The 57671-nt window shown below is 40.5% G+C and carries 53 protein-coding genes, 3 tRNA genes and 1 pseudogene (2 of these 57 cut by a window edge); 47 read left to right on the top strand and 10 right to left on the bottom strand.

All coding sequences use genetic code 11. The features are described 5' to 3' along the window. The 6 genes in view from LRL21_RS05220 to LRL21_RS05245 are tightly spaced (at most 33 nt apart) and all read left to right on the top strand, a layout consistent with a single transcriptional unit that may run on beyond the window. On the top strand, positions 1-308 hold the 3' portion of the coding sequence (locus LRL21_RS05220; protein ID WP_240414709.1) for an ABC transporter permease. Its footprint begins 502 nt before the window's first position; the window shows 308 of its 810 coding nt (coding positions 503-810); the start codon falls outside the window, past its left edge; its stop codon occupies positions 306-308. Positions 309-331: 23 nt separating this feature from the next. Then, positions 332-1633, top strand: coding sequence for an ABC transporter ATP-binding protein (locus LRL21_RS05225; protein ID WP_240414710.1), 1302 nt, complete (start codon positions 332-334; stop codon positions 1631-1633). A 17-nt stretch (positions 1634-1650) separates the two neighbouring features. Continuing rightward, on the top strand, positions 1651-2667 hold the full coding sequence (locus tag LRL21_RS05230; protein WP_240414711.1) for a class I SAM-dependent methyltransferase: 1017 nt from the start codon (positions 1651-1653) through the stop codon (positions 2665-2667). A 2-nt stretch (positions 2668-2669) separates the two neighbouring features. Further along, a complete protein-coding gene (locus LRL21_RS05235) occupies positions 2670-6761 on the top strand; it encodes a glycosyltransferase family 2 protein (RefSeq protein ID WP_240414712.1) in 4092 nt (1363 codons plus the stop codon). Positions 6762-6775: 14 nt separating this feature from the next. Further along, complete coding sequence (gene galU / locus LRL21_RS05240; RefSeq protein ID WP_240414713.1) at positions 6776-7657, top strand: UTP--glucose-1-phosphate uridylyltransferase GalU; 882 nt, start codon at positions 6776-6778, stop codon at positions 7655-7657. A 33-nt stretch (positions 7658-7690) separates the two neighbouring features. Then, complete coding sequence (locus LRL21_RS05245; protein WP_240414714.1) at positions 7691-9646, top strand: hypothetical protein; 1956 nt, start codon at positions 7691-7693, stop codon at positions 9644-9646. 163 nt (positions 9647-9809) lie between these two features. On the opposite strand, the gene LRL21_RS05250 is transcribed toward LRL21_RS05245, so the two are convergent. Then, positions 9810-11030, bottom strand: coding sequence for an IS256 family transposase (locus LRL21_RS05250; protein WP_240414715.1), 1221 nt, complete (start codon positions 11028-11030; stop codon positions 9810-9812). Positions 11031-12046: 1016 nt separating this feature from the next. Here LRL21_RS05250 and LRL21_RS05255 point away from each other — a divergent pair. From LRL21_RS05255 to LRL21_RS05355, 21 genes are all read left to right on the top strand, one after another. Then, complete coding sequence (locus LRL21_RS05255) at positions 12047-14539, top strand: hypothetical protein (RefSeq protein ID WP_240414716.1); 2493 nt, start codon at positions 12047-12049, stop codon at positions 14537-14539. A gap of 240 nt (positions 14540-14779) precedes the next feature. Continuing rightward, positions 14780-16603 carry a hypothetical protein gene (locus tag LRL21_RS05260; protein ID WP_240414717.1) on the top strand — a complete coding sequence of 608 codons (1824 nt, stop codon included), beginning with the start codon at positions 14780-14782 and terminating at the stop codon, positions 16601-16603. Between the two features lie 521 nt (positions 16604-17124). Beyond that, positions 17125-17475: a DMT family transporter gene (locus LRL21_RS05265; protein WP_240414718.1), complete on the top strand. Its 351-nt coding sequence runs from the start codon at positions 17125-17127 to the stop codon at positions 17473-17475. A 317-nt stretch (positions 17476-17792) separates the two neighbouring features. Continuing rightward, positions 17793-18920: an FAD-dependent oxidoreductase gene (locus LRL21_RS05270; protein WP_240414719.1), complete on the top strand. Its 1128-nt coding sequence runs from the start codon at positions 17793-17795 to the stop codon at positions 18918-18920. Then, complete coding sequence (locus LRL21_RS05275; RefSeq protein WP_240414720.1) at positions 18917-19903, top strand: glycosyltransferase; 987 nt, start codon at positions 18917-18919, stop codon at positions 19901-19903. Before LRL21_RS05270 ends, LRL21_RS05275 begins: the two co-directional genes overlap by 4 nt. A gap of 17 nt (positions 19904-19920) precedes the next feature. Further along, complete coding sequence (locus tag LRL21_RS05280; RefSeq protein ID WP_240414721.1) at positions 19921-20685, top strand: Rossmann-fold NAD(P)-binding domain-containing protein; 765 nt, start codon at positions 19921-19923, stop codon at positions 20683-20685. A 4-nt stretch (positions 20686-20689) separates the two neighbouring features. Beyond that, entirely contained in the window at positions 20690-21493 is an 804-nt protein-coding gene (locus LRL21_RS05285; protein ID WP_240414722.1) for a sugar phosphate isomerase/epimerase family protein, read from the top strand. Between the two features lie 14 nt (positions 21494-21507). After that, positions 21508-22335: a glycosyltransferase family 2 protein gene (locus LRL21_RS05290; RefSeq protein ID WP_240414723.1), complete on the top strand. Its 828-nt coding sequence runs from the start codon at positions 21508-21510 to the stop codon at positions 22333-22335. Continuing rightward, on the top strand, positions 22332-23075 hold the full coding sequence (locus tag LRL21_RS05295) for a sugar phosphate nucleotidyltransferase (RefSeq protein ID WP_240414724.1): 744 nt from the start codon (positions 22332-22334) through the stop codon (positions 23073-23075). The genes LRL21_RS05290 and LRL21_RS05295 overlap by 4 nt, the downstream gene beginning before the upstream one ends. A gap of 14 nt (positions 23076-23089) precedes the next feature. Next, complete coding sequence (rfbC, locus tag LRL21_RS05300) at positions 23090-23638, top strand: dTDP-4-dehydrorhamnose 3,5-epimerase (protein WP_240414725.1); 549 nt, start codon at positions 23090-23092, stop codon at positions 23636-23638. Positions 23639-23651: 13 nt separating this feature from the next. Continuing rightward, positions 23652-24659 carry a dTDP-glucose 4,6-dehydratase gene (rfbB, locus tag LRL21_RS05305; protein ID WP_240414726.1) on the top strand — a complete coding sequence of 336 codons (1008 nt, stop codon included), beginning with the start codon at positions 23652-23654 and terminating at the stop codon, positions 24657-24659. A 9-nt stretch (positions 24660-24668) separates the two neighbouring features. Continuing rightward, positions 24669-25529 (top strand): dTDP-4-dehydrorhamnose reductase, encoded by an 861-nt coding sequence (gene rfbD, locus LRL21_RS05310; protein ID WP_240414727.1) that lies wholly within the window; start codon positions 24669-24671, stop codon positions 25527-25529. Then, positions 25526-26473, top strand: coding sequence for a glycosyltransferase family 2 protein (locus LRL21_RS05315; protein ID WP_240414728.1), 948 nt, complete (start codon positions 25526-25528; stop codon positions 26471-26473). The genes rfbD and LRL21_RS05315 overlap by 4 nt, the downstream gene beginning before the upstream one ends. A gap of 78 nt (positions 26474-26551) precedes the next feature. Beyond that, complete coding sequence (locus LRL21_RS05320; protein ID WP_240414729.1) at positions 26552-27418, top strand: glycosyltransferase family 2 protein; 867 nt, start codon at positions 26552-26554, stop codon at positions 27416-27418. Positions 27419-27424: 6 nt separating this feature from the next. Further along, a complete protein-coding gene (locus LRL21_RS05325) occupies positions 27425-28831 on the top strand; it encodes an undecaprenyl-phosphate glucose phosphotransferase (protein WP_240414730.1) in 1407 nt (468 codons plus the stop codon). A gap of 203 nt (positions 28832-29034) precedes the next feature. Further along, the gene (locus tag LRL21_RS05330) at positions 29035-29601 is read left to right on the top strand and encodes a DoxX family membrane protein (RefSeq protein WP_240414731.1); all 567 of its coding nucleotides are present in this window, start codon (positions 29035-29037) and stop codon (positions 29599-29601) included. Between the two features lie 271 nt (positions 29602-29872). Then, positions 29873-31216 carry a LolA family protein gene (locus tag LRL21_RS05335; protein ID WP_240414732.1) on the top strand — a complete coding sequence of 448 codons (1344 nt, stop codon included), beginning with the start codon at positions 29873-29875 and terminating at the stop codon, positions 31214-31216. 192 nt (positions 31217-31408) lie between these two features. Beyond that, positions 31409-32575, top strand: coding sequence for an alanine racemase (gene alr / locus LRL21_RS05340; RefSeq protein ID WP_240414733.1), 1167 nt, complete (start codon positions 31409-31411; stop codon positions 32573-32575). Positions 32576-32826: 251 nt separating this feature from the next. Continuing rightward, entirely contained in the window at positions 32827-33108 is a 282-nt protein-coding gene (locus LRL21_RS05345; RefSeq protein ID WP_076235529.1) for a CopG family ribbon-helix-helix protein, read from the top strand. 3 nt (positions 33109-33111) lie between these two features. Beyond that, positions 33112-33462 (top strand): type II toxin-antitoxin system PemK/MazF family toxin, encoded by a 351-nt coding sequence (locus tag LRL21_RS05350; RefSeq protein WP_076235415.1) that lies wholly within the window; start codon positions 33112-33114, stop codon positions 33460-33462. Between the two features lie 100 nt (positions 33463-33562). After that, a complete protein-coding gene (locus LRL21_RS05355; protein ID WP_275900632.1) occupies positions 33563-35764 on the top strand; it encodes a Tex family protein in 2202 nt (733 codons plus the stop codon). A gap of 99 nt (positions 35765-35863) precedes the next feature. On the opposite strand, the gene cmpA is transcribed toward LRL21_RS05355, so the two are convergent. Continuing rightward, complete coding sequence (gene cmpA / locus LRL21_RS05360; protein WP_240414734.1) at positions 35864-35995, bottom strand: cortex morphogenetic protein CmpA; 132 nt, start codon at positions 35993-35995, stop codon at positions 35864-35866. Positions 35996-36109: 114 nt separating this feature from the next. Continuing rightward, a complete protein-coding gene (locus LRL21_RS05365; protein WP_240414735.1) occupies positions 36110-36469 on the bottom strand; it encodes a hydrolase/acyltransferase in 360 nt (119 codons plus the stop codon). A 153-nt stretch (positions 36470-36622) separates the two neighbouring features. On the opposite strand from LRL21_RS05365, the gene LRL21_RS05370 reads away from it, so the two are divergent. From LRL21_RS05370 to LRL21_RS05420, 11 genes and pseudogenes are all read left to right on the top strand, one after another. Beyond that, a complete protein-coding gene (locus LRL21_RS05370; RefSeq protein ID WP_076235409.1) occupies positions 36623-37096 on the top strand; it encodes a SprT family protein in 474 nt (157 codons plus the stop codon). A gap of 18 nt (positions 37097-37114) precedes the next feature. Next, positions 37115-37190: transfer RNA gene (locus LRL21_RS05375), tRNA-Asn, on the top strand. A gap of 9 nt (positions 37191-37199) precedes the next feature. After that, positions 37200-37288: transfer RNA gene (locus LRL21_RS05380), tRNA-Ser, on the top strand. Between the two features lie 738 nt (positions 37289-38026). Further along, positions 38027-38108: transfer RNA gene (locus tag LRL21_RS05385), tRNA-Leu, on the top strand. Positions 38109-38444: 336 nt separating this feature from the next. After that, positions 38445-38531, top strand: a pseudogene (locus LRL21_RS46755) (CpsB/CapC family capsule biosynthesis tyrosine phosphatase); the annotation flags it as partial. A gap of 660 nt (positions 38532-39191) precedes the next feature. Continuing rightward, positions 39192-40661 carry a GGDEF domain-containing protein gene (locus LRL21_RS05395; protein WP_240414736.1) on the top strand — a complete coding sequence of 490 codons (1470 nt, stop codon included), beginning with the start codon at positions 39192-39194 and terminating at the stop codon, positions 40659-40661. Between the two features lie 130 nt (positions 40662-40791). Continuing rightward, entirely contained in the window at positions 40792-41028 is a 237-nt protein-coding gene (locus tag LRL21_RS05400; RefSeq protein WP_240414737.1) for a helix-turn-helix domain-containing protein, read from the top strand. Then, positions 41028-41531: a DUF1003 domain-containing protein gene (locus tag LRL21_RS05405; protein WP_240414738.1), complete on the top strand. Its 504-nt coding sequence runs from the start codon at positions 41028-41030 to the stop codon at positions 41529-41531. Before LRL21_RS05400 ends, LRL21_RS05405 begins: the two co-directional genes overlap by 1 nt. An 18-nt stretch (positions 41532-41549) precedes the next feature. Next, positions 41550-41810, top strand: a complete 261-nt coding sequence (locus tag LRL21_RS05410) for a type III secretion system effector protein (RefSeq protein ID WP_240414739.1) — start codon at positions 41550-41552, stop codon at positions 41808-41810. Between the two features lie 106 nt (positions 41811-41916). Then, positions 41917-42096, top strand: a complete 180-nt coding sequence (locus LRL21_RS05415) for a putative motility protein (protein WP_240414740.1) — start codon at positions 41917-41919, stop codon at positions 42094-42096. 161 nt (positions 42097-42257) lie between these two features. Continuing rightward, positions 42258-42998, top strand: a complete 741-nt coding sequence (locus tag LRL21_RS05420; RefSeq protein WP_240414741.1) for a glycerophosphodiester phosphodiesterase — start codon at positions 42258-42260, stop codon at positions 42996-42998. Between the two features lie 138 nt (positions 42999-43136). Here the strand turns inward: LRL21_RS05420 and LRL21_RS05425 are convergent, their stop codons facing one another. Next, a complete protein-coding gene (locus tag LRL21_RS05425) occupies positions 43137-43562 on the bottom strand; it encodes a DUF2621 domain-containing protein (RefSeq protein WP_076229659.1) in 426 nt (141 codons plus the stop codon). A gap of 157 nt (positions 43563-43719) precedes the next feature. Between LRL21_RS05425 and LRL21_RS05430 the strand changes: the two genes are divergently transcribed. Continuing rightward, positions 43720-44832, top strand: a complete 1113-nt coding sequence (locus tag LRL21_RS05430; RefSeq protein WP_240414742.1) for a deoxyribonuclease IV — start codon at positions 43720-43722, stop codon at positions 44830-44832. A 44-nt stretch (positions 44833-44876) separates the two neighbouring features. Further along, complete coding sequence (gene purU / locus LRL21_RS05435) at positions 44877-45770, top strand: formyltetrahydrofolate deformylase (RefSeq protein WP_240414743.1); 894 nt, start codon at positions 44877-44879, stop codon at positions 45768-45770. A 71-nt stretch (positions 45771-45841) separates the two neighbouring features. Here the strand turns inward: purU and LRL21_RS05440 are convergent, their stop codons facing one another. Beyond that, positions 45842-46954, bottom strand: coding sequence for a GGDEF domain-containing protein (locus LRL21_RS05440; protein ID WP_240414744.1), 1113 nt, complete (start codon positions 46952-46954; stop codon positions 45842-45844). 273 nt (positions 46955-47227) lie between these two features. Here LRL21_RS05440 and tkt point away from each other — a divergent pair, with 273 nt between their 5' ends. Together tkt and ppnP are read left to right on the top strand one after the other, a co-directional pair. Further along, positions 47228-49237, top strand: coding sequence for a transketolase (gene tkt, locus LRL21_RS05445; protein WP_240414745.1), 2010 nt, complete (start codon positions 47228-47230; stop codon positions 49235-49237). A gap of 28 nt (positions 49238-49265) precedes the next feature. Next, positions 49266-49583 (top strand): pyrimidine/purine nucleoside phosphorylase, encoded by a 318-nt coding sequence (ppnP, locus tag LRL21_RS05450; RefSeq protein WP_076229664.1) that lies wholly within the window; start codon positions 49266-49268, stop codon positions 49581-49583. A gap of 93 nt (positions 49584-49676) precedes the next feature. On the opposite strand, the gene LRL21_RS05455 is transcribed toward ppnP, so the two are convergent. Further along, complete coding sequence (locus tag LRL21_RS05455) at positions 49677-50939, bottom strand: NAD(P)-binding domain-containing protein (RefSeq protein ID WP_240414746.1); 1263 nt, start codon at positions 50937-50939, stop codon at positions 49677-49679. Between the two features lie 128 nt (positions 50940-51067). On the opposite strand from LRL21_RS05455, the gene LRL21_RS05460 reads away from it, so the two are divergent. The 3 genes from LRL21_RS05460 to LRL21_RS05470 all read left to right on the top strand — a co-directional run bounded on the left by LRL21_RS05460 (position 51068) and on the right by LRL21_RS05470 (position 53893). Further along, on the top strand, positions 51068-52423 hold the full coding sequence (locus tag LRL21_RS05460; RefSeq protein ID WP_240414747.1) for a glucose-6-phosphate isomerase: 1356 nt from the start codon (positions 51068-51070) through the stop codon (positions 52421-52423). A gap of 101 nt (positions 52424-52524) precedes the next feature. Next, the gene (locus tag LRL21_RS05465) at positions 52525-53190 is read left to right on the top strand and encodes a YigZ family protein (protein WP_240414748.1); all 666 of its coding nucleotides are present in this window, start codon (positions 52525-52527) and stop codon (positions 53188-53190) included. 115 nt (positions 53191-53305) lie between these two features. Beyond that, positions 53306-53893 (top strand): TetR/AcrR family transcriptional regulator, encoded by a 588-nt coding sequence (locus tag LRL21_RS05470; protein ID WP_240414749.1) that lies wholly within the window; start codon positions 53306-53308, stop codon positions 53891-53893. On the opposite strand, the gene LRL21_RS05475 is transcribed toward LRL21_RS05470, so the two are convergent. Continuing rightward, positions 53886-54287, bottom strand: coding sequence for a secondary thiamine-phosphate synthase enzyme YjbQ (locus LRL21_RS05475; RefSeq protein WP_240414750.1), 402 nt, complete (start codon positions 54285-54287; stop codon positions 53886-53888). The two genes, LRL21_RS05470 and LRL21_RS05475, sit on opposite strands and share 8 nt — an antisense overlap. A gap of 133 nt (positions 54288-54420) precedes the next feature. On the opposite strand from LRL21_RS05475, the gene LRL21_RS05480 reads away from it, so the two are divergent. Both LRL21_RS05480 and LRL21_RS05485 read left to right on the top strand, forming a co-directional pair. Then, positions 54421-54645 (top strand): DUF1128 domain-containing protein, encoded by a 225-nt coding sequence (locus LRL21_RS05480; protein WP_240414751.1) that lies wholly within the window; start codon positions 54421-54423, stop codon positions 54643-54645. A gap of 109 nt (positions 54646-54754) precedes the next feature. After that, positions 54755-55039 (top strand): hypothetical protein, encoded by a 285-nt coding sequence (locus LRL21_RS05485; RefSeq protein ID WP_240414752.1) that lies wholly within the window; start codon positions 54755-54757, stop codon positions 55037-55039. A 76-nt stretch (positions 55040-55115) separates the two neighbouring features. On the opposite strand, the gene LRL21_RS05490 is transcribed toward LRL21_RS05485, so the two are convergent. The 3 genes from LRL21_RS05490 to LRL21_RS05500 form a co-directional block, all read right to left on the bottom strand. Beyond that, a complete protein-coding gene (locus tag LRL21_RS05490) occupies positions 55116-56738 on the bottom strand; it encodes an AraC family transcriptional regulator (protein ID WP_240414753.1) in 1623 nt (540 codons plus the stop codon). A 172-nt stretch (positions 56739-56910) separates the two neighbouring features. Continuing rightward, the gene (locus LRL21_RS05495) at positions 56911-57243 is read right to left on the bottom strand and encodes a hypothetical protein (RefSeq protein WP_240414754.1); all 333 of its coding nucleotides are present in this window, start codon (positions 57241-57243) and stop codon (positions 56911-56913) included. 90 nt (positions 57244-57333) lie between these two features. After that, positions 57334-57671: the end of a FecCD family ABC transporter permease gene (locus LRL21_RS05500; RefSeq protein WP_240414755.1), read on the bottom strand. 706 nt of this gene lie beyond the right edge of the window; 338 of the gene's 1044 nt are visible here — the last part of the coding sequence; its start codon lies beyond the right edge, outside the window; the stop codon is at positions 57334-57336.

Raw genomic sequence — 57671 nt, forward strand, 5'->3', positions numbered from 1 at the left:
GTTGGCTGTTATCCTCATTAGGGGTATATTTGCGAGATATTGCCCAGATCATAACGATAGCGGTCCAAGCACTCATGTTACTCAGTCCAATATTTTACCCCGTGACCGCAATACCTAAAGATTTGCTATTCATATATTATTTTAATCCGGTTGGTTATGTAGTCGAAGATATGAGAAGGGTTATGATTTGGGGTCAGTTACCTGATTGGAACGTTTGGGGCATAGAGATGCTTATTGGACTTGTCGTTTTCTATTTAGGGTATATATGGTTTAATAAGACGAAATCAGGTTTCTCGGATGTCATCTAGCTTTTTTGAATGGAGGTCCTTTTATGGGAGAGGTTTCAATTAGTATTACCAATGTTGGCAAAACCTATAGAATATATAATAATCCACAAGATCGTTTAATGCAGTCTATTTTCAGAGGAAATCGGCAATATTATAGAGAGTTTAGAGCTTTAAAAAATATAACGTTTGAGGTAAGAAAAGGCGAAACAGTCGGTATTATTGGAAGGAATGGTTCAGGTAAAAGTACTTTACTGCAGATAATCGCTGGTACGCTTCAAGCTACAGAAGGCGATATTAATGTAAATGGACGGGTTGCTGCTCTTCTCGAATTGGGTAGTGGTTTTAATCCTGATTTTACTGGGAGAGAGAATGTTTTCTTGAACGGAGCCATACTTGGCATTAGCAGAACCGAGATGGAAAAAAGATTTGACGATATTACGTCCTTTGCAGATATTGGTGATTATATCGATCAACCAGTTAAAACATATTCAAGCGGGATGTATGTCAGACTGGCCTTTGCTGTTGCTATAAGTGTAGATCCTGATATATTGATAGTCGATGAAGCATTGGCTGTGGGTGATGGTCGATTTCAATTAAAATGCTTCGAAAGAATAAATTCCTTGAAGGAATCGGGTACTACCATTCTATTGGTTACACATGATTTGCAATCCATAAGACAGTTCTGTGATCAATGCTTATTATTTGATAAAGGGACACTTCTAGATCAAGGAACACCAAATGATATTGTTAACAAATACACCAAGATATTATTCTCAAGCGCTGATTCAGAATTAGCTGAGAATACGGAGCAAATAGAGGAAGTTAATAGCTTTCAAGGCGCAAATGCTAACGATGAGGACCAACGTAAAACAGATGGTAAAGAATACAGGTATGGTAATGGGGAAGGAATTATCGATAACGTCGATATAACGGATGCAGAAGGAAAATCTATAGAAATGATGACTACCTGTGATGAAGTCACTATATCAATGGATATAACAGCAGGGAAAGAAATTACTAAACCAATTTATGCGGTAACAATCAAATCAGTTAAAGGTTTAGAGGTTTATGGGACAAACAGTTATTTTCAGAATTATCCTTTTGAAACTCTTCAACCCAATCAATCTATTCATGTAGAATTTAAGCATAAAATGGCACTAGCTCCTGGGATTTATTTTATTTCCTTTGGTTTTGTAGAGTTATTAAAAGAAGAAATTGTTCCTCTTGACAGACGCTATGATGCCATAGAAATAAAGGTTTTGCCACGGGGTAGTGATCGCAGCTTTGGTATAGCTAATCTTGATTCCAGAATTACGATCAGCCACCTCGAGAAACAGCAGAAATAAAGGAACAAGGTGAAATAATGAATATTAGAGAGCTTATTAATGATAGCAGCCAAGTCGAAGTTTTATCGGACAATTTTGCGGTAGAACATAATTATACTGGTAAATATGCCGACTTAAGCAGTGAAAAAGAAGCCGAAATGGTCTCTATGATGAGTGATAGACCCTGGAGAGAGGTTATTGCAGATAGTTTTCAAGATCATTCACCTTGGCTCTATAAGATTATTACGGACACTGGCCGTTCCTTATTTCTGGATGTGCTCGATATTCCTAAAAATGGCTTGCATTTAGATGTTGGTTCGGGCTGGGGACAGGTGTGCATTCCTTTGGGGCGTTATGGTAAATCAGTTGCACTTGATTTAACCTATAATAGGCTCAACATACTTAAAAGTATTGCCAACCAAGAATCAGTTTCATTACAGTATGTACAAGGGAATTTCTTGAGCTTTCCATTTAATGAGAATATATTTGATACTATTATCTTTAATGGCTCATTAGAATGGATAGGTGTAGGTCGAGAAGAAGGTACTTCGATTAGAGATGTTCAAATTGAAGCCCTTAAAAAAGCGAACAGGCTTTTGAAACCAGATGGATTGGTCTATATCGGAATTGAGAACAGTTTGGGCCTAAAATATATTCTTGGGGCCGAAGATGATCATACAGGGCTTATCCATCATACTTTTTTGGGAGAAAAGCAGGCAGAAGCAAACTTTCAGACTAACACTACAGGTAAACAACTTCCTTCTAAGACATGGAGTTTAGAGGAATATAAAGATATGATTGCTGAATCTGGTCTTGAACTAGAAAGAGTATATGGATGTTTTCCTGACTATAAACTTATTAGACATATGGTGGATTTAAGACTAATCAATGAAGAATTAAAAAAGGGGTTACTTTCGTTGGAACATATAGGAACTAATGGACAATCATATGGAAAAAACCATGAGTTAAATGAAATTTATAAATTACTAGCTAAAAATAAAGTAGCAGAAAAATTTTGTCCATCATATGGATTTATTATACGTAAGAGGGGCTAATTATGGAATTATATAAAGCAATTATGTATGCTGGCTTATGTAAAGAATCGGAATTAGATTCTATTGTAGTAAATCTACAAATAAGTGACGGCGTTAGGAATGAGCATGCAGAAAGTAGACGCTATTTTATCTACAAAAATAATAGTCCTTTGTGTTCAGTTAAAAGGTTGCCTAAAGAGAGTATATTTGATGTCGATTTAATAATAGAAACACAACAAAAATTTAATAAATACAATAATTTTTCATCACCTCAGATTTTCGGAGTTTATAAAAATAATGAAAATATTTTTATCGTTGAAGAATTTCTTTTAAATGTTAGTACAGTTCATGAGTTGATAATTAATAATGAAGTGACAACAGATAATGCAATAACCTTAATCGAGAAAGTGTTCAATGAAATAATACAAAACTCAGAAGAAGTTTATGATGAAAATTTATTAGCTACTGAACTGAAACAATTAGATGCTTTTACAAAAACAGCAGAGAATTTTAATGTACCACAAATGTTGATATTAAGGCTAAAAGAACAAATCAATAAAGATTTAGATATCTTGATTCAAAGACCATTACTTACATCCAGAGATATCAATGCAAATAATATACTTGTTAATCGAGAGAATAAAGTGTTTTTAGTTGATTTTGATTTGAGTCAAAAAACACATTTTTGGTGGATAGATATCTTTCGTAATGACTTTTGGGATGATAGGTTATCACTAGATAATTATAAAAAGAAACTATCGCTAAAAGGGCTGGACAGCAATTTTTTAAATCTATTATCTTTTTTGAATGAAATATGGATCATTCAAAAAGTATTTACCGAAAATCATTATTTGAAAAATTATGATTCCTATAGGAAGAAAATTCTTGATTATTTTAAACTTTGGATAGCAAATACAGCTGATTCTGAGAAGTATCTGGAGCTTGTTCATGCTACTGATTTAATACAATTACCGGAACAAATAGAGCATAACTACCCTTATTATTCGCAGCTTTTTTGGTCTGACGATAATCTTTTTTTGGAGGAAAACTCTAGAAAAGTCGGGCTAGTTGAACAAAATGATTTCTCGCTATTCCAATTTCAAATTCCTGAAATGAGTACTTTTTTCAGGCTGGATCCCAGTAATAAACCGTGTTCAATAATTATAAAATCCCTTAGTTTAACCGTAGATGATCATATCATTTATGAAATAAACCATGAAACTAATTTTGAAGAGTTGATCACAACTAATGGATTATATCAATTAGAAGATACGGATAATGGTTTTTACAATATTGTCGCTTTAAATGACGATCCTCAAATAATTGTAAATTTTCCTGATGAAATAAAGAAAGTGACAAGCAAAGGCAAGATAAACATATTGGTAGAAATGAAATATATTAATGATATATCTTCAGTAATAATAGCAACATTGGAACAGAAAGCAGCCGAATCTTTATTACTAAAGAGAGATTTAAATGATACTAAAAGTGAATTATTACAATTGAATCAAAATTATGCTGAAATAAATAACGTATATATTGGGGCACTTGAGAATTTAAAAACCTTAGTGGATTCAATAAAAATGTATGAAGATTCCCATCAAATAAATCTTAACGAAAAAACTATTTTGAAGGGTGATTTGGAAGAATCGAAAAATCAACTAGAAGAGTCTAATAATGAACTGAAAATAACGAAGATTAAACTAGAAGAGTCTAATAATGAACTGAAAATAACGAAGATTAAACTAGAAGAAGACCATAAAGAATTGACACAATTTAAAAATGAAAATGAGGTGCTTAAAAACACACTATCATGGAAAGTAACCTTACCATTGCGTAAATTTGGGGGAATAATCCATAAGTTTAAAGATATCCTTCATATCATTATTCGCAAACGGTTCTCATTTAAATTGATACCAGTAAATGATCTGCTTGAAAACTCTGAACCTTATAGTTGGAAGAGTATAGGTAGTGACCCTTACTTCATATTAGAAGGTCGAATCCCTACTGGATGGGTGAAAATCACTTGGACCTCCAGCAGTAATGTAAATCTTCCTTTAAAAATTTACTGGGATGAGGGACAGGGTCTCTCGGAAACCAATAGCCACATCTTTGGGCATTTAAAAAATGGCAAGAATAAAATTCAGGAAGCGGTTATGTTTATAAGTCCTTTAACACAAAGTCTACGTCTTGATACGGGTGACAGAGAAGCTGATTTCTCCTTTGAATCAATAAGCATGTTTAAGATAACACGGGTCAATGTTTTTATGAAATCAGTAATGAATTTTATTAAACAACGAGGCTTTTCTATATTAACCCTCAGATCTTTAATTAAAAAGACTTGGGCTATATTTAAAAATCAAGGGCTGAAGGGTGTTTGGATTAAGATTAAATATAGTTTGGTTGGTAATGATTTTGATAATAATTCGATAGATTATCAGACTTGGCTTCTTGCTCTAGCTTTAACAGAAGACAAACGCCTTGATATTCTTAAAGAAATAGATACCTTCCATTATAAGCCTCTCATATCTGTGATTGTTCCTGTGTACAATGTTGATGAAGAATGGTTAGTTAAATGTATTGATTCTGTACGCAATCAATTATATTCTAACTGGGAGTTATGTATTGCAGATGACGCATCTCCAAAGCAACACATTCGTAGCGTACTTGAAAAGTATGAGAAAATAGATGAAAGAATTAAAGTTGTTTATAGAGAGAAGAACGGTCACATTTCTGAAGCGTCAAATTCAGCCTTAGACATTGCAAATGGTGAATTTATAGCTTTATTAGATCATGATGATGAGCTGGCAGTTAACGCTTTATTTGAAAATGTAAAACTCCTTAATTCTTATCATGACGCGGATATGATTTATAGTGATGAAGATAAAATAAGTATGGAGGGGGAAAGACATTCTCCATATTTCAAGCCGGATTGGTCCCCAGATACATTCTTATCGCATATGTATGTATGTCACTTGGGTGTTTATAGAACAAGTTTGGTGAGGCAGATTGGAGGATTTAGAAAAGGATATGAGGGAAGTCAAGATTATGACCTTGCCCTTAGAATTACTGAAATAACTGATAGAGTTTTTCATATATCAAAAATCTTATATCATTGGAGGACTATTCCTCAATCTACTGCATCTAGTGGTGCTGCGAAAGATTATACGAAAGATGCAGGGTTTAAATCTCTGCAGGATGCTATTGTTAGAAGAGGAATAGATGGATGGGTTGAACGTTCTGAAATTCCCAACGTATATACTGTTCATCATAGACCAACGAATAACCCCAAAATTTCTATTCTCATTCCTACAAGAAATATGGGTGAAATACTAGATCAATGTTTGATTTCAATATTTGAGAAAACGACTTATCAAAATTTCGAAGTTATTGTAATTGATAACGGAAGCGATGAAAGACAAACTTTGGAAATTTTTGAAAAATGGGAAATTAAGGAATCTCGCAAATTTCGAGTCCATCTTTTAGATATCCCTTTCAATTATTCTATGATTAATAATGAGGGTGCAAAAATAGCAGATGGTGAGCTATTGTTGTTATTGAATAATGATATAGAAGTAATTACTCCAACATGGCTTGAAGAGATGGCAGGGCAGGCAATTCGATCTTCTATTGGTGCTGTTGGAGCAACTTTATTGTATCCTGATAATACCATCCAACATGGAGGAGTAATTTTAGGAATAGGTGGAGTAGCAGATCATAGTCATAAGCACTCAGATATTAATAGTCCAGGTTATTTTTCTAAGCTCAAAACAGTGAACAATTATTCAGCTGTTACGGCAGCATGTTTAATGGTTAGGAAAGAAGTGTTTTTTGAGGTAGGCGGATTAGAAGAAGAATTAGAAGTAGCTTTTAACGATATTGACTTCTGCCTTCGTATAAGAAATAAAGGATACAATATAGTTTGTTTACCTCATGTCCAATTGTACCATCATGAATCGAAATCTCGCGGACTAGAGGATACTCCAACTAAGCGGGAGAGATTTTATAAGGAGATTGCATTTATGCAGGATAGATGGGGAGATTCACTTTTTAATGATCCATATTATAATGTTAACCTATCGTTAGAACATAGAGATTTTAGATTGAAGATTTGATATTAGGAGGATATATGAAAATAAGAAAAGCAATTATCCCAGCGGCGGGACTTGGGACAAGATTTCTGCCAGCTACTAAAGCTATGCCTAAAGAAATGCTACCGATTGTCGATAAACCTACAATCCAATATATTGTAGAAGAAGCAATTGAGTCGGGCATTGAAGATATAATTATTGTAACGGGAAAGGGTAAAAGAGCGATAGAAGATCACTTTGATAATTCATTTGAGCTTGAACATAATTTAATGCTGAATGGAAAATATAAGTTATTAAGCGAAGTGCAAAAATCCTCCAATATGGTTGATATTCATTATATAAGACAAAAAGAGCCAAAAGGACTGGGGCATGCTGTTTGGTGTGCAAGAAAGTTTATTGGTAATGAGCCATTTGCAGTACTGCTTGGAGACGATATCGTTCAGGCCGAGACACCTTGTCTTAGGCAAATGATTGAAAAATTTGAGGAACGTAAAGCTTCAATTATAGGCATCAAAGAAGTTCCTTATGAAGAAGTGTCGAGGTACGGAATAATAAATGGAGAAATAATTAATGATTTTCTTTATTTGGTTTCTAATTTAATTGAAAAACCACGAAAAGAAGTTACTCCTTCTAATTTAGCTATCATGGGCAGGTATATTCTAACTCCAGAGATTTTCCCCATTTTAGAAGCCCAAGAAACTAGCGTAGGTGGAGAAATTCAGTTAACTGATGCAATATCGGTGCTAACAAAAATTCAAAGTGTATTTGCTTATAAATTTAATGGTACAAGATATGATGTAGGAGATAAATTTGGATTTTTAACAACCAATATTGAATTTGCATTACAAAACAAGGAATTAAAAGATGAATTATTGAATTATTTGGAAAATTTATTGAAAAAGAAGGATAGGAAGCTATAAATCTACGACTCAAAAAAGGGGTATTTATTTAGTATGAATCTGATGAATCTGAATTTTAACAGTGTTCGGTATAAATTAATTGCTTTTTTATTGTTCTTATCTGGATTTGTTTATTATATATTTAATTTATTTACAAATAAAATCAATAATATTAATTTGACATATTTTACTTTAAAAACTGATGAATATTTTATTATAACATTTTTCATAGCAATTCTAATTTTATTGTGTTATTCACTACTTAGATTTAATACTATTTATTTGGTAACCTTTATTGGAGGAGTAATATATATATTTGGATTACCATATTTTTCACCAATAGATGAGGGTGCTCATTTTGCTGTGGTTCAATTCATAGCTGAGAACTATAAAATGCCTCTAGTTTATGATCTTATTTCAAATCAAATTTTAGCCATGGCAGAGCATGTTTATCCTTTAAAATCAATGACTGATCCTTCAAAAATCGGTTTTGGTGGGGTTCACTATGAGGCTTTTCAACCACCATTATATTATTTTACTTCAGCTATTGTATACAAATTGCTAATTGGTAATATAGTGTTTAAATTTTATGGGTTAAGATGTTTAGGATTACTGTATTTGTTAATATCGATCTATTTTGTGAATAAAATTTATAACGAAATTGTAAAATTGAAACTAATAGAAAAGTGTGACTTTTTGTTTTTTTCTATTGTTTTGCTTTTTTCTTTGTCTCCAGGAATCTTACTAAGAATGACAACAGTTAGTAATCTGCACTTATTACTTCCTATTGCAAGTTTACTTTTGTTTATTATTGTTAAATATACATATATAAAAAAATTAAATTTAAAATCCCATATATTGGTTTTGGGTTTATTTTCTGGAATACTAGTACTTACCCATTCCACAACAGTTTTTTTTATACCGTTAATAATTATATTTCTAATTTTGAAAAAGGAATATAAGAATATTGTTTTTTACTTGCTCTTTTTATTTTTAATCACTTTGCCATGGTTTATTTTCAATTATCTTCATTATGGTCAATTAACAGCGGGAATAATTGTGCAGAACATGCAGCAACCAGCTGTGAATCCTAATTATGATAAATACGGCATTTATTATATAATCCAAAACTTCCCTAGATTATTATCGACATTTATAAATCCTCAGGAAGCTATACTCTCTAGATTAAATATTTGGATTACAGATTTTATAAGCGGTTTGATCATAGTAGTATTGTTATCTGTTATTTATTACCTAATTATTAATTTCAAAAATATATATCAAGAAAAGAATATAATCAAAGTTTTTACTAGTATTGGTTTTTTCTCTAATATTGCACTTATATGTTACATTACTATTTCTCAGTCTTGGGACATACTTATAGGTAGATATGTTTATATGAGTGTTAGTTTGTTGATTTTAATATTTTTATTTTTCTTAGATAACTTAACTAGAGAACAAAAACATATATTTTCACTCGTTTTTTTAGTAGCTACGGCATTTCTATTTAATGAATATGCAGCAAAATTATCGTCTGAGATTAAGACGGATAAATTCTCCAAGGGCTTTCATACTATTGATTTAAATTTAAAGCCATTGAACAATAATCATATTGGACCGCTAACGAGGAATAATGAGTTCACACAAAGCTTTTTATCGCTTGAAAATAAATTAACCGGTATAAATTTGTATGTATCAACTTTTACGAAACAAATAAAGACACCGTATAAATTAATATTAAAAGATGGAGGTTGTAATGAAACAATAAGAGAATCAATACTAGATAATTCATTTATTAAAGATAATGATTTTGTGAAAATAAATTTTGATCCTATACCTGACTCTTTAAATAAAAATTATTGTTTCACTGTACTACCTTTAGTAGATGAAGTAGCAACCCCATTAACTTTACAGTTAAGTGCCCCATCGATATATCCTCAGGGTGAAGCAATTATTAATAAACAAAGAAAAGAAGAAGATATAGTTTTTCAACTTATTTATAAGAATTAATAACTTGTGTGATGCAAAAACATTCCAGTGGTTTTCAATTGATTTTGAAATTCGTCGAGTGGTGGGATAGAAGTAGGACATCGGGTCTGTCAAATCTTTTGTGTAAACTCTTTTATGTAAACTCTTTTACAGACCTTCCCCCGAGGGGGAAAATTTCGAGAATTTAGCGCAAATGCTGTCCGATACGTTCGGGAAAGAAAACCGAGAGTTGGAGCAGCATCTGGCCCCAGTTCTGTACGCGACCTGTCCATTTTCGGGTGACGTCCATCGTGGCTAGATAAAGCATCTTGAGTAACGCTTCATCGGTCGGGAAGATACTTTTTCCCTTTGTCACCTTTCGGAGCTGGCGGTGGTAGCTTTCAATGATGTTGGTCGTGTAGATCAGTTTTCGAATCTCGGGTGGGTACTTGAAGAATGTTGCGAGTTCGTCCCAATTCGTGCGCCAAGATCGGATGATCAGTGGATACTTACTTCCCCAGACCTCTTCAAAACGGTCTAATTCCAGCAAGGCTGCATCCTCAGTTGTTGCTTTGTAAATCGGTTTTAAATCGGCCGTTACCTTCTTGAGGTCCTTGTACGACACGAAGCGGGTGGAATTTCGGATCTGGTGGATGATGCATTTTTGGATCTCCGTTTGGGGATAGCAGGCAGCAATCGCTTGGGAAAAACCCGTGAGATTATCCACGCAGGTGATTAATATATCTTGCACGCCGCGGTTTTTCAGGTCATTTAAGACCGTCAACCAGAACTTGGAGGACTCATTTTCGCCGATCCACATCCCAAGGACATCTTTGTTTCCATCCAAGTCAATGCCGATGACCATGTAGGCCGCTTTATTCACAATATGTCCGTCCTGCTTGACTTTGAAGTGTATTGCATCCAGAAAAACAACCGCATAGACGCTTTGCAGCGGACGGTTTTGCCACTCTTTAATGAGGGGAACGATTTTGTTGGTCACGTTGGAGATCATCGTCGGCGATACGTCAATACCATACAGCTGCTCCAGGTGGTCCTGGATATCTCGCGTGCTGACTCCCTTCGCGTACATGGCAATAATCTGGTCCTCAATGCCCGTTACATTGGACTGGTGTTTCTTCACAACGAGGGGGTCAAACTCGCCTTGGCGATCCCGCGGGACTTGAATTTCTTGTTCGCCGTATTCGCTCGTGATGGTTTTTTTGCTTTTACCGTTACGGCTGTTCGGGGTCTGTTTGTTCTTCGTATCATACTTGTCGTAGCCTAACTGGGTGTCCATTTCCGCTTCCAGCATTTCCTGCAGGGTTTCAGCAAATAGATCCTTTAAGGCGTTTTGTGCATCTTGCGCGGTGACCAGCTTATTCTCCTTTATGAACTGACGAAGCTGTTGTTTGGTCCATAATCCCATGTGTGCTCCCCTACCTTTCCTATTCTTTCATTTTAATAGGTTTTGGAGTTTACACAATCTATTTTACAGACTCAGGACATCAATTCTTTTGGTGAAATTGGTGGTTATGACGCCACAATTTCAGAGTTAAAGGAGATGTCCTATTCCTGTGGCATCCCTTCTGCCTGCTGATGTCATATTCAATATAGCTCAAATCGAAATTTTCTGAATCACGACTGGAACATCTTCTAAGATCGTCCACATCGTCATTTTTTGTGCCGGATGCAAGTGTGTCACACATATTCATTAAAGATAGTCAAAGGGCATCTGCTACTTGACTTTAGAAGAAACCCTGAAGGGAGACAGCTAGACATTAACCGATTATATTTGATCTTCTTAGCCTATATATTTGGAGGCTATGACAACTAGCTTGACAAAAACTGCGAGTAAATGAAGCGATTTGGAAACAATTAAGCAAATATCTTATGATTCTTTCAAGCTAATTAGTCTAGCAAATTCAATATTTGAAAGGTGACTACATAATAATGCTGAAAAGGTGGATTCCAAATACAAATTTAGTTTTGTATTGTTCATTTTTGATAAGTATAGTAACTTCTTTTATATTATCAAAGCGATTGTATCATTTTTTTGAGCATTATAAACAGTCTTATTCAGACATTGTTGTTGGAAGTATCATTTGGTTCGATTATTTTAAAGATCTTGATTACATATTTATCATACTATTTATTTGTTTTTTTGTTTTATTGTTTATACTACTTATAAGATGTTTTAATAAATTACTTGCGAACAAACGAATTTACCTTACTTATTCTGATTCATTAAATAACCTTTTTATAAGTGTTGAATTTAGATGGTGCTTATTTATTCTGGCATACGTTTGCATATTATTATTTTCTGATAATTATAGTACACTATATTTAGTGGGTCTGTCTTTTTGTGTTTTACTAACCGCCTTCATTACTTCTATGAAGCATTTGCGTTCCAATAATACCCTTTCTTTTTTTCAGTCGTCTCTAATGCTGCTAATCAAAGGTTATTTTGGGTCTTTAGGAATTTTAACTGTTTGTTACTATTTTGCTAGATCCCATGATATACAAGTATATAATATGTTGCCAATTGGTGTCTCACTTGTTGTATGGGGAGTGGGACTCATTCTTTTAATAATCAAGAAAGAACTTTATCAAAATTTCTTTAGAGTTACAAGCAGTTTATTGCAATTATGTATGCCGTTTTTATTATTAAACTATATTAATGGATTTTATAATTATAATAGTGAGATCATTAAGATTATTCCTTTTAAATCAGAGCTGATAGTGTTTATTTCTATTGTGCTTATGATTGTAATTCAAATTATAAGATTCATAAAGTTAGGTAATATGGCATCTTTGGAATCATATATATCTATGCCGGCGATTATATCTATTTCTTTAGCAGTACTATATACCAACGTTATTATTAGTACATTACAATATGATGATTTTCACATGGGAGAAATTATGCTGCCATGGCATCAATTATTTCAATTTAACCAACGTTATAATGTCGATTTTGTTTCGGTACAGGGTCTACTAGGTGTATTATATAGTGGAATTAATGCTATTTTATTTGATGGATCTATAGCGTCATTTAATTTATCATTAATTGCAACCCCGGGAATTATTGGTGTTGTAATTCTAATATTAATTTTTAAAATTTATGGCAGACAATTAGCCTTATTTTTTTCAGTAATTTATTTACCTGTTGCTGCGTCTCCAATACTAAGTCGATTTTATTTTGTACTTCCTTTAATATTAATTTTATTTCATCCGAAATTACATAAGAGACCTTTATTACACGTAATAATTTGGTTTTGGTTATCTGCACTTCATTGTTTCTATAATACAACAGCTGGTACTGCTCTTACCCTTGCAACAATTCCATACATGGCATATATTATTATCTCTAATATGAAAAATATAACAGAATATATTCAGAATCATATTTATCGCGTTTCTATATTATTGGTTGTTCATCTTATAATATTAATTTATTTAAGTTCATCTATCATAGGTACTATTGAATTTCTCATAGATAATGCATCATCAAATAGTCTAGCTTATGGGGTTCCTTTTTTTAGCGATATTCAAGCTATACCTAATATGTTTCCACAATGGTTTCATTCGACCCAAATAAATAGGCTAATATGGGAAAGTATTAGGGTGGGAGGCTGGTTAGGAACATCATTTTTGTTTGTATTTTATATTTTCAAAGTAATTGCTAGTAAAGACAAACATAACAGAGAAATCTTGCTATTTCTTTTTTGCATGATAGTTTTTTTAATACTAGTTATACCTTATAGTTTAGGAAGGATAGACCCTGCTTCAATGAAGCGCTCAGGATCAGTGAGTTTATTTTGTTTTTCGGTTCTTTTACCGTTCTTTTTTTACCTCAGAAGTATTCAACATATCCCGAAATGTGGAACGATGCTATTATTGGGAGGGGTATTAGGAATTGGGACTTTGTTTGTTCAAGCAGATTATAGCCAATATCCAAAGAAATTAATTCATACTACTGATGTTCCACAGAGTTTCAATTTAATTGATGGAAGCGAATTGAACTTACCGAATTTGGGGAAGATATTTGTTGACCCGACCCGTATAGATGAATTAAGTAGAATAAATTCTATTATGAATGTTCTTTTAAAGAAAAACGAAACTTTTGCAGACTTGACCAATCGTTCTTTATTATATGTTGTATTAGATAAAAAAGTCCCATCTCTATATTCAGCAGATTACCTTGCTGCAAATGAATTAATTCAGGAAAAGGTTATCAATCACCTGGCAAGTGATAAACCCCCAGTAGTTTTTATCGGTCCCGCTATAAGGCATGACGGTGGACCTGCGTCTTTAAGATCATATAGAATTTACCGATGGTTCTTGGAAAAGGGGTACAAATATTACGAGCAAAATGAACTACAGTTTTTGATACGCCCTGACAGATTTGATGATTTGGGATTTGTTTCACAAGATAATGGGAAAAATACAGAACAATTGGCAAAAGTATTTGGACTAAATGATATGTCATTTATCCCAGTCGCATGGGGGAGAAGTTTAAAGGAAATGTCTGGGAGATTTTATGTTGCCAATATAAAAACAGCTTTAGCTAATATAAATCAAATAAATACAGACACTGATGGATGGAATTATGTGAATGGTAATGATCCATATTTGACGTGGGGGTTATTGGAACCTGTATCCGGATTTAATGCCGATTTTGTCGCATTCAATATTCAACTAAAAGAACCTATCAAACATGATTTTCGATTTCAAGTATTTTGGGATACGAATGGAACTTTAATCCCAGAGAATTCTTTTACTTTTATAGGAAAAGAAGGCACAGTTCTAATGCCCCTAGGCTCTAATCCTAAATGGTTGTTAAACGATAAAATACAATATATTAGAATTGATGTAGATGATTTGCAAGTGCCTTTCAAAATCACAGATTTAAAATTCCTTAAATTGATAAAATAAGGAGTCTTAGTGTAATTAAAAGACTATTGAGATGCCGGCAAGCGCTTAACGAGAAGAATAGTCGTTAAATCCTTACTGGCTCCCGCTAGCCAATTGATTGGATTAATATTTGGCTATGAATCGTGGTTGTCGGTTCTAAGATTCTGGATAAATACATCTATTTGTCGCGTCTTGAAAACCCAATGTTGGTTAATCAACAGGCGTGAGGTTAATATGGTAATTTCCCAGGAGGCATTAAAGATGAACAGTGCTCTTATTATTTTTTCCTCGTTTACCTTAGCTTACGAGATTGTGCTATTGTTGCGACTACCAACTTTTGTCTTATTTTGTATGCTTCCTTTTTTTATATGGTTCTTCTTCAAACATGTTAAGAAAACAAGTTATGTTACTTTACCTAAACTATTATCAATGCGATTTTTGTTAATTTTATTTAGTGTGTCAAATGGATTACTATGTCTTCTTCTATATTCTTTTAATCCGGACGATCCTACATTTTTTAATAAAACTGCTGTTAATGTAGTCAATTTACAAGCGCAGTTTTCAAGTAATGATATACGGTTAGCGTATGATGATCTTCCAGCTATGTCCGCGGCACACCTTTTATCATCATGGGAATATTTCATGCAGTTAGTTGGGTATTATTCTACTGGATCGATGCTGCAGGGATATCATAATATTGGCGCTTTTACTTGTGGATTTTTTGTACCCATGCTATATTTCGCATTTTATAGAAATTTTAAATTAAAAGAAACAACATCCATGATACTAGTGGCCTTTACTTTGACATACTTACTGTTCGATGCTCAAGTTTTACGAAGTGTGGGCTCTTGGTACTTCATCTCTGGATGGGTTGGAAAATGTTTGTTGGCGGCATACCTTCCTCTTTTATTTTCACTTGCTCTACATTCAATAAAATCAGAGAAAAAGGAAGATTGGATACTTTACTTACTATGTGTTATCTCTTTTGGTGGTTTGTCTGGATCATCATTATTCATAATACCTTCAAGTATTGGATTGATAGCTTTATCTTATTTAATTAAGAAGGTATTAGTTTTGCGGAGTAAAATTGATTTTGGAGTTTTTCGGAAATCTTTAATCATATTTGTCCCTAGTATATATATTGTAATGCTAGGTGGATTATCAATCATCGTATTTGGCAATCTAAAGGACGCTAGTTATTGGGAAAGCACTAATCTTAATTTATATAACTTTATTTTTGTTGTCTTCTCACCCTCCCACTTGCTGTTTTTAACATTATTCCCTATTTTTGTTGTCTTAGTGCGAGAAAGGAAGACTTTATTTTATTTTCAAATGTTGGCCACTTATCAAATACTTGCTCTTATTGTGTTTGTGAATCCAATTTTCGCTAAACTCTGGGTTGAAATAATCCCTAAAGATGCATACTGGCGAATTTACTATATAATACCTTATCCGGCGATTGTTGCCTTGACTTTATATATTATGTTTTTAAGGTTGAAAAAAGTCACTAACAAAATTTCAAAATTTGGTATAATCACACTGGCAACTTGTTTAATATTGTCACATTTCGTCACCGGAAAAACGGTTTTTTCTATGCAAAAAGAAATAAGTTTCGCGAAAAATTTTAAAAATCCTTGGGATTATAAATTAGAAATTATACCAACGGAATTTATAAATGGCCTGATTCATTATAGGAATTTCCTCAATGAAAATCAATTAGTATTCTTGGCCCCTGAGGAAATAGAAATTGTTTTTCAGCAGCTTTATCCTTTTTCGACAACAATTTCCGCGAGACATATGGAGCAGGTATTCAATAATGCACAAAAACCTTTAGCAATAGATGTTCTAACTCGGAGATTTTCTGAAAGATTTGTCTCAGGGGCTAGAGAAACTGAATATGAGGAAGCATTTAATTTGGTTGTTAAGAAGTTTGATATTGATGTTATTGTATTTCGTAAGAACGAAGGCAATTTAATTAAAACAAATCAAATGATCAAAGACAATAACAAATGGACAATTATTGGAGCTAATGAACACTATCTGGCTATTGCCAATAAAGAGAAGTTATCTATCTATCAAAGGTAGGTTATATTCAAAAGAGGACGAGAAAGGCTAAAATCCCCACAATCAGTCGAGAGGAACTGAAATTCAATTTTTGTAAAAAGACTATTGGAAATTAAATCAAAAGTCTTTTTTTAAAATTCATAGCGTTATTATGATATACTATAAGTATATTTCAAAATTCGTAGGAATTGAACACGCTCCAAACCATGAAAATGAAATTTTCCATATGTAGTACCTAAAGATCAACGGAATACATCGAATTTTATTTGATGGGGGATTGATTATTAGCGTGAGTTTTTATTTTGTCTCCACTTTCTTATACTTTACTTTTCAATCTCCGTAAACATTGTGAGAGTACAAATATGGAAATCATCTTGAACAACGTTGTACAGCAAGAAGTAGATAAAGGCTTATTAAATCAGTGAAATCTCTCTAAAGGAAAAGGAAGACCAGCATCCGTATGCCTCACCCAAATTGCAGCCAGACATAAATGATGATGTTTGTCTTTGATATTGAAAATAATAAAGTAAGAGGTAAAGCACATGACATTTTTGCTATTAATTGCAGCATTAATCTTTAATTTATTAGCACAGACTTTGCTGAAACAAGCAGTGACAGGAATTCGATTTGAATCGTTTAATTTAAACTTTTTAATTAAAATTGTTAGCTCCCCTATGATTTGGGGGGGAGGTTTTTTCTATGGATTTAGCTTTCTATTTTATGTAATGGCTTTATCTAGAGGCGAACTTAGTCGGATTTCTCCTGTTTCCCAAGGACTTACCACTCTAGGCATTCTATTAATTTCTGTTATTTTATTTAATGAACCTATTACTATGATGAAAATTATTGGGGTTGTAATGCTAATAGTAGGTACTATCATTTTATTTATTTAATGGATCGCATTTACTAGTTAATGCAAAGCAATTCAGCAATCAAACACGTGGATTTTTGATTATCGCTGACAAAAAACAGGATTTCTACCGATGTTTATCCCCAGGGTTAGGATAGTTGTCATAGTCCATACTAATATAGTTAACTATTACGCATAGGATGTTAATAAAGGTTATCTTCCGTAAAGTACTATCTTATCGACGATTTAGTATCCATTTTATGTAACGATTATTTGATGAATCAATAATGCTAATATTCACTAAATATATTACTCTTTAGTATTTTTACATTATTTCTTTAAATGCGAGGAGAATTAATATTGAAATCCAGAGAAGTCTTTGACTATGTTATTTTCGGAGCGGGGATATATGGAATGTACGCGGCCAAATTATTAAGTGAAAAAAATCATAATGTAGCTGTAGTAGAAATAGATTCCGAGCCTTTGCAAAGAGCGAGCTATATTAACCAAGCGCGGGTACACAATGGTTATCATTACCCACGGAGTGTATCAACAGCGGCCAAATCGGCACAGTATTATAATCGATTCAATGAGGAATTTGGTTTTGCTGTTCATAAAGAATTTCGTAAAATATATGCTATTTCAGAGCATGACTCCTTAACAAATGCTGAGCAGTTTCTTAAGTTCTGCCAGCACGTAAACATTCCAGCAGATGAAATAAATAGTAGAAAGTATTTCAAAGATGGTGTTGTAGAGGCAGCGTTTGAAACCAATGAATATACCTATGATGCAGTGAAAATAAAAAAATGGTTTATTCAGAAATTTGAAAACATATCTAACTTGCAGCTTTTTTTCAGCAGCTATATCAAAAATGCAGAAATTGAAGGAGAAAATTTTGTTATTGAATTACAAGATGGTAAAATAATTGAATGTGCCAATGTTTTGAATGCAACATATGCAGGCATCAATCAAATACTGAATTATTTTGGATTCGATAAATTTAAAATCAAATATGAGCTTTGCGAAATGATCTTAACGGATGTATCTCCAAATTTAAAAGATATAGGCATAACTGTAATGGATGGTCCATTTTTCTCTATCATGCCGTTTGGACTATCTGGAAAACACTCGCTATCTTCTGTTAATGATACACCTCACGAAGCAGTTAACCAATCATATCCGATTTTTTCTTGCCAAGACTTAAGGAAAGATTGTAATGAGGATTTTTTGAAGAACTGCAATACTTGTTTCTGTAAACCCGATACAGCCTGGATTCGAATGAAACAGCTAGCTAATAAATACTTGAATGAAGAATATGAGGTTTCGTACCATTCCTCCTTATTTGCAGTAAAAACTATACTAAATTCAGCGGAAATTGACGATTCCAGACCAACCATTATTATAGAATCTTCACATAAGCCTAATTTTATATCTGTTCTTTCAGGGAAATTCAATACTATTTATGATTTGGAGGAGGTGTTAAAGTGAGAGAGAAAGTATTTGTCTCAGCAGTTCTATATGTTCATAATGAACGAGAAACGATTTTAGAAGGATTATTAAAATTAGATAACAAACTAAATGAAGTATTTGAAAATTACGAGATTATTATAGTTAACGATGCTAGTACTGATGGTTCTTTAGAATTAATTCGAGATAATGCTTATAAAATAGGGAGTAATATGAGTGTCATTACTTTATCACGAAAGCATGGTGTAGAAAGCGGAATAATGGCTGGATTAATTAAATCTATGGGTGATTTTGTTTTTGAATTTGAAACAACCAAAAATGACTTTCCGTTGGATTTAATTCATACTATGTATAAAACTGCTCTAACTGGTTTTGATATAGTCGTAGCATCAGTTTCTACTGGTATACCTTGGACTTCAAAGGCTTTTTATAAAATTGTTAATAAAATAACTTATCTACAGTTGGATTTGAGATCAGAGTCTGCAAGAATCGTATCAAGACGCGCTATGAATGCAATGTTAAACTTGAAAGAAAAAGTGCGATATCGAAAAGCTTTGTATGCTTATACGGGTTATTCAAAAGAAGTTATTACTTACGAACCAAGTAATAAACATAATTCCGCTAGAGCCGGTTTAAACCGTGAGAATATCAGTACAGCTTTTGATGTTGTGGTATCTTTCTCAAATATAGGGCTTAAATTATCTCATTATCTATCTATAGTTTTTTTATTATTTAGTCTATTTATGGCAGGATATGCTCTTTTCAACTTCATATTTAATAAAAATATTGTTGAAGGCTGGACAACGTTAATGATTCTAATAAGCTTCGGTTTTACAGGATTGTTTTTTATAGTAGGAATGATTGGTGAGTACATTTCAAGAATGTTAATTGAGCTGCAAAATAGACCATTTTATTCGACAAGAACGGTTGAAAATTTCAAGCCTGCAAGACATTATGATGATAAAAAAGCTTTTAATGAAGTTGCAGTTGGTGAAGAATCCTAGAATGAGGAGAATGTAAATTGAAAACAGCCCTAATTGGTCACACAGGATTTGTTGGTTCGATCCTGAGTAAGCAGACAGTTTTTAGTGATTTTTATAATTCGAAAAATATTGCAGATATTCGAGGCAAAAAGTTTAAAAGGATTGTGTGTGCGGGTGCACCCGCGGTAAAATGGAAGGCTAACCAAGAACCAGTTGCCGATTGGGAGAACATTCAAAGCTTGATTTCTCATTTAGATCAAGTAGAAGCCGAGGAGTTTATTCTAATATCAACTGTTGATGTATATAGGATTCCAAATAATGTGGATGAAAATACGGAGATTATTCCCGAAGAAATAGATCCATATGGGAAACATCGATATTTATTGGAAGAATTCGTGAGAAATCGATATTCAAATCATTTTATTGTTAGATTACCCGGACTTTTTGGGGAAGGCCTGAAAAAGAACGTTATTTATGATTTAATTCACGACAATTGTCTGCACTTAATACATCATCAAAATGTTTTTCAATTTTATGACCTGTCTCGTATTTGGGATGATATTTCTATAGTTACCAAGAACAATTTGAAATTGGTTAATTTCTCGACTGAGCCTGTAATGGTTTCTGAAATAGCCTCCGAGTGTTTTAATATTAATTTTGATAATGTAATAGAAAAAGCGCCAGTTTTTTATAATATGAAAAGTATCTACTCGAAATACTTCAATTCAAGTAGTGAATATATGATTACTAAAGAAGAACTATTTGCAAGAATAAAACAGTTCATCGAAAGGGAGACAAAGTAATCTAATGAAATTATCTATTTCAAATATTGCATGGAGTACGAATGAGGATAATGAAATCTCAGAAATACTTAATGAATTTAATGTAACAGGAATAGAAGTAGCACCTACCAAAGTGTATCATGAGCCGGAAAATGTGAATGATTCAATATTGCAAGAATACTTGAATTATTGGACAAATAAAAATAAAAAAATTATTGCTATGCAGTCTCTTCTTTTTAATAAATCCCAACTTTCAATATTTGGCGAAACCAATAAACAAACTTTATCCTATTTAAAATCTATTATATTCATGGGAAGCAGGCTTTCAGCGACGTCATTGGTCTTTGGATCTCCTAAAAATAGGTTTATTGGTAATAATGACCCTATTGAAGCCAGAAGAGAAGCTATTACTTTTTTTAAAGATTTAGGCGATATTGCAAAAACTTATGGGATATCAATTTGTATTGAAGCTAACCCAGTGCAATATGGCTGTGATTTTATTACCTCCACATTAGAAGCCTTACAATTTGTAAAAGATATCGATCATCAAGCAATTAAATTGCAGATTGATACTGGGACGATGATAATAAATCAAGAAAATCCCTATGAAACATTAAAGGCTTGCTTACCCTTTATAGGTCATTTTCATATAAGCGAGCCGTACTTGGAGCTGATAGGAAAGAACGATCATTCCGAAATATCATACGCTTTGAAGAAGCTAAATTATGATGGTTGGGTATCGATTGAAATGAAAAATAATCTTACCTCTGATAATTTATTGTCTTTAAGACAAGCTTTGGGGTATGTAACCCAAACCTATTTGAATTAAAGGGGATGATTAATATGATTAACAATAAATCATGGGAAATTCCAAAACATGACCTTACGGTATTCAAAGAAAAGAAAAGCCAATATTGCATTTGTTTACCTGTTATTAATGAAGGAGAGAAAATTAAAAAGCAACTAAAAAAAATTAAACCATATGCTTCGATTGTTGATGTTATCATATTAGACGGTGGGAGTACGGATAATTCATTAACACATGATTTTCTGAAGGAGAATGATGTGCGTGCAATACTTGTGAAAAAAGATAAAGGTAAGTTGAGTGCGCAATTACGTATGGGATTTTCATATGCTTTACTTGAAGGATATGAAGGAATTATCACTATAGATGGGAATAACAAAGATAGCGTAGAATCAATTCCGGATTTTGTGGAAAACCTAAAAAAGGGATATGATTTTATACAAGGATCTAGATATGTAAAAGGTGGTAAAGAAATAAATACTCCATTATCAAGGAAAATAGCTATTAAATTAATACATGCTCCATATTTATCCTTACTTTCTGGATTCAGATATACGGATACTACAAATGGCTTTCGAGGTCATTCTAGTAAGTTCTTATTGGATGATAAACTTTCAATTTTCCGTAATGTGTTTGATAGTTATGAATTACTGGCCTATTTATCCGTTAAAGCCCCACGTCTGGGGTATAGAACAATAGAAATTCCTGTAACAAGAGAATATCCTATAGGTAAAATACCAACCAAAATTAGTCCTTTGAGGGGGAATTTTCTTTTAATAAAAATATTACTGAATTTATTATTTAAAAAATACGATAAACTAATCACTAACAATAACAATCAAAAATCTTTAGGAGGTAGCAAATGAAAGGCATTATTCTAGCAGGAGGAACAGGCTCGCGTCTTTTCCCACTTACCAAAGTAACTAATAAACACTTACTACCCGTAGGCAAATATCCAATGATTTTTCATTCTGTTTTTAAATTAAAACAAGCAGACATCCAAGATATTCTTATCGTAACAGGTAAAGATCACATGGGTGATGTAGTTAATCTTCTCGGTAGTGGACGAGAAATGGGCGTTACATTTACGTATAAAGTACAAGATGAAGCTGGGGGGATTGCACAAGCACTGGATTTGGCCGAGCATTTTGTTGTTGATGATCAAATGGTAGTTATACTGGGTGACAATGTGTTTTCGGACAGTATTGCAGCTTATGTAAATAACTTTAAGCAACAGCAGCTAGGCGCAAAGATCCTGATCCAAGAAGTTCATGATCCGAAGAGATATGGCGTTGCTGAACTCCGAGATGGTAAGATTGTATCGATCGAAGAAAAGCCTCAAAATCCTAAAAGCAGTTACGCTGTAACAGGCATATATATGTTCGATAGCTCGGTATTTAGTATCGTTAAGACTCTAAAGCCTTCCGGCCGTGGCGAGCTTGAAATAACCGATGTGAATAATGCATATATTGAAAGAAATCAATTGACCTATGATATTCTTCAAGGCTGGTGGACAGATGCTGGAACTCATGAGTCCTTGACCAAAGCTAATGAGTTAGCCAAGGGTATCATATACGATGAAGCATTTGGCAAATTAAAATTATAGGTAGGTGCTTGACGGTGAAACTTGTAACCACAAATATTAAAGACGTACTTATTATCGAACCTGCTGTATTCGGTGATAATCGCGGTTTTTTTATGGAAAGCTATAATGGAAAAAAGTTTGGAGAGCAGGGAATTAAGCATACTTTTATTCAAGATAATCACTCCCTCTCTGTCGAAACTGGTGTATTGAGAGGTCTTCATTACCAACTCAATCCTAAAGCACAGACCAAGTTGATTCGTGTAACAGCTGGGGCTATTTATGACGTTGTTGTTGATATTCGCCAAAGCTCTCCTACATTTGGGCAATGGTTGGGAGTTATTTTGAGTGCGGCTAATAAGAGACAGCTTCTTGTACCACAAGGGTTTGCTCATGGGTTTTGTACGATTGTTCCTAATACCGAGGTGCTTTATAAAGTCGACGAATATTACTCTCCCGAGCATGATCGAGGTATCGCTTGGAATGATCCAGCATTGGCAATCGATTGGCCTACCACAACGCCTATTCTTTCAGATAAGGATACTAGACATCCACTTCTAAAGGATGCAGAAATGAATTTCGAATAACGGAGGTTTACCTATGAAAGTTTTGATTACTGGCGGCGCAGGTTTTATCGGAAGTAATTTTGTAATATATATGCTAAATAAATACCCGGATTACCAGTTTGTTAATTTGGATGCACTTACTTATGCAGGCAATTTGGAAAACTTGGAGAGTATTCAACACAACCCTAATTACTCTTTTGTAAAGGGCGATATTGCCGATGCGGCTCTTTTGGATGAAATCTTTAAACGAGGAATCGATATCGTTGTTAACTTTGCAGCAGAATCCCATGTAGATCGTAGTATTTTGGATCCACAGATTTTTGTGAAAACAAATGTTTTAGGAACCCAGGCACTACTGGACGCAGCTAAAAAGTACGAAGTGAAGAAGTTCGTTCAAGTATCTACTGATGAAGTATATGGTTCTCTAGGCGACACAGGCCTGTTCACAGAATTAACTCCATTAACACCGAATAGCCCATATTCGGCGAGTAAAGCCGGTGGAGATCTTCTAGTCAGAGCCTATCATGAAACCTTTGGAATGAACGTGAATATAACACGATGCTCCAACAACTATGGACCCTTTCAATTCCCAGAGAAACTGATTCCTTTGATGATATCCAACGCGCTGAGCGATAAGTCGCTGCCTGTTTACGGTGATGGATTAAATATACGTGACTGGTTGTATGTGGAAGACCACTGTAGTGCGATTGATTTGGTTATGCATAGCGGAGTAAATGGAGAAGTTTATAACATCGGTGGAAATAATGAAAGAACGAATATACAGATCATAGAAGCTATTTTGACTGAATTAAACAAGCCGAGCACATTAATTACGTATGTAAAAGACCGCCTCGGTCATGATAGACGTTACGGCATTGACGCTACTAAAATAACGGATGAACTGGGCTGGAAGCCGAAATATCATTTTGAATCTGGAATTAAAGAGACGATTCAGTGGTATTTAAACAACAAAGAATGGTGGCAGCGGATTCAGTCTGGTGAATACCAAGCCTACTATGATCAACAATACGCTTCAAGATAGGTGGATGGAATGAAGGTATTAGTTACGGGTGCTAATGGGCAACTGGGCATGGATGTTGTAGCCTTGTTTAAAGAAGGTCATGAGGTTATTGGTGTAGGGCGAAACGAGCTGGATATCACAGATCTTGACCAGTGCATAGATGTGATTGGTAAGCATCAACCAGACGTAATTATTCATTGCGCTGCGCATACAGCAGTTGACTTAGCTGAAAGTGAAGAGGATGCAGCCTATCAAGTAAACGCTTATGGAACACGAAATCTAGCCGTTGCTGCGGAACGAATAGGCTCTAAGATATGCTATATCAGTACGGACTATGTATTTGATGGAACATCAACGAATCCTTACAAAGAATATGACAACACTAACCCTACCAGCGTTTATGGTAAATCCAAGCGTGCCGGAGAAGGCTTGGTTCAAGCTTTGTCCAGTAAGTTTTTTATTGTTCGGACATCTTGGGTGTATGGACTGCATGGCAATAACTTTGTGAAGACGATGTTAAAATTGGCAGTGGGTAGAGAGCAATTAAAAGTGGTTCATGATCAAATCGGTTCACCTACGTTCACCGAGGATTTGGCAGAGTTTCTATTGAGATTAGTTGCAACTGAAAAATACGGTATTTACCACGCCTCTAATAGCGGCATATGCTCATGGTATGATTTTGCAAAGGCCATTTTTGAGGAAAATAATGTCTCCATTACGGTTACTCCGTGTACAACTGAAGAATTTCCGAGACCTGCGCCGCGGCCGAAGTATTCAGTAATGGATCATATGTCTATACGCACCAATGGGTTTGCCGATCTAAGGCCTTGGCAAGATGGTCTAAGGGATTTTCTAAAGAAATACAATGGTGTGAATGGTGTATCCTTATGAGTAGTGTAAGTGTCCATATTGTAACGTATAATAGCGAAGCTTATATTGTGGATTGTCTGACTGCTGTGTTGAACCAGATATATCCGATTCATTCGATTATTGTGATCGATAATGCATCATCTGATAAAACTGAGGAATTGTTACAACCCTACTTAAATCGAATTACATATGTTGCTAATTCGGTTAACAACGGGTTTGCCGGGGGACACAATCAAGCTATACGTTTATCTGAAGCTGAATATGTTTTGGTGTTAAATCCGGATGTCACTATGCATCCGGATTATGTTAGTTTGCTTATGCAGCAATGTAAGCTCGATTCTTCATTGGGAAGCGCTACAGGTAAGCTGTTGTTTAAACAATCTCCAGAAGTGATTGACAGCACGGGTCTAACGATCACGAAGTCTAGACGAGGATTTGACAGAGGGGCTGGGGAAAGCAAAGCGGCATGGAACGTAAGTGGTGATGTGTTTGGGGTTTGCGGAGCTGCGGCTCTTTATTCTAAAAAAATGGTTGAATATATTAGTGTTGATGGTTGTTTTTTTGACGAGGATTTTTTTGCATATAAAGAAGATGTTGATGTGGCCTGGAGAAGCAGGATTGGGGGATGGAAATCCTATTATTGTGCGGATGCTGTTGCCTATCATGACCGCGGATGGAAGAAAGGATCGAGAAGACAAACTTCTTTGTTTGTAAGAAGGCTTTCCTATATCAATCGATACAAAATGATCATTAAAAACGATACTATAAAGTACTTGTTCCTTAATTGTATACCACTAATCGTTTATGAGGTTATGAGTTTCGGCTACTTTATAGTCAGAGAACCTCAAGTATTATTAACATGGATAGATCTGGTTAAAAACTTGCCTAATTTACTCAAAAAAAGAAAGATAATACAAAACGCTAGAAAGGGGGATTTATCCAGAATCTATGCTTATTTCAAGTAGTTCCTTCGTTTCTGGGTGCGCATCAACTTATTTTCATGGTATACTATTAACTATACCAATAATATGGAGAAATGATAGATGGATGTAAGTGTTATTATTCTTAATTATAATACATGTGAATTAACGTTAAATGCCATTCAATCTGTATATGATTCTCAAACTTCCTTTAGCTATGAGATTATTGTTGTTGATAATCATTCGACGGATAGTTCTGTTATGGAGATTAGACGCAGACATCCTGATGTAATGCTGGTTGAAAATCCGAAAAATGATGGTTTCTCTAAAGGTAATAATATAGGGATTAAAATAGCTAACGGGCGATATATATTATTGTTGAACTCGGACACGATTATGGGTTCCGATTCCTTGCAGACAATGACTTCTTTTATGGATCGGAATTTGTCTGTTGGAGCTGCTGGCTGCAAAATTGTTCTTCCGGACGGATCACTTGATAAAGCCTGCAAGAGAGGTTTTCCAACGCCGTCGGCTTCGTTCTACTATGCTTTTGGTATTTCCAAGCTTTTTCCTAAGGTTGCCCGATTTAATCAATACCAATTGGGATATCTCGATCCCGATCAGGATTATCCTGTAGATTGTTTGGTTGGTGCTTTTATGATGGTAAGGAAACAAGCTATTGATCAAGTGGGCATGCTGGACGAGGATTTTTTCATGTATGGTGAAGATATTGATTGGTGTTATAGAATCAAACAAGGTGGATGGCAGATTCATTACTATCCTTACACTCAAATTGTACATCATAAGGGCGCAAGCAGCAGACGCAAACCTTTTAAAATCATATATGAATTTCATCGGGCGATGTATTTATTTCATAGCAAGCATTACCAGAATAAGTATAACTTTGTAGTTAATGGACTGGTTTACATGGGTATTTTTTTGAAATTTTTTGTATCCCTGGCTTTAAATCGATTTGGATCCGTGAGGTGATTTTGTTTGGTAAGACAAAGCCAAAGATTTTTGTCCCAATTATATGCTTTATCGGATTTCTTTTGCATTCAACTTGTGTTCTTATTCTCATGGTGGCTGAAGTTTGACAGTGGTTTTATTCCTTTCGATCATACGCTTCCTTTTAACAGGTACGTATTATGGAGTTCCATTTATGGTGTTATTGCTATATTTATTAGTTATTTTATGAATTTTTATACTCCGAAACGCAAGAAACGGTTTTCTTACGAATTATTTACCATTGTACAGGTACATTGTATTAGCTTGATGTTTTTATTAAGCTTCTTGTTTGTATTTAAAGAGTTGGATGTGTCTCGTTCTTATTTGTTGTTATTTCTGATCAATAATATTTTGTTTGTCAGCTTTTATCGGTACATTTTGAAGTCAACATTAAAACGTTATCGGCAAAAGGGTTATAATAAGCAATACGTGCTTATTGTGGGTGCAGGCTCGTTAGGCAAAAAGTTTTATGATAATCTGACTCTTCATCCAGAATTGGGTTATGAAGTAGTAGGGTTTCTGGATGATTACCAATCCGTTCATGAGCATAGTTCGAAAAATTATAAGCCAATTCTAGGTAAGGTTGATGAGTTAGAGTATTTTCTGGAGAAAGATTTGGTTGATGAGGTCATTATTGCTTTGCCTTTGTATGCTCACGAGAAATATCCGCAAATTATTAATGGTTGTGAAAAAGCAGGAGTAAAAACTTTGATTATTCCGGACTTTTACGGTTATCTGCCATCAAAACCTTTCTTTGATAATTTTGCAGGTATTCCTCTGATCAATGTTAGAGATATTCCTTTAGATGAATTTCGAAATCGTTTCTTCAAAAGAGCATTTGATTTGTTGTTTGCTTCCATAGCCATAATATTGATTAGTCCGGTGCTTATACTTGTTGCCTTAGGAATAAAATGGACTTCCCCTGGACCGATCATTTTCAAGCAAGAACGAGTTGGGTTAAATAGAAGAAATTTCATGATGTATAAATTCCGTTCGATGAGAGTTCAGACAGAAGCAGACTCGGATACCCAATGGACTGTAGAGAATGATCCTCGGAAAACGAAGTTCGGCGCTTTTTTACGTAAAACCAGCTTAGATGAGCTACCACAGTTTTTTAATGTACTATTCGGTCATATGAGTGTAGTAGGGCCGAGACCGGAGAGACCATTTTTTGTAGAGCAGTTTAAAGGCGAGATTCCTAAATATATGGTTAAACACCACATTCGACCTGGTATTACAGGGTGGGCTCAGTCAAATGGGCTTCGGGGGGATACTTCGATTGAAGATAGGATTAAATTGGACATTTTTTATATTGAGAATTGGAGTTTCTTGTTTGATATTAAAATAATTTTCCGAACTATCATTAATGGGTTTGTAAATAAAAATGCATATTGAGTATCGATGTGACTCCTATAACCGACTGGTTGTGGGAGTTTTTCTTTTGCATATGCTTTGTTACTATAGCTGCAACAAACTTAGAAATGCCAATTCAGCAGTGATAAATGTCACATTATACTAATCAAACATAAGGTACAATAACATCATCCAATATCATACAAATGATAAAAATGCAAATCCATACTAAGGAGGTTTTATTAATGGCTAGAAACGAAATCCTGATCCCTGAGAATCCTGTATCGAGCTTTTTGTTCAGCAGTACCAGAGCAGGGGCGCTATGGCTAATTGTTCGCTTATATGTTGGTTATTCTTGGATTACAGCTGGCTGGGGAAAAGTAACAAGTGAGGCTTGGACGGGTGCTAAAGCAGGTACTGCATTGCAAGGCTTTATAAAAGGATCATTAGCTAAAGCTGAAGCGGGCAAAGACGTTACAGGCTGGTATGCACAGTTTCTCGAGAATATAGTGCTTCCAAATGCGAAGGTGCTGGGATTTGTAGTCGCTTTTGGTGAACTGCTTGTAGGGCTGGGATTGATTTTGGGGCTTTTAACGGGGATAGCTGCTTTTTTTGGCGGAGTGATGAATGTGAGCTTTTTATTTGCAGGAACTTTAAGCACGAATCCTATCCTCTTTATCTTAGCGACCTGGCTTGTGCTGGCATGGAAGAATGCGGGCTGGTACGGTCTTGACCGCTGGGCATTACCATTTCTCGGAACGCCATGGGGTCGTAAATCATCTGCGGACAGCCTAAAAACAACCCATTTATAGGTGTGCTTCGCAATTGAGCAGTATCCTTTAGATCGATCTGATAAAAAAGTTTGTGTTTTGCAAAATGAGGTCAGCCAGAAACTTCTGGTTGGCTTTTTTGTATTATACCTGGTTTATAAATGGAAAGGAGGGAACGTATAGGCTCAGCTCTATTCTAATCCGTTTCAACAAGCTAAAGTTTCACAGCTCGTCATCCTTGTCTGCATAATCGTCCAAGTCCCCACATAGACATGTTATCAGTTGCTTTTACTTATGTCTGGAGGGGATTGGAATGCGGCGGTTCACGTGGGTGATTGCCCTGGTGGTGTCTTTAAGCTTGGTGCTGGCAGGTTGCGGCAAGAAGGATGCAGGGGCAGTTGTGAAGGATTTGGACGGTGTAATCAATAAGCTGGACAGCTATCAGGGCGTTGGACGGATGGTGCTGAATACGGGGCAGGAGCCGCAGGAGTATCAGGTGGAGGTGTGGTACCAGAATCCGCATTATTACCGGATATCACTGAAGAACGATAAGAAGGATATTACGCAGATCGTGCTGCGCAATGATGATGGAGTATTTGTGCTAACACCACATTTGAACAAAAGCTTCCGATTCCAGAGCGATTGGCCGGAAAATCAGGGGCAGGTGTACTTGTACCAGTCGTTGGTGCAAAGCATTATCATGGATAAGGATCGCCAGTTTATAACCGATCCGAACGCGTATGTGTTTGATGTGATGGCCAATTACCAGAACGGCTCGTTGGCGCGGCAAAAGATTTGGTTGGACAAAAAGAATTATTCGCCGAAGCATGTGGAGGTATCGGATGCGAATGCGAATGTGATGGTGATTGTAGATTTTAGCCAATTCGAGTTCGGGAAGAAATTCGAAAAGGATTCTTTTGATATGCAGCGCAATATGACAAGCTGGAACCTGAAATCGCTGCCTACAGCAGCAGCGGCCAACGGTACGAAAGCAGCGGGTACAGGGAACAATGCATCCGCTGGCAATGGGATCGTAAGCAGCGGGGCGGTGGGAAGCAGTGCCGCGGCTGCAGGTACGTCTGATGGGTCAGGTAAAGCAGCTGGAAGTTCAACAGGCACAGCAGGCCAAGGAACTACAGGTGCAGTAAGCCAAGGTGCTTCAAGCACTGCAAACGGCGCAGGAACCCAAGCCAAGACGCCTGGTGCTAGCACGAATGGTGCGGTAAGCAGCACTCCGGCAGCAGGCGCAGCAGCTAGCACCAGCACTAATCCTACTGGAGTAGGAGGAAGCACGAGTGCCCCCGCTGCTGCGGCCCAAGCCCAATTTGGCGTGATCGAACCTTTTTATACACCGAGTGGTGTGAAGCGGCAGGATATGAACGAGATTAAGCTTGGTGAAGAAAAGGCGATGATGCTTCGCTACTCAGGCAAGTTTAACTATACGCTGGTGGAATCACGTCCGCAGGCGCAGACGGTATCGGCGCTGCCCGGAGATATTGTTGATCTTGGCTATACGCTGGCTGTCATTACAGGTGGAGAGAAGAAGATGCTGACATGGACGTACGATGGTGTTGAATTCCGGCTATCTACGGCAGATCTTCCGATGACCGAGATGATTAAAGTGGCTCAAGCTGTACAGGGTGAGACAGGTAAATAGGAATCGCTTTATCAAAGCAATTGCTGGATGCAGCCAATGTTTGCCAAGACCTCCTTGTCATCATATTGTCATTGACACCCGGTGAAGAACGGATTACCATTAGTTACATTGAATATTTTCGAATAGCTGCAACTTGGGGAGGTTCCTTGATTCAAGGGACTTCTCTTGATTGTTAGGAGAAGGTGGATGTGTATGGATTCGTATTTTCGTCCGACACGGGTGGAGATTTCTTTGGATGCGCTGCGGGCTAATTTGCAGGGATTTCGGCGGGTTTTGCCTGAGCATGTCAATATGATGGTTGTGGTAAAAGCCGATGCCTATGGGCATGGTGCAGTAGAAGTCAGTCGGGAAGCGCTGCGCTGTGGAGCGACGTATATTGCGGTAGCTTTTCTGGATGAAGGATTGGAGTTAAGGCAGGCAGGTATTACAGCTCCAATACTAGTACTCGGCTACACGCCCCCAGAGGGGCTGGAATGGGCCTGGAAGCACGATATAACGGTGAATGTATATAGTCATGAAGTTTTGGATGCATTTGAACGTCTGGAGCCCAGAGAGAAGCCGCTATCTATTCATATTAAGGTAGATTCGGGCATGAATCGGTTGGGGTTGGTTACTGAACAAGAGGCAGTAGAACTGATCGAACGAGCACGACGTATCCCTGGCTTGTTGGTGGAGGGGATTTTTACCCACTTTGCCTCTGCGGATGATGCGGATAAAACCTATACGCTGGAGCAGTACCGTAGGTTTGATCGTATAGTAAAAGGTTTTCGTGAGCGTGGTATTGAGTTCACCTATGTTCATGCCAGTAACAGCGCTGCGGCGATTGATTGTCCGGATGTATCTTATAATATGGTGAGACTCGGGATCGCTATGTACGGCTTATATCCTTCTGAAGAGGTAAACCATCAGATTATTGCTTTGGAGCCTGTACTCAGCGTTAAAACGGGTGTAGTGATGGTCAAAAGCCTACCTCACGGTTCAGGAATCAGCTATGGTACGATTTACCGGACACAAGGCGAGGAAACGATAGCAACGCTTCCGATCGGGTATGCGGATGGGTTCTCGAGGATGCTGACGGGTAAGGCCGAGGCTTTGGTTAGAGGTAAGCGGGTGCCGATTGTCGGCAGAATATGTATGGATCAATGTATGGTAAATGTGACCGGGATGGATAATATTCTTAATGAAGAAGAAGTTGTGATTATTGGTAAGCAAGGTGATCAACAGATTACAGCGGATGAGCATGCCGATTGGCTGGGTACCATTAATTATGAGATCACCTGTATGATTTCACATCGGGTACCCCGTGTCTACATTCGCGATGGAGCTGTGGTTTCTACGGTTAATCCTTTGATGCGCTAAGGTTAGAGCGAATGGTTTTGAAAATGTGGGTATCTTTTCCTATGATTTTTTTGTAGCTGCGGGAAAGGATTTTGTCGATGTATCGCGAATATGTATAACACATACTTCTGGGAATGCTGCTTACACATTTTTTGGAGTTATAGCGGTATAACATATTAGCTATACGAAGCGCATATACTGATTTGAATAAATTGTCTGTATATTCGCCATAATGGTACTAATGTTTGTATGTTTTTGGGGGTGTATGCTTGGTGTCCAATGCGCATAACACGAAACGCATCATGATTAGCTTGCCTGACTATCTGCTTCAGGAAGTGGATGGGATCGTGGAGAAGGAAAACTCCAATCGAAGCGAATTTATTCGGCAGGCGATGAAGCTGTATTTGGTGGAACGAAAAAAACGTCACCTGAGGGAATCGATGCAGCGCGGTTACATGGAGATGGCAAAGATCAATTTAAACATGGCTTCGGAAGCGTTTCAGGCGGAGGAAGAAGCGGATAACACACTTGACCGTTTAGTAAGCGGGGTGTAACTATTGATTGTTAAACGTGGAGATGTATTTTTTGCAGATCTATCTCCGGTCGTAGGATCGGAGCAAGGCGGTATTCGACCTGTGCTGATTATTCAGAACGATATCGGTAACCGTTTTAGTCCTACTGTCATTGTGGCGGCGATTACTGCCCAGATACAAAAGGCAAAGCTGCCCACGCACGTAGAGATTGAAGCGGAAGCCCATGGCTTTGACAGGGATTCTGTTATTTTATTGGAGCAAATTCGTACGATTGATAAGCAGCGTCTTACAGATAAAATCACACATCTGGATGAAGAGACGATGCGTAAGGTGGACGATTCACTGCAAATTAGCGTGGGACTAATTGAGTTTTGATGCATGCAGGGATGATGACGAGGGGTCCGCTTGGTGGACTTCTCGTTTTTTATTTAGCTGAGGAGGCAAGGAATTGATGGCAAAGGAAGAATTGCTGCAAATGGAAGAAGGCAAGATGAATATAGAGCTGGATAGTGCGATGAAAGCTGCAATACTGGAGCGTATCCAAAAGCAGATTGCAGTCGAGCTGCAGCTGCCTGAGGGTAAGGTGCGCACGACGGTAGGTTTGTTGGATGAAGGGAATACGATTCCTTTTATCGCCCGTTACCGTAAAGAGATGACAGGCGAGCTGGATGAGAACCAGCTGCGGGATATTGAAGAGCGGTTGGCTTATCTGCGTAATCTGGAAGCTCGCAAGCTTGAGGTTATCCGGCTTATTGATGAGCAGGGCAAGCTGACAGATGAATTGAAGGTATCGATCGAAAAGTCGGTGAAGCTGCAGGAGCTTGAGGATCTGTATCGGCCGTATCGCCAGAAGCGGAAAACAAGAGCCAGTGTTGCCAAGGAAAAAGGCCTGGAGCCGCTTGCCGGGTGGATCTTGTCTCAGCCGCGTCAGGGTGATCTGTTGGTCGAGGCAGGCAAGTATGTAAACGAAGAGAAAAACGTCAAGACAGCCGACGAAGCCATTCAAGGTGCCAAGGACATTATCGCCGAGCAGATCGCAGACGATGCCAAGGTGCGTGCCTGGGTACGAAGATTTACTTTTGACCAAGGCATTGTACATACGGAAGCGAAGGATGCGGCTGCAGAATCCGTATACGAGATGTACTATAGCTACCAGGAGCCGGTTCGCAAGCTGCCACCGCATCGGATTTTGGCGATTAATCGCGGGGAACGTGAGGATGTGCTGCGAGTTTCACTCGAGGTGCCCTCAGATCGAATTCATGACTATATGAACAAGCAGCTGATTAAAGGACCATCGGTTGTCAGGGATACATTGATTGCGGTTGTAGAGGATGCATACAAACGGCTGCTGGCTCCATCGGTTGACCGGGAAGTGCGCAATGAAATGACCGAAAAGGCAGAAGAGCAGGCGATCGAGGTATTTGCCGAGAATTTGCGTAATTTGCTGCTGCAGGCCCCGGTTAAAGGCAAAGTAGTGCTTGGTGTTGACCCGGCATTTCGCACAGGCTGTAAGCTCGCTGTGGTTGATGATACAGGTAAAATGCTGGAGATTGCGGTTACCTATCCAACACCGCCGAATAACAAAATAACGGAGGCCAAGGCGAAGTTTCATAAGCTGATTGAAGCCTACAGTGTCGAGCTGATTGTTATTGGCAACGGTACGGCTTCACGGGAGACGGAGCAGTTCGTAGCCGAATTGATTGCCGAGATCAAAAACCGCAGCTTGCAATATTTAATCGTCAACGAGGCAGGTGCAAGTGTGTATTCAGCCTCCAAACTGGCCCAAGGTGAATTTCCAGACCTGGACGTGGCTGAGCGCAGCGCTATCTCCATAGCAAGGCGGATCCAGGACCCGCTCGCGGAGCTTGTGAAAATCGAACCGAAGGCGATCGGTGTAGGGCAATACCAGCATGATGTGACGCAAAAAAGACTGGATGAAAGTCTCACCTTTGTCGTGGAATCGGCAGTGAACCATGTTGGTGTAGATGTGAATACGGCTTCACCATCGTTATTGTCCTATGTCTCCGGTATCAACAGTACATTAGCGAAGAACATTGTCAAATATCGTGAGGATAACGGCAAATTTACCAACCGCTCGCAGCTGCAAAAGGTACCACGTCTTGGTGCGAAGGCCTATGAGCAGTGTGCCGGCTTTATGCGCATTAGCGAGGGCAAAAATCCACTGGACAACACACCTATTCATCCAGAATCCTACGACGCGGTGGATAAGCTGTTCCGTGAGTTGAAGCTGGAGCTGAAGGAAGTAGGCTCTCAGAAGCTGAAGGAGCTGCTGCAGGCGGTTGAGCCGGTGGAGCTGGCTACCAAGCTTGGAGTTGGTGTGCCGACGCTGCGTGATATTTTGGATAGCTTGCAGCGCCCAGGTCGTGATCCACGGGATGAGCTGCCGGCGCCGATTTTTCGCACGGATGTACTGAAGATTGAGGATTTGACTGCGGGGATGGAACTGCAGGGTACGGTTCGCAATGTAATCGATTTTGGCGCTTTTGTCGATATCGGGATCAAAAACGATGGGCTGGTCCATATTTCACAGCTGAGCAATACGTTCGTTAAGCATCCGAAGGATGTTGTTTCTGTTGGCGATACCGTCACCGTATGGGTACTGAGTGTCGACTTGAAAAAAGGGCGGGTAAGCCTGACGATGAAAAATCCTTCCTGATTTTTTTGAACAATATCAATAAATTGAAATAGAGCATAGCCCGGTGAGTGAAGACTCGCTGGTCTGTGCTCTAAATGTTTTGAGGTGCTTCGGATTCGGCTACAGCTGGGATGTAGACGATTCCTCAATGCGTGTCCGGTAAAAAAACCAGCAATCGTTCAACAGACGAATTTGTCTGCGGTTTTTGTTGTAATAGGCTCTCATTAATTGATTGCACAGCCATTGTGGCAAAAGAACCAGCCCCCTTCCCGACCTGCCTTGATCAAGTTAAAAAGGTGTCTACGCAGCCTTCAACTTTTTCTCGATGGTTTAGGATATGGCAGGGTGGGCGTGTGGGTGCAGGTCCTAATTAGTCAGTTCTTCTTCATCCTCGTACCACTGCTCAAGCTGAGCCTGCAGGGCGCGGATTTCGGTCAACAAGGAGACGAGCGGATAAGCCTGCTCGTTAATCGCGGCAAACGTTTGCTCAAGCTGGTTGATATATGCCAATCCATGATGAAGCGTGTAGCCCGTGCTTACCAAGTCCAGGGCATCGCATTCGGCAATCACCTTGGGTAAGAAAGGTAGGTTCGAAGCGGTCAGCTTTTCCAATTCCTTATGCAAACGCAAATGCAAAGCGGTCAGCTGGTACGCATGTGTTGCAGGCATTTCGACAAACTCAATATGATCGATGTACTGAAGGATAGCGTATCTCATTGTGGACATAGTCGGTTAGGACTCCTCTCGTGCTTGTGGTTCGGTTAAATACTGCGAAAATAGGGAAATGCGTTTACCTACTTGACAGTGTAGCCTATGCTGCGGTTACAATTCAAGTGAGAATATGAAAAGAAAAGCGGATGCTGTGAAAGAAGGGAATTCATGGAGGACGAACAACTGCAGCAATGGGTGGAGCGAATTTCGCTGGCGTTCTTTGGGCGTCCTTTTTTGCATAAGGCTACCTTCAATGGAAGATTAACCTCAACAGGTGGACGGTATTTCACCAAATCTCACCATATTGAAATCAGTCGGCGGCAGCTCGAACAGTTTGGTGCGGACGATGTCGAAAAGATCATTAAACACGAGCTGTGCCATTACCATTTGCATATTTTGGGGCGTGGCTACCAGCATCGGGATGAGGAATTCAAAACCTTATTGCAAAAGGTGGGGGGAACGCGATTTTGCCGTTCCTTACCTACGGTTAAGCGTAAGGAGCCTTATCGCTATAAATTGGTTTGTACAAGCTGTCGGACTGAATATATACGCAAACGAAAGCTGGATCCGAAAAAATATGCTTGTGGAAATTGCAGCGGGAAATTGAAGCTGATCAAGCTTGACTTGCAGCAGCATTCGTGATAAATTAACAATTGTTGTTCCCTGATAGCTCAGTTGGTAGAGCACTCGACTGTTAATCGAGTTGTCACAGGTTCGAGTCCTGTTCGGGGAGCCATTTCTTTAAGGAGAGATACCCAAGTGGCTATAAGGGGACCCTCTGCTAAGGGGTTAGACTGCGTAAGTGGTGCGAGGGTTCGAATCCCTCTCTCTCCGTAAAATAGCAAGCAATTAAACCGCCGTGTAAATGGCGGTTTTTTGCTGCGCTCGGAGAGCCAAGAGGGGTTCGAACCCGAGCAGAGGGGGCGTCGGAGCGGCGTTATAAGCCGCGTAGTCTCGCATACGAAGTCGCGAGCATCCCTCTCTCTCCGTTAAATAGCAAGCAATAAAACCGCCGTGTATAATGGCGGTTTTTTGCTGTGCTCGGATAGCTAAGAGGGATTCGAACCCGAGCAGAGGGGGCGTCGGAGCGGCGTTATAGGCCGCAAAAGTCTCGCGTACGGAGTCCGCGAGCATCCCTCTCTCTCCGTAAAATAGCAAGCAATAAAACCGCCGTGTATAATGGCGGTTTTTTGCTGCGCTCGGATAGCCAAGAGGGATTTGAACCCGAGCAGAGGGGGCGTCGGAGCGGCGTTGTAGGCCGCAAAAGTCTCGTGTTCGAAGTCGCGAGGATCCCTCTCTCTCCGTAAAATAGCAAGCAATAAAACCGCCGTGTATAATGGCGGTTTTTTGCTGCGCTCGGATAGCCAAGAGGGGTTCGAACCCGAGCAGAGGGGGCGTCGGAGCGGCGTTATAGGCCGCAAAAGTCTCGTGTACGGAGTCGCGAGCATCTCTCTTATCTAACGAATTTATAATGGAACTGAAAAAACACTTGTCAACGGCAGAATGTTTAAGTTATAATAAATTTTGTCGCCAAATCGGTGATAAGTTAGCCCTCAAATTGATTTCTCTTACGCGGTCGTGGTGGAACGGCAGACACGCTATCTTGAGGGGGTAGTGTCCCATGGACGTGCGGGTTCAAATCCCGCCGACCGCATATAGGATTTGAAGAAGAAAAACCCTTGAATGCTAAGGGCTTTTCTTCTTTTTTTAGATTTTCTCATTCTTGATTAACGCAAAAAGACCTTTTCCTTTAGAGTTGTGGTGAGTGAGCGTAGCGGTACTTATTCACCACACCTGGCGCATATCGTGAAAGCAAATTTTAGGAGCCCCTGCTTTTTTAACCTAGTAATGTGCTGGAATAAAACAGCATAATACAATACACTATTTCGCAGCTTTAACGCGTTTGAAGCTCAACATCTCAGAAATTTAACATCTCTGAAGCAATAAAAACAACGACCACACAAGCGGGAGATTAAGGAGGAATTACACATTGATTGATATTCATTGCCACCTATTAGATGGTATCGATGATGGGGCCAAGACCTTAAAGGAGTCTGTGGAAATGGACAGATTTGCTTACGAAGACGGTATTCGGCATATTATCGCTACTACACCACACTTCTGTAACACCTTTATGACCGAAACGAGCCTCGGCTTCAGAAAATTGAACAATTGCAACAGGAGCTGGACCGCGCAGGGATTGCCATTACGGTACACCCAGGCAGTGAAGTAAGGCTGGAGAATGCAGCCTATGTCTATGATTATGCCAATCAGGATCATTTCTTTTAATTAGACTCCGCTCGACGGTTCGTGTTGCTAGAGCAATGTTGTCTGAGGGTATTCGTGTAGTAAGAGAGATAGCCGGAGAAGAGCTGTACAGCAAATCCTTGCGCGGATGAATTCCATTTTATCGACCTAGTCATTAAGACTTCTGGTAGTGACAGTATGGAATGGTGGTACATGGAGAAGTAGCATTCATACATCAATGATGCCCATCAATTATCCCCATGGATTGTATTTTCTTTGCTTCATATATAATCATGTGTACAAATCCCGTTCCTCATCATGAGGAAGCGGGATTTTTTAGAAGTACGGTGAATAATGAACGGAGCGGCCAAATCATCCTGGACAAGAGTCAGCGTTCGCCTTACTACAACTTTAGTCCTAACATGCCGATAATAGTATTATTCTTATCCACATACAGCAGGTTTATTGTGAGGTGCTTGGAGTGAGCTCTATGTTCGGACTCAAGTTGACGTTGACCTTGATTATATTTGCAGCATCCATCTCTTTCTCTATAGCGGTATCAGACCAAATCAGGCTTAGAGATCAAGCAAGTAAGAATAAATTAGAGCAAGTGGAACAATATGAAAAGATGGCTAAGTATGCGTTGGAGACCATTGAAAAAGCATATGAGTTGTTTGGTAATCAAATTGCGGATAAAATGAGAGAAAAGTCCTATGCACTGCTGGATAAGTATAAGTCTAACCCTTCATTTGTTGAATGGGATTTTGCTCAGCTTAAAGAAGACTTTGCAATGGATGTTTATATTATTAATAGTGAGAACGTTATTACCTACAGCAGCTTCGAGAAGGACATTAGCCTTGATTTTGCAGCTTGTTGCCGGAAGATGGTGCCGATTTTAGAGGAGAGGCGTACATCAGGCGAATTCTATCATGATGGCATTGATACCGAGCAAACCACTGGGTATCTAAAAAAATACAGCTATATCGCAACACCGGATATGAAGTATATCATTCAACTAGGCTATTCTATCGAAAATAGTGCTATTTTCACTGAGTTTAATTTTTTGAGTAAGATCAAACAATTTGTAAATAATTATCCTTCTATTAATGAGGTCAATGTACTTAACATCGGAGGCAACCGGTTGGGAGAGCCGGTTAGTGAGACGAGAAAGTTGTCGCAGGAAAGAAGGGCTGCGTTCGAACAAACACTGCGATCTGGAGATACGACAGAGTACAGAGGGGAATGGAATGGAGATCCCGTCATCTTCCGCTATGTTCATTATATGTCCGACTATGACACCGGAACAACAAAAAGCAAAATTTTGGAAATTATTTATAATGAGAAGGATTTGTTTGACACGCTTAGAGCTAACCAAAGAGATGTTGTTATTCAACTTACAATCGTTTTGATCATTACCGTTGCTCTATCTTTGGTCATTTCCAGATGGGTGGCGAGACCGATGTATCTTGCTTTTCATGACAGTTTGACAGGTTTGAAGAATAGAGCGGCTTTTGATGATGCGATAAAGTCGGCAATTGCTAAAGATAGGGGAACAACCGGATTGCTGATGATTGATCTCGATAATTTTAAACTGGTCAATGATCAATTGGGACATGACAGCGGGGATCAGCTGTTGAAATGCGTAGCTGGATGCATCCGTTCCATCGCTCGCAAGCAGGATGTCTCGATAAGGCTTGGCGGAGATGAATTTGTGCTCATCCTGCCCTTTACAAGTAAGCGAGATGCGGGAGATACAGCTCAAAAAATTATCGATGAGATCGTAGCGCGTACTGAGGGACAATTTCCGCTGCAGGGAGGTAAAGTTACAGTAAGTATCGGTATATCGCTTTTTCCGGAGCATGGCCGAGATTCGGAGGTTTTAAGTAAAAATGCCGATAAGGCTTTATACGTATCGAAACAAATGGGTAAAAATCAATATAACTTTTATGAAACGAAATAAACATCGGTCACCTTCCCGAATGATGGCTGCAGCCGAGTTGAACGAGTTGAATCCCTTGATGGTATAATACAGTTACAGCAATCCTATATGATCGGCATCACAATCGAAACCATGCAGAGGAGAAAGACCAATGGAATTTGCAAGCAAGCTGAAGGAGTTACGACAGCAGAGGGACCTTTCCTTACGCAAGCTCGGTGAGAAAACGGGCATCAGCTATTCCATCCTGAATTCAATCGAGAACGGCAGGATTCATCCATCCAGAGATATTGTAATATCCCTTGCCTATGCGCTGAAGGTCGAGCATAATGGAGAACGAGAACTACTGGCCATTGCCGGGTATGCTTCTGACAGGGAAGGAAATGAGTAATGGACAAGCAACGCAGAATTGAGCGATTGGTGGAAGATTTCGAACAAAAAGTCACATCCAGACTGAATGATGATTATTTCCATTCCACCAAGTGGTCGGACAGGCTTGCAGATCGAATAGCTGAGTTTGGTGGCAGCTGGAAATTTATTAATGTATTCTTTGCCGTTTTGATCTTGTGGATTGTTGTCAATAGCTTAACTTTTACTAAAGTCATTCATTTTGACGAATCGCCTTTTATTTTGTTAAACCTGGTATTATCTTTCCTGGCAGGCTTTCAGGCACCTATCATTATGATGTCGCAAAATAGGCAAGCGGCTCGGGATAAGCAGGAATCTGTGATTGACTATGCCATCAACTATAAAGCAGAGCAAGAGATTCACCAAATTCGCAATCATTTGCATCAGCTTGAAAATAAAATGAGCGAAGTGAATTTATTAGAGTTTAAAAATGAAATCAGGTCAGAACTGGCGGAAATCAAGCAGTTGCTGCTGCATAGAAAATAAATGTATAGGTGGATAAACATGAGTGATCTTCATAAGAATAAATGCAATGAATTGCGGGACCAGCTTCATCAGCTTATACATGGCAGCGACGACTTCGTTCAAGGTGTGAGGAGTGCTTTGGATGCTCTTGAGCGGGAGCCGATCATGCTGGATAATATGGAGAAGCTCAGCCAGGAAAACAGAAGATTAAAGCAGGAGATCGTTAGACTCAGGGATATTCTACACAGCAAAGACGAAGGCAGCATGTCCAGCAAACTGCGTGATGCACTTAGGGAGTAACCGGCAAAAAGGAAAACTCAAGAGCACTGCAGCTAAAAAATGTATGCTTATTAGCCGATAGGTATGAGGTGGGCTTAAATATTGAACCAGGGGAGCAGGTGATAACATGGATATTAGTAGTGCATTAGCTGCTGTCAGTACTGGAGATGCTTTGAGACAAGCCGTTGGAATTACCTTGTTAGGGAAAGTACAGGATACACAAGCTGCCCAGGCTGCTGTGATGCTGCAGGACTTTGCTGCGGCTCAGCATCCGAATCTAGGCAAAACGTTGGATATTCGAATTTGATTGCCCACAATCTATTGGGAACAGGGTTAAGCGTCTGCGATTAGCGGAGCTTGACCCTGTTCATTATTTGAATGGTTACCGTAAACGAGGATCGGTATCTGAAAGAGAGGCTTGCCAGACAAGCTTTCCAGCTTGCAATACAACTGTAGGAGGATCGCATTATGCAAACAAACGGGAATACAACAATCATCATCGGCCATCGCGGGGCGGCGGGAGAAGCTCCTGAAAATACACTCGGTTCATTTGCGCTCGCTGTGGAGCAGGGAGCAGAGGCGTTAGAGCTCGATATCCACGAATCTGTGGATGGAGCACTTATCGTATGCCATGATGCCAGTGTGGACCGCACAACCAATGGCCAAGGCTTGATTAGCGTAATGACACAGGAAGAGCTTCAGAAGCTGGACGCGGGCGGCTGGTTTTCTCCCCATTTTGCTGGAGAGAAGCTTCCTGTATTAGAAGAGGTGTTCGCGCTTATACCACCCAATATCCTCATAAATATAGAAGTGAAGTGCGCCTATAGCAGCCGTCTGGAGCAGCGATTGCTTGAGCTTCTTCAGCAGTTTGACCGTTTTCATAACGTGATCGTATCTTCCTTTGATCATAAAATATTGGTTCGTCTGAAGCAGGCGGAGCCTGAGCTTAAGATCGGCTTGCTGTATACGGCTAATTTTCAAAGTCATCGGAGGATGGCAGAATCGGTGGGAGTTGAGGTGTTCTCCCTGCATCCTTATCACCGCCTGATCGATGCAGAGGACGTACAGGATGCGATACAAAACGGCTTATATGTGTATCCCTACACGATTAATGAGAATGAGGAACTGCGCAAGGCAATGGATGCTGGTGTTTCGGGTATCATTACAGATTATCCGGGAAGATTGAAAGCATTGCGAGACATCCGTTAAGCAAGACAGCGGAGCGTAGGCTTAATCAATTCGATTTTTACCAAAAGAAACTTCGATCTGGCAAAATAAATAAGGGCTGTCCCTCATCCAAAGTGGTTGTGAGGAGACGCCCTTTTTGCTCATACCCGTTAGATCGTATTAATTCAGCAGATGTCGGTATGCGCTGTAATCGATCTGCTTTTTGTCCAGGTAGGAGGTCAAGCTATTGTAATCGCGTTTGGGAGTGGCCAAAATATAACCTTCGATGCAATGCTCCCGAGTGATCGAGGATGCGTTGCCTTCCAATGCGAGTTGTGCGATCCGGGCAGCAATCGAGTGACGCGCAATATCCCGGAACGGTGATGGCACCGGATCGACCAGTACATCCAGCAGCGCCTTGGACTCATCGGTCCACAGATGCCGCGACGTTTCTACATAATGATTTTGCCAATCAAGCTTGGACTTGCCATCGGCCTTCGGCAGCACCTTCATAAATTTGCGGAACATAAAAAAGCCGCCAATTGACATAAACGTGATGAGCACGAAAACCCAAAATAATATAAACCACATAAACCAAGAGTTCATCGTAATTGTCACCTCATGCTTAGTATAACTTATTTTAGCGATCATCAAAAGTGCTCCTGGCGGTTACGCCCCGATATTTCATGTGATATTTCTAGATTTATTGCTCCAATCCGAGTAAAATGGAGAGGTGTGAAAAATAAAGGAGATGAATCCTGCGATGCCCAGAATAGGTTCCCACGTATCGTTTTCAGATAAAGGATTGTTGAATGCCGCGACAGAGGCTGTATCCTACGGCTCTTCGACATTTATGATTTATACAGGTGCCCCGCAAAATACACGCCGTAAGCCGATCGAAGAGCAGTATGTCGAAGAGGGCAAAGCGGTGATGGACAAGCATAACATGAGTGAAATTATTGTACATGCGCCCTATATTATTAATTTGGGGTCTTATAAGGAAGATACGTTCGAGCTTGCGGTTCGTTTCTTGCAGGAGGAAATTCGGCGCACGGATTATTTGGGTGTGAAGCAAATTGTACTCCACCCTGGCGCCTATACGGATATGGATGCGGAATTCGGTCTGAAACGGATTGCTCAAGGACTGAATGAAGTGCTCGAGGGCGTCAAGGACACGAATGTGAACATTGCTTTGGAGACGATGGCAGGTAAAGGCTCGGAGCTTGGACGGAGCTTTGAAGAGCTTGCGGCGATCATTGGCATGGTAGGGGATAATGGAAAGCTGTCCGTCTGTATGGATACGTGCCATATTCATGATGCTGGCTATGATATTATTAACAACCTCGACGGGGTACTGGAGCATTTTGACAAGGTTGTCGGGTTGGACCGCATAGGCGTGGTGCATCTGAATGACAGCAAAAACCCGAAGGGCGCAGGTAAAGACCGCCATGCTCCGGTAGGGGCTGGATGGATCGGCTTTGAAGCGATGAACCGAGTCGTTCACCACGATAAACTGAAGCATTTACCGCTTATTTTGGAAACACCGTGGATCGGCAAAAACGATAAGACACAGCGGCCGATGTACGAAGTGGAAATTGCTTTGCTTAACGGTAGTGTGGAACAGCGTTTTGGCAGCGAATTTATGGAAGATATAGAACGCTTGTCCCATTTCTTTACGAAACGGGATATCGGGCACCGGGATTTCGTGCTTCAGACCTGGGATGTCTTAAAGACCGATGCAAAGGCCAAAAAGGCCGATGGACGCGAGCCAATGGAACGGTTGTTTGACACGGTAAGTGAAGAAAGCTTATTCCCTGAGCTAAGCGAAGAACAGATCAATCAACGGATAACCGGTTGGTTTGCGAAAGGCAAATAAACCATCCTGCCTATAAAATGAATCTATAAGGAGCCAGTCGTATTATGACACCGAATATAGCACCAAAGAGCATTAGAGATGATTTGAAAAACCGGGCCAGGATGCTTGTAGCCTGCCCGGATCAGCCAGGGATCGTTGCCGCGGTTTCACGTTTTTTATTTGAGCATGGAGCGAACATTGTTCAGTCCGATCAATACACGATTGACCCGCAAGGGGGAATGTTCTATATTCGAATCGAATTTGATCTGGATAATTTGGATGGACGTCGGGAACAGCTGAAGAATGACTTTGCCAAAGTAGCGGATCAGTTCAGTATGGATTGGTCAATTAACCGTGCAGGACGCAAGAAACGTCTGGCCATCTTTGTTTCCAAGGAAGATCATGCTTTGCTTGAGCTGCTGTGGCAGTGGCAGGCTGGAGATCTGGAAGCAGAGATCGCGATGGTTATTAGCAATCACAATGATCTTCGTGGTTTAGTGGAATCGTTCGGAATCGCGTATCACCATATTCCGGTCACGGCCGACACGAAGGCTGAAGCCGAGCGCAGACAGCTTGAATTGGTCATGGGTCAAGTGGATGCTGTTGTGCTGGCAAGATACATGCAGATTATTTCACCTAAATTTATTGAACATTTTGCTAATCGGATTATTAATATTCATCATTCATTTCTACCTGCCTTTGTCGGCGGCAAGCCTTATGCACAGGCTCATAATCGAGGCGTGAAAATTATCGGGGCTACTGCACACTACGTAACCGAGGAGCTTGATGGAGGTCCGATTATCGAGCAGGATGTGCAGCGCGTCAGTCATCGTGACAACGTTGACGATCTCAAACGAATTGGTCGCCATATCGAGCGAATCGTGCTGGCACGTGCCGTTTCGTGGCATGTTGAAGATCGGGTTATCGTGCACGGTAACAAAACCGTTGTTTTTAACTAAATAGCACAACGCCAAAAAAGACTGTACCTTTATTCCAAAGGGCAGTCTTTTTGTCCTGTTCGCGGTCTGGATCATCCTCCAGCGGATTGCTGAGCAGCAGGTATTTGAACGACGGTTTTGTTCTTGCCGGATCGCTTGGCCTTATAGAGCGAAGCATCTGCTCCTCTGAACAGAGCCTCCTTGCCTTCACCTGCGGCATAGTTTTGCAAACCTATGCTGATCGTTGCAGCTTTGGAATCCAGTTCGGGGTGCAGCGTGACATGGAGCTTTTGGCGGATCTGCTCAGCAATGAGATACGATTGATCCATCGTCTTATCGGCAAAAATAATAGCAAATTCCTCGCCTCCATAGCGGGCGACAAAATCGTTGGAGGTTACGGTTTCTTTGATGATCAGGGCAACCCTCTGTAAAATAATGTCTCCCACCCAATGACCATAGGTATCATTAATATGCTTGAAATTATCGATATCGAGAATAGCCAGCTGCAGTGGAAGGTGGTTGCGTTCATTTTGATCAATCAGCTTTTCCAAATATTCATGAAAGGTTTTATGATTGTACAGATCGGTTAAAGCATCCATCTTGGACAGCTTGTCCATAATAATCGTTTTGACCAACAGCTCCTGCTTGGTCTGCGTAGCATGCTTCAGATTGTTAAGCAGTTCAATGCCGTTGCTTGAAATGGTCAATGCAATAACAGTCACCCCAACATAAAGAAACAGGATACCAATGATTTCGTTAGATTGCATGCTGACACGAAGAATCGGGGAGAACGCATATAAAGCCGTAAAGCTGACAATAACCAGACAATAAGCAAGCAGGATTCGGTTCTTGTTAAAGGAGAGTACGGATGTGAGTATTGGGAATATATAAATCGCGGGTACGATGCCTATGGTCGGGTTCATATAAATAATGCTGGACGCGTAAATAATACCGGTCACAATCAACAGATCATCGTTATGGATTTTGCGATAGCGGTACAGCATTTCGACAACTCCGGTAATGCAAGACAGCACCAAGGTTTGCATGACCAATATGTAGAAAAACGTATAGGGAGCCGAGAAGGTTTCCATTCGATGGATCAAAAACTCCAACACAATGGTCAATATAATCGTTATCCAATATAAGTTGAGCATCTTTCGATAGGTTTGACTTTTATTAGCTAACTCCAATAATAAATGATTCATGATCGACTCCCATCGTTCAAATTAAGCCTGCATTCTAATTCCGAATACTACATATTCGTCAACGTAAGGAGAATTCCTTCGTATGCAGCTTACTTTTAAAAAATGATTTTTTTTGGGTTGTTCGCAGGTTTTGGCTGGCAAACCGAAACGGACAATGGTAAAATGGTGCGAGTGAGCTTTTTTGTGCTAAAGGCTTTTATGCACACGTTAACATGATCAATATTTAGCTGTGTGGAATCCAAATTGCGCCAACAAATTTAGGAGGTTCTATTTATGACGGTAATTAATAAAGCGATCGAACAATTATCTATCGATACGATTCGTACGTTGTCGATCGATGCAATTGAAAAAGCGAAATCCGGACACCCCGGTATGCCAATGGGTGCTGCACCTATGGGGTACGAGCTGTTCGCGAAATTTATGAATCATAACCCAGAAAATCCGACCTGGATTAACCGCGACCGGTTTGTATTATCCGCGGGCCACGGATCTATGCTGTTATACAGCTTGCTTCACCTAAGCGGTTATGACCTGCCGTTGGAAGAGCTTAAGCAATTCCGTCAATGGGGAAGTAAAACTCCGGGTCATCCTGAGGTTGGACATACAGCGGGTGTAGACGCAACTACAGGTCCTTTGGGACAAGGCTTGGGCATGGCTGTTGGTATGGCGCTTGCAGAAGCACAAATGGGTGCTGTTTACAATAAAGACAAGTTCCCTGTAGTGGATCATTATACATATGTGATCTGCGGCGATGGCGACCTGATGGAAGGTCTTTCCTCCGAGGCAGCTTCACTGGCAGGACATTTAAAGCTGAGCAAGCTGGTTGTTTTGTACGATTCCAATGATATTTCGCTCGATGGCGAGTTGAACCTGTCATTCTCCGAAAATGTTATGCAGCGCTTTGAAGGCTACGGCTGGCAGGTGCTTCGTGTAGACGACGGCAACGACCTGAATGCCATTCATGAAGCTGTAAATCAGGCTCACACGGATTACCGTCCTACTTTAATTGAAGTGAAAACAGTAATTGGATACGGCAGCCCGAACAAAGGCGGCAAGGGCGGACATTTGGGACCGCATGGTTCTCCGCTTGGTCTTGAAGAAGTAGTGTTAACGAAAAAGGCATACGCTTGGGAAGCAGAAGAGGATTTCTTCGTTCCTGCGGCTGTAACTGAGCATTTTGCTGAAGTGAAGAAAAAAGGTATTCAAACCAACGCAGCTTGGAATCAAATGTTTGCTGAATATGCTAAAGCTTATCCAGAGCTGGCTAAGCAGTTCGAAACCGCTATTAGCGGCGACCTTCCTGAAGGCTGGGATAAGGATATTCCAGAAGGCGCACCTGCTGATAAAGGTACACGTACAGCTTCCGGTATCGTATTGAATGCTATTGCCAAAAATGTACCTTGGCTTGTGGGCGGATCTGCTGACCTGGAGTCCTCCACAATGACGCATTTGAAGGATCTTGGCGTAGCAACAGCCAAAAATTATAATGGCCAAAATATTTACTTTGGTGTTCGTGAATTCGGTATGGGTGCTGCGGTTAACGGAATGCTGCTGCATGGCGGGTTGAAAGTATTCGGCGGTACGTTCTTCGTATTCTCGGATTACCTGCGTCCGGCAATTCGTCTGGCTTCCATCATGGGTGTACCGGCCATCTATGTATTTACACATGATAGCATCGGTGTCGGTGAAGATGGTCCTACGCATGAGCCTATCGAGCAGCTGGCTGCACTTCGCGTAATTCCGGGTGTTACTGTGATCCGTCCGGCAGATGGAGACGAGACAGCGGCAGCTTGGCGTTATGCGGTTGAGAATAAAAAGGGTCCTGTAGCCTTGATCTTCTCCCGTCAAGCAGCAGCAAAACTTGATGGTACTGTACAAGCGAAGGATTCGCTGAAACGTGGTGCCTATGTAGTGTCCGATGCGGACAATGGTCAACCACAAGCACAGCTGATCGCTACCGGTACAGAAGTACAATTGGCTATCGCTGCACAGAAAGAACTGGCTGCAGAAGGAATTGCTGTTCGTGTCATCAGCATGCCAAGCTGGGAGCTGTTCGACAAGCAATCCCAGGAATACAGAGATTCCGTTATTCTTCCTGACGTTAAAGCGCGTCTTGCGATTGAGATGGGACATTCATTCGGCTGGGATCGTTATGTGGGTGATCAAGGCGATGTATTGGGCATTAACCGCTTTGGTGCTTCAGCTCCGGGCCCGGTTGTTATTAAAGAGTATGGCTTCTCGGTTGAGAATGTAGTAGCTCGTGTCAAGCAGCTGTTGAAATAAGAAACAATAGTGAAAGGAGAGCCCAACCATGTCACAATTTGAGCAAGTGAGCGTCATTAAAAAAGCGAATATATACTTCGACGGAAAAGTAACAAGCCGTACAATCGTATTCGCCGATGGTACTAAAAAAACGCTTGGTATTATGCTGCCTGGTGAATATGAATTCGGAACGGATACCAAGGAAATTATGGAGATTCAAGCCGGAGAACTGAGCGTACTGCTGCCAGGCACGACGGAATGGCTGCAAATTAACGGAACAGGTGAATTCACCGTTCCGGCTAATGCCAAATTCAAGCTAGAAGTCAAAACAGCTACTGATTATATTTGTTCATACATCGCCGAATAGTGGCTTTCAAGAGGTCTCGCACTTAAAAGTGAAAAACAAATACCCTGTCGCGGTTGGACAGGGTATTTTTGAGACTACGCGGTATGATGAAAGCTATTTCGACGTGGATTCGTAATCTCCGGATATGTAAGGATAGATAGCGATGTAATCTTCGATTTTCAGACGTACATAAGGTGCCAGTCCGGATAACATGCATCCATAGCGGAAGCTTCCATTATCATTATCGATCCGGATGACCCGAGCGGTGATAGGAGGAAGATCCGCTTCCTTCGGGAAATGGATGACGACGAACATATCCAAGGATAGCGGGAACGAGGATACGATCTGCATACCGCTCTCTGATAAATCATAGAGCTTGCCTTCTATCGTTTGTCCGGTGAACGAGCCTTCCTGCTCCCATTGATGGACTGATAAAATGAGCGGGATATCGATGTGCAAACGCGTATTTTTGCGACGCTCATAGCCGGAAGCTTGTTTGACGACCAGTGTCTGCATCCATTCTTCGTAGCATTGAACGATTGCGCTCATATCCTGGTCACCGAAACCTTTGGATAAACCGATTTGGAACAAGTTGGTTGCTGCTTTCTGCAGCGGCAAAGGCAATTGGTAGCTGTTGGACAGTTCACCTGCCAGCAGTAGATCCTTAAGCATTAACTGCAATGAAAATTGTGTGCTGAAGTCACGATTGATGATTTTGCTGCCTTTGGATTCAGCCTGTTTGCTGGAAGCGCCACCTGCGAGTACAGCTTCGACGAATCGTTCGGGATCGAGACCTGCTTTGGTTGCTATTGCCAGGCCCTCGATAAAGCCAAGCAAGTTGACTGCGGCTATCGTGTTGTGAGCGAGCTTTGCAGAGGAACCGGAGCCTGAAGGACCCATATAGATGACCTTCGTTCCAATTGCTTCAAATAGCGAACGCTGTTTGTCGAGTGCCGCGAATCTGCCGCCAGCCATAAAGGCGAGTGTACCGTTCTCGGCTGCCGGTTTGCTGCCCGTAACAGGGGCGTCCAGAAAGTCTACGGCACGCTCCAGCAATGCCTCGTGAATCTGACGGCTTGTCTCTGGCGAGATGGTGCTGCAATCAATGACTGTCTGACCAGCGGACAAACCGTGAATGATTCCCGAAGTACCGAGTATGACCTCCAATACAGCAGCATCGTCCTTGAGCATGGTCATAATGACGTCCGTTTCCTGTGCAACCTCAATGGCTGAACTCACAGCAACGGCACCAAGAGCGACAACCTCGGCGGTCTTATCCGCGGTTCGATTGTAAACCTTTACAAAATAACCCTTGTTCAATAAATTGATGACCATGGGCTTACCCATAGTACCCAGACCAATAAATCCTACCCTCATTAGCTATCACCTCTGTTCTTATTGTAGCATTTCAAGCTGACTGAGGGAATGAGGGACTTGCATTTCAGTTCACTATTACAGTATCCTATCTTATGTACCCATGATAATGATTATCAGGAGGATGACAAATGAGTAACAAGCTAAAATTTGATTACAGCAAGGCTCTTTCTTTTATCCAGCAGCACGAGATTGACTATTTAACCGATCCCGTTCGATTGGCCCATGATCAGTTACATAACAAATCAGGAGCGGGTTCCGACTATCTGGGTTGGATCGACCTGCCGGTTGATTATGATAAGGAAGAATTCGCTCGCATTCAACAAGCGGCCAAGAAGATCCAGTCCGATTCGGATGCGCTTGTTGTTATTGGCATTGGGGGTTCCTACCTTGGAGCCAGAGCGGCGATTGAAATGCTGTCCCACTCCTTCTACAACCTGCTGCCCAAGGACAAGCGCAAGACGCCTGAGATTTATTTTGTAGGCAATAACATCAGTTCGACCTATGTGACTCACTTGCTGCAGCTGCTTGAAGGCAAGGATGTCTCCGTTAATGTGATTTCCAAATCAGGCACAACTACAGAACCGGCTATTGCCTTCCGTATTTTCCGTGAGCTGTTGGAGAAGAAATACGGTGTTGAAGAGGCGCGTAAGCGGATCTACGCAACGACGGATCATTCCAAGGGAGCCCTGAAGAAGCTGGCAACAGCTGAGGGTTATGAGTCCTTTGTGATTCCTGATGATGTCGGCGGACGTTATTCGGTGCTGACCGCTGTTGGCTTGCTGCCTATTGCTGCTGCCGGTGTTGATATCGAAGCCATCATGAAGGGCGCGGCGGATGCCAAGGAAGTATACAGCAATCCAAAGCTGGAGGAAAATGAAAGCTATCAATATGCAGCTGTTCGTAATGCCTTGTACCGTAAAGGCAAAACAACAGAAATTTTAGTTAACTATGAGCCTTCTTTACACTTTGTATCGGAATGGTGGAAGCAGCTGTTCGGTGAAAGCGAAGGCAAGGACTACAAGGGGATTTTCCCGGCTGCTGTTGATTTCTCAACAGATCTGCACTCCATGGGGCAATTCATCCAGGAGGGAAATCGTACATTGTTTGAAACCGTGATCCAGGTTGCGGAAGCCGCAGAGCAAATTACGATCGGTACGGACGAGAATGACTTGGACGGGCTTAATTTCCTGAGCGGAAAAACGATGGATTTTGTTAACAAAAAAGCATTCGAAGGTACAATGCTGGCGCACACAGATGGTGGCGTACCGAATCTGATCGTCACTATTCCGGATACAAGTGCGTACACATTTGGATACATGGTCTATTTCTTCGAGAAGGCTTGCGGAATCAGCGGCTACTTGATGGGTGTCAATCCATTCGACCAGCCGGGTGTAGAGGCTTACAAGAAGAACATGTTTGCGCTGTTGGGCAAGCCTGGATACGAGAAAGAAAAAGCAGAACTGGAAGCTAGACTTACCAAGTAGTGTACGATGCTGGATCGAGCGGCGCACCCTTAGCTTATTGACGGGTGTGCTGCTTTTTTGCAGATCAGGTACTGTAATGAGGATAAGGAGGGAGCTTGCCAATGCTGGCTCAGTATAAAACAGTCAAAGGGCCGGGAATCGATGAGATGGTGATCAAGAAATCCCGGTTTATCGGACATGCGAGGCCAGTGGCTACAGAGGAAGAGGCTGTACGTTTTATCGAAAGCATCAAGCAGCAGCATAAGCTGGCTAATCATAACTGTTCGGCTTATATGATTGGGCAGCGGGATGAGATCCAGAAGCAATCTGACGATGGAGAACCGAGCGGGACTGGAGGACGTCCGATTTTGGAGGTTATCAAGAATCAGGGCCTGAAAAACGTCGTCGTCGTGGTTACGCGTTATTTTGGCGGAATTATGCTGGGGGCTGGTGGACTGATTCGTGCCTATACCGATGGAGCTGTTATTGGTATTGCCGCGGCCGTCCCGGTGTATCAGGTGCTGCACAAGGAAATTCGGGTGGAGATCGACTATACGTGGCATGGCAAAATGGAGAACGAGCTGCGCGGTCGCAAAGTACTGGTTGAAGACACCCATTTTACGGACAAGGTAACCCTGATCTGTTTGCCGACTGCAGGTGAAGCGGAAGCGTTCACTGGGTGGGTACAGGATGTTACACAGGGTCAAGGCATGATTATACAGGGTGAGGAACGTTACATAGAGCATGCAGTTGGGAATCAGGATGGGGCCGGCACTACAGACATATAAGCTCACTAATAAGCTCATATACCCGATATTTCCTCTTGCTATACCATGATGAAATGATAAACTATGAGTTGTGAAGATTTTCCTGAGAGTATCCACAGAGAGTGAGTGAATGGTGTTGGCCAGAAAAGCAGTAGCGCAAGAGCTTAGTCGCGAAAGGATTCTGGAGGAAGCACGACAGCTTTTCGCTAAACACGGGTATCAAACTTTAACGATGCGCAGTATCGCCCAGGCTATGGGATATAGTCATGGAGCGCTGTATTATCATTTTAAAGAAAAAGCGGATTTATTTTATACGCTAGTTAACGAGGACTTCAATATGCTGCTGAACCGTCAGCGAGAGATGCTGGCGCGTACCCGTATGGGCGATGTTGGACAGTTGCAGAAGCTGATGCAGGAATTTATCAGGTTTGGTCTTGAGAATCCTTATCATTACGAAATTATGTTTATGATTAATGACCCGGAGCTGCAAAAGTATTCCCGTACCGAGCAGGCTGAATGTCTCGATTTATTCGCGACAGTGGTGCGTTCCGTTATTGCTCGTCAACCGAATAATGAGTCCAAAATGTACAGCCTGCCCTGGAGTCTGTTCATGTCCATGCACGGATTCATATCTTATAATATTCATTACCAGCAGTCGTATGAGGATGTCAAAAAGCTGGCCGAGCAGCATGTGAAATTTTTAAGTGAAGGCTTGCTCAGCTAGATGTGAATTGAACCAGAGCATGACGCTCACGAGGGCCGTCAAATTCACAAAAGTAAATACCTTGCCAACGACCCAGAATCAACCGCCCGCCTGCTACGAGTACAGTTTGTGAGGAGCCGACAGTGATCGCTTTGAGGTGGGCTGCCGTATTGCCTTCGGCATGGCGGTACTGTGGGTGCTCCCACGGATAGACTTCATTGAGCCGCATGAGCACATCTCTTTTTACATCAGGATCGGCATTCTCATTAATTGTTATGCCTGCAGTCGTATGAGGGCAATAAATGACAGCGGTACCATCCTCGATTGCTTCCTGTTTTAAGAGCTTATTGATATGTTGGGTGATATCAATCATTTCGTCACGCTGGTTGGTTTGAAGATGTAGGGTGTGAATCATGGAAATCGCCTCCTTGTCAGCTTATTATAAACGATCCTCGGTATCATCACAAAACATGGTATAATATATGAATGACTACAAGAGGACAGGTTAGCCAACTGGCGAGCTGGGTCGGGAAAGGATGACAAGAGCCATGGATTTAACAGAAAACACGTTGGCCAACACGGAAATCATGATGGAAGAGATTAAGAAAAAGCTGCGGATGGCAACTGGAGCTGCCCTCAAAGCATCTACATTGAACGATAATCAATATGAGGATTTGAAGGACCTGTACGAAATGGTAGCTGCTAAATCGAAATTCAGCATTAGCGAGATTGAAGCGATTACCGTTGAATTAGGCCGGTTGCGTAAAGTATAACGGTACAACTGTACAAGCAACTGGGTGTAGACTTCCATACTCTATAACGTAGCCTGAGACACAGTAAACTGTGCAGCTCGGGCATGGTATAAGAATGGAGGTAGATGACATGCGTCCAACGATTCTCAAGAAGGATGTTCAGAAGCTGCTGGGCAAGAACATTTATGCAATCAAAAAAGATGGCACAGCTGTAAGCGGCAAGCTGGTTCGCATTAGTGGAAACCGTTTGATCGTGGCTCCCAAAAAAGGTAAAGCGAGAGTCTCTGCAATAATACCACTCGTATTATTCGATCTGTTGGCGGTCGGTACGGCCCCTTATGCCTATGGAGGTTATGGAGGTTATGGTGGTTACGGTTATGGAGGATACGGTTACGGAAGTCCTTTTTTCTTTTAACATCATTAAATAGGTCTGACTGCTTCCTTAAGGAAGCAGTCAGGCTTTTTTTAAGAGATAAAGATGATGAGCCGCATCACGGCTTAGCTTGCAGCTGCTCCGTACTCGTCATACTCAATAGCTCGTCGATAATCGCAGCTCTTCCATTAGGTGTCCAGCTCATGCGGACCCATTGCGGAATAGGCCTCACTTGATTGCTTTGGACGGCCTGAATGGAGTTCCATGCATGCGTCCTGCGCATACGTTCATAGATAGCCTCGCTGCCAGCACGAACATTTTTTTGCAGCACAAATACATAATCAGCCTCCAGTGGAGGCAGCCATTCAGGCTGTACCTCCAACGATAGAGAATTCAAGGGTACATTTCTTCCCGGCTTTAAACCAAGGTCATGATAGATCAATTCATTCAAAGGATGGTTGACAGTGCCATGGATTCGCACACAAGCGTGGGTAACCTGCATGACACTGACCGTCTTGTTCTCCATGCTGTGGTGCAGCATACGCCGCGCGGATGTAACACGCAGAGCCAGTTGGTTGAGCGTAGCTTCAGCTTCCTGATGCCTGCCTAGCATAGAGCTGAGCTTGCGATAATTGACAAGCCAATCCGGACTAGTCAGCAGTATCGATGATGCGGCCAGCTTGTTGAATTGATGATGGAAGCTCTGATGGTATCGATCTCCTATGATCAGGTCTGGCTGCGCACGAGCGAGCTCTTCCCATTGGGCAGCTAGCAGGTGCTCATATTCAGCGTCGGACATACCCGGATAGCGGCAGCAATTAATCGAGGCGACAGGCTCGATGCCAAGCGATAGCAGGTTATCATGAAACCGGGTGCAGGAAGCGACAGCAATCCGCATCTGGTTGCGCTTCATATACAGGGTAGGAGATACACCTACTGTGCGGTGGAACACACGGCTAAAATAAAATTCATCTTCGTAGCCGACAGCTTTGGATACCTCCTTGATCCTGCAATCCTGCTGGCCCAGCAGCTCCTTGGCGTTGTCCATGCGCAGACGACTTAAATAGGCAACAGGTGTTTCTCCAAGCTTTTTTTTAAACAATCGGGAAAAGGAGCTCGCTGTCAGTCCAGCCATTTTCGACAAAGTTTTCATCTCCAGCTGTTCATCGAGGTGTGTTTGCATATAAGCAAGTGCCTGCTCAATGCCTTGAGCAGCAGGAATCTCCGCCGGTTGTTGTTCCGTGGAATGCTCTATAATGGTAAGGAGCAGCTCCTGAAATTGTAAATGGTGCTTGAAGGGATTATTGGGCAGGAGGCTGTCCTCATACAGCTGCTGAACTTTATGAAGAAAGGTATTCGATTTGCGGATTGGAATAAGGCCAAGGGGAAACAAAGGTGTGTCTGTGCCGTGTAAATTCATCCTTTTGTGAGAACCCGCGACGGAGGGTGATGCTGCCGAACCGATATAGTGCTCAAGCTCCAGGGAGTAGTAGGCCAGGTTCTCGGACTCTACGGATAGCTCTATGTTCATGCCTGGAGTTAAATAATATAATTGCTGAGGTTCAAATTCATAACGCTTCTGATCTATGAGCACGGTGCCTTTGCCTTGGGTAATCAAGCAAAGCATCGAAACCGGAAAATGGCTGTACCGCAGCTTGTACCTCTTATGATGCCGGCGGTTGCGGATGGAGGTAAGAAAACATACAGAATGAGGCGTTGGGGAGCAAGATTTATTTGTCATAAAAACGAGTCTCCGATCCAGAAGTTCGATTCAAGCCTTAAATAACGATAATGATTCTCAATAAGATGATTAAAACAAGGATATTGTGCTTTGTCAATCTTTTTGGATAGCAAAAACCCCTCAAGCTCACTAAAAGAAGTGAAAACGAAGGGCGAATAACTATTGAGTAGACTTATTGGATCCCAAAGTGGGTGTAGAGATCATCCAGAATCAGCTTGGCGGCCAAGGCACCTCCACCGAGATTCCACGTGATAAGATCAAACTTGAAATATTTTTCGGTCTTAACACCCTTCAAATCTTTCCAAATCGGGTGGGTGATCCACTCCTGCTGATATTGAAGCTTGACCATGTCGAGCTTGCCTGCAAAATTTGATTGCATATACGCTGTGATCTGCTGATGCTGTGCCGAACGATATCGCAGCTGCTCCTTACAGTAACGACGTTTGTGTATCGAGTGCAGAAAGTAAATCGAATACGGGGCTGGGTATCGCGGCTGGTTATTCATGAGCAGGCCTCCAATCCATCGCATGAATCAAGAATAATCAAGGATAGCCAGACGCATCCTTCCTTGTATGTAAGGTTCGTCTGGCTGCTGTTAGACGGCATTACGATTTGTGTACAACAAATAAATAAAGAACGGGGCTCCTACTGCAGAAGTAAACACACCTACAGGAATGTCCAAAGGGAGAAAAAAGGTGCGGCCAACGAGATCGGCAACGACGACAATGATCGCTCCAAGCAGAGCAGAGACAGGCAGGATACAGCCGAAGCTGGTGCCGACCAGCTTGCGAGCCATATGTGGGGCCAGCAGTCCGACAAACCCGATACCACCACCCACGGAAACGGCTGATCCGGCCAAGGCAACACTTAACAGAAGCAGCACCAAGCGATTGCGCTCTACATGGCTTCCAGCGCTGGCAGCGACATCGTCCC

Source organism: Paenibacillus periandrae (assembly GCF_022458865.1).
GTDB lineage: Bacteria > Bacillota > Bacilli > Paenibacillales > NBRC-103111 > Paenibacillus_S > Paenibacillus_S periandrae.

Bases quoted from the DNA above. Each gene is read 5' to 3' on its own strand.
- ppnP (WP_076229664.1), top strand. From the start codon at position 49,266: ATGTCACAATTTGAGCAAGTGAGCGTCATTAAAAAAGCGAATATATAC.
- LRL21_RS05460 (WP_240414747.1), top strand. From the start codon at position 51,068: ATGAGTAACAAGCTAAAATTTGATTACAGCAAGGCTCTTTCTTTTATC.
- LRL21_RS05455 (WP_240414746.1), bottom strand. From the start codon at position 50,939: ATGAGGGTAGGATTTATTGGTCTGGGTACTATGGGTAAGCCCATGGTC.
- LRL21_RS05260 (WP_240414717.1), top strand. From the start codon at position 14,780: ATGAACAGTGCTCTTATTATTTTTTCCTCGTTTACCTTAGCTTACGAG.
- LRL21_RS05250 (WP_240414715.1), bottom strand. From the start codon at position 11,030: ATGGGATTATGGACCAAACAACAGCTTCGTCAGTTCATAAAGGAGAAT.
- tkt (WP_240414745.1), top strand. From the start codon at position 47,228: ATGACGGTAATTAATAAAGCGATCGAACAATTATCTATCGATACGATT.
- LRL21_RS05295 (WP_240414724.1), top strand. From the start codon at position 22,332: ATGAAAGGCATTATTCTAGCAGGAGGAACAGGCTCGCGTCTTTTCCCA.
- LRL21_RS05370 (WP_076235409.1), top strand. From the start codon at position 36,623: ATGGAGGACGAACAACTGCAGCAATGGGTGGAGCGAATTTCGCTGGCG.
- LRL21_RS05230 (WP_240414711.1), top strand. From the start codon at position 1,651: ATGAATATTAGAGAGCTTATTAATGATAGCAGCCAAGTCGAAGTTTTA.
- LRL21_RS05410 (WP_240414739.1), top strand. From the start codon at position 41,550: ATGAGTGATCTTCATAAGAATAAATGCAATGAATTGCGGGACCAGCTT.
- purU (WP_240414743.1), top strand. From the start codon at position 44,877: ATGACACCGAATATAGCACCAAAGAGCATTAGAGATGATTTGAAAAAC.
- LRL21_RS05430 (WP_240414742.1), top strand. From the start codon at position 43,720: ATGCCCAGAATAGGTTCCCACGTATCGTTTTCAGATAAAGGATTGTTG.
- galU (WP_240414713.1), top strand. From the start codon at position 6,776: ATGAAAATAAGAAAAGCAATTATCCCAGCGGCGGGACTTGGGACAAGA.
- LRL21_RS05335 (WP_240414732.1), top strand. From the start codon at position 29,873: ATGCGGCGGTTCACGTGGGTGATTGCCCTGGTGGTGTCTTTAAGCTTG.
- LRL21_RS05245 (WP_240414714.1), top strand. From the start codon at position 7,691: ATGAATCTGATGAATCTGAATTTTAACAGTGTTCGGTATAAATTAATT.
- LRL21_RS05225 (WP_240414710.1), top strand. From the start codon at position 332: ATGGGAGAGGTTTCAATTAGTATTACCAATGTTGGCAAAACCTATAGA.
- LRL21_RS05480 (WP_240414751.1), top strand. From the start codon at position 54,421: ATGGATTTAACAGAAAACACGTTGGCCAACACGGAAATCATGATGGAA.
- LRL21_RS05365 (WP_240414735.1), bottom strand. From the start codon at position 36,469: ATGTCCACAATGAGATACGCTATCCTTCAGTACATCGATCATATTGAG.
- LRL21_RS05420 (WP_240414741.1), top strand. From the start codon at position 42,258: ATGCAAACAAACGGGAATACAACAATCATCATCGGCCATCGCGGGGCG.
- LRL21_RS05415 (WP_240414740.1), top strand. From the start codon at position 41,917: ATGGATATTAGTAGTGCATTAGCTGCTGTCAGTACTGGAGATGCTTTG.
- rfbB (WP_240414726.1), top strand. From the start codon at position 23,652: ATGAAAGTTTTGATTACTGGCGGCGCAGGTTTTATCGGAAGTAATTTT.
- alr (WP_240414733.1), top strand. From the start codon at position 31,409: ATGGATTCGTATTTTCGTCCGACACGGGTGGAGATTTCTTTGGATGCG.
- LRL21_RS05485 (WP_240414752.1), top strand. From the start codon at position 54,755: ATGCGTCCAACGATTCTCAAGAAGGATGTTCAGAAGCTGCTGGGCAAG.
- LRL21_RS05440 (WP_240414744.1), bottom strand. From the start codon at position 46,954: ATGAATCATTTATTATTGGAGTTAGCTAATAAAAGTCAAACCTATCGA.
- LRL21_RS05235 (WP_240414712.1), top strand. From the start codon at position 2,670: ATGGAATTATATAAAGCAATTATGTATGCTGGCTTATGTAAAGAATCG.
- LRL21_RS05425 (WP_076229659.1), bottom strand. From the start codon at position 43,562: ATGAACTCTTGGTTTATGTGGTTTATATTATTTTGGGTTTTCGTGCTC.
- LRL21_RS05255 (WP_240414716.1), top strand. From the start codon at position 12,047: ATGCTGCTAATCAAAGGTTATTTTGGGTCTTTAGGAATTTTAACTGTT.
- LRL21_RS05395 (WP_240414736.1), top strand. From the start codon at position 39,192: ATGTTCGGACTCAAGTTGACGTTGACCTTGATTATATTTGCAGCATCC.
- LRL21_RS05355 (WP_275900632.1), top strand. From the start codon at position 33,563: ATGGAAGAAGGCAAGATGAATATAGAGCTGGATAGTGCGATGAAAGCT.
- LRL21_RS05400 (WP_240414737.1), top strand. From the start codon at position 40,792: ATGGAATTTGCAAGCAAGCTGAAGGAGTTACGACAGCAGAGGGACCTT.
- LRL21_RS05320 (WP_240414729.1), top strand. From the start codon at position 26,552: ATGGATGTAAGTGTTATTATTCTTAATTATAATACATGTGAATTAACG.
- LRL21_RS05465 (WP_240414748.1), top strand. From the start codon at position 52,525: ATGCTGGCTCAGTATAAAACAGTCAAAGGGCCGGGAATCGATGAGATG.
- LRL21_RS05405 (WP_240414738.1), top strand. From the start codon at position 41,028: ATGGACAAGCAACGCAGAATTGAGCGATTGGTGGAAGATTTCGAACAA.
- LRL21_RS05285 (WP_240414722.1), top strand. From the start codon at position 20,690: ATGAAATTATCTATTTCAAATATTGCATGGAGTACGAATGAGGATAAT.
- LRL21_RS05495 (WP_240414754.1), bottom strand. From the start codon at position 57,243: ATGAATAACCAGCCGCGATACCCAGCCCCGTATTCGATTTACTTTCTG.
- rfbD (WP_240414727.1), top strand. From the start codon at position 24,669: ATGAAGGTATTAGTTACGGGTGCTAATGGGCAACTGGGCATGGATGTT.
- LRL21_RS05490 (WP_240414753.1), bottom strand. From the start codon at position 56,738: ATGACAAATAAATCTTGCTCCCCAACGCCTCATTCTGTATGTTTTCTT.
- LRL21_RS05315 (WP_240414728.1), top strand. From the start codon at position 25,526: ATGAGTAGTGTAAGTGTCCATATTGTAACGTATAATAGCGAAGCTTAT.
- LRL21_RS05475 (WP_240414750.1), bottom strand. From the start codon at position 54,287: ATGATTCACACCCTACATCTTCAAACCAACCAGCGTGACGAAATGATT.
- LRL21_RS05330 (WP_240414731.1), top strand. From the start codon at position 29,035: ATGGCTAGAAACGAAATCCTGATCCCTGAGAATCCTGTATCGAGCTTT.
- LRL21_RS05265 (WP_240414718.1), top strand. From the start codon at position 17,125: ATGACATTTTTGCTATTAATTGCAGCATTAATCTTTAATTTATTAGCA.
- LRL21_RS05290 (WP_240414723.1), top strand. From the start codon at position 21,508: ATGATTAACAATAAATCATGGGAAATTCCAAAACATGACCTTACGGTA.